General features: G+C 71.9%; 56 protein-coding genes and 1 pseudogene (1 of these 57 only partly in view). 33 read left to right on the forward strand and 24 right to left on the reverse strand.

Annotated elements, in window-relative coordinates:
• Positions 1 to 389: 389 nt before the first annotated feature.
• A complete protein-coding gene (locus IF89_RS0129205; protein WP_051807796.1) occupies positions 390 to 779 on the forward strand; it encodes a hypothetical protein in 390 nt (129 codons plus the stop codon).
• Between the two features lie 201 nt (positions 780 to 980).
• Positions 981 to 1,937, forward strand: coding sequence for an arylamine N-acetyltransferase family protein (locus IF89_RS0129210; RefSeq protein ID WP_030774469.1), 957 nt, complete (start codon positions 981 to 983; stop codon positions 1,935 to 1,937).
• An 11-nt stretch (positions 1,938 to 1,948) separates the two neighbouring features.
• Here IF89_RS0129210 and IF89_RS0129215 read toward each other — a convergent pair whose 3' ends face one another.
• Positions 1,949 to 2,407, reverse strand: coding sequence for a nitroreductase/quinone reductase family protein (locus IF89_RS0129215; protein ID WP_051807798.1), 459 nt, complete (start codon positions 2,405 to 2,407; stop codon positions 1,949 to 1,951).
• A gap of 107 nt (positions 2,408 to 2,514) precedes the next feature.
• On the opposite strand from IF89_RS0129215, the gene IF89_RS0129220 reads away from it, so the two are divergent.
• Positions 2,515 to 3,498 carry a LysR family transcriptional regulator gene (locus IF89_RS0129220; protein ID WP_051807800.1) on the forward strand — a complete coding sequence of 328 codons (984 nt, stop codon included), beginning with the start codon at positions 2,515 to 2,517 and terminating at the stop codon, positions 3,496 to 3,498.
• A gap of 444 nt (positions 3,499 to 3,942) precedes the next feature.
• Here the strand turns inward: IF89_RS0129220 and IF89_RS0129225 are convergent, their stop codons facing one another.
• Positions 3,943 to 4,128 (reverse strand): hypothetical protein, encoded by a 186-nt coding sequence (locus IF89_RS0129225; protein WP_030774475.1) that lies wholly within the window; start codon positions 4,126 to 4,128, stop codon positions 3,943 to 3,945.
• A 180-nt stretch (positions 4,129 to 4,308) separates the two neighbouring features.
• Between IF89_RS0129225 and IF89_RS0129230 the strand changes: the two genes are divergently transcribed.
• Positions 4,309 to 5,661, forward strand: a complete 1,353-nt coding sequence (locus IF89_RS0129230; RefSeq protein WP_030774478.1) for a carbohydrate-binding protein — start codon at positions 4,309 to 4,311, stop codon at positions 5,659 to 5,661.
• Positions 5,662 to 5,737: 76 nt separating this feature from the next.
• Here the strand turns inward: IF89_RS0129230 and IF89_RS0129235 are convergent, their stop codons facing one another.
• The 3 genes from IF89_RS0129235 to IF89_RS0129245 are packed head-to-tail and all read right to left on the reverse strand — an operon-like array spanning position 5,738 to position 9,674.
• Complete coding sequence (locus IF89_RS0129235) at positions 5,738 to 6,754, reverse strand: YdcF family protein (protein ID WP_030774480.1); 1,017 nt, start codon at positions 6,752 to 6,754, stop codon at positions 5,738 to 5,740.
• A 43-nt stretch (positions 6,755 to 6,797) separates the two neighbouring features.
• Positions 6,798 to 8,378: an N-acyl-D-amino-acid deacylase family protein gene (locus IF89_RS0129240; RefSeq protein ID WP_030774484.1), complete on the reverse strand. Its 1,581-nt coding sequence runs from the start codon at positions 8,376 to 8,378 to the stop codon at positions 6,798 to 6,800.
• Between the two features lie 3 nt (positions 8,379 to 8,381).
• Entirely contained in the window at positions 8,382 to 9,674 is a 1,293-nt protein-coding gene (locus IF89_RS0129245; RefSeq protein WP_030774486.1) for an amino acid deaminase, read from the reverse strand.
• Between the two features lie 177 nt (positions 9,675 to 9,851).
• Between IF89_RS0129245 and IF89_RS0129250 the strand changes: the two genes are divergently transcribed.
• Positions 9,852 to 10,604, forward strand: coding sequence for an IclR family transcriptional regulator (locus IF89_RS0129250; RefSeq protein ID WP_030774489.1), 753 nt, complete (start codon positions 9,852 to 9,854; stop codon positions 10,602 to 10,604).
• A complete protein-coding gene (locus IF89_RS0129255) occupies positions 10,601 to 11,011 on the forward strand; it encodes a RidA family protein (RefSeq protein WP_030774492.1) in 411 nt (136 codons plus the stop codon). Before IF89_RS0129250 ends, IF89_RS0129255 begins: the two co-directional genes overlap by 4 nt.
• A gap of 88 nt (positions 11,012 to 11,099) precedes the next feature.
• Here the strand turns inward: IF89_RS0129255 and IF89_RS0129260 are convergent, their stop codons facing one another.
• Positions 11,100 to 12,434 (reverse strand): M14 family metallopeptidase, encoded by a 1,335-nt coding sequence (locus IF89_RS0129260; protein WP_030774493.1) that lies wholly within the window; start codon positions 12,432 to 12,434, stop codon positions 11,100 to 11,102.
• 125 nt (positions 12,435 to 12,559) lie between these two features.
• Positions 12,560 to 14,251, reverse strand: coding sequence for a chitinase (locus IF89_RS0129265; protein WP_051807803.1), 1,692 nt, complete (start codon positions 14,249 to 14,251; stop codon positions 12,560 to 12,562).
• A 389-nt stretch (positions 14,252 to 14,640) separates the two neighbouring features.
• Between IF89_RS0129265 and IF89_RS0129270 the strand changes: the two genes are divergently transcribed.
• The 13 genes from IF89_RS0129270 to IF89_RS0129330 all read left to right on the forward strand — a co-directional run bounded on the left by IF89_RS0129270 (position 14,641) and on the right by IF89_RS0129330 (position 24,524).
• Positions 14,641 to 15,588, forward strand: coding sequence for a hypothetical protein (locus tag IF89_RS0129270; protein ID WP_030774496.1), 948 nt, complete (start codon positions 14,641 to 14,643; stop codon positions 15,586 to 15,588).
• 50 nt (positions 15,589 to 15,638) lie between these two features.
• A complete protein-coding gene (cpaB, locus tag IF89_RS0129275; RefSeq protein WP_030774499.1) occupies positions 15,639 to 16,340 on the forward strand; it encodes a Flp pilus assembly protein CpaB in 702 nt (233 codons plus the stop codon).
• 7 nt (positions 16,341 to 16,347) lie between these two features.
• Positions 16,348 to 17,622, forward strand: a complete 1,275-nt coding sequence (locus IF89_RS0129280; protein WP_051807805.1) for an AAA family ATPase — start codon at positions 16,348 to 16,350, stop codon at positions 17,620 to 17,622.
• Positions 17,623 to 17,625: 3 nt separating this feature from the next.
• Complete coding sequence (locus tag IF89_RS47925; protein WP_030774504.1) at positions 17,626 to 17,994, forward strand: TadE/TadG family type IV pilus assembly protein; 369 nt, start codon at positions 17,626 to 17,628, stop codon at positions 17,992 to 17,994.
• A 1-nt stretch (position 17,995) separates the two neighbouring features.
• On the forward strand, positions 17,996 to 18,364 hold the full coding sequence (locus IF89_RS0129290; RefSeq protein WP_030774506.1) for a TadE/TadG family type IV pilus assembly protein: 369 nt from the start codon (positions 17,996 to 17,998) through the stop codon (positions 18,362 to 18,364).
• Complete coding sequence (locus IF89_RS0129295) at positions 18,361 to 19,710, forward strand: CpaF family protein (RefSeq protein WP_030774513.1); 1,350 nt, start codon at positions 18,361 to 18,363, stop codon at positions 19,708 to 19,710. The genes IF89_RS0129290 and IF89_RS0129295 overlap by 4 nt, the downstream gene beginning before the upstream one ends.
• Positions 19,707 to 20,645, forward strand: a complete 939-nt coding sequence (locus IF89_RS0129300) for a type II secretion system F family protein (protein WP_030774516.1) — start codon at positions 19,707 to 19,709, stop codon at positions 20,643 to 20,645. Before IF89_RS0129295 ends, IF89_RS0129300 begins: the two co-directional genes overlap by 4 nt.
• A gap of 16 nt (positions 20,646 to 20,661) precedes the next feature.
• Entirely contained in the window at positions 20,662 to 21,555 is an 894-nt protein-coding gene (locus IF89_RS0129305) for a DUF5936 domain-containing protein (RefSeq protein ID WP_030774519.1), read from the forward strand.
• Between the two features lie 3 nt (positions 21,556 to 21,558).
• Positions 21,559 to 22,245 carry a response regulator gene (locus tag IF89_RS0129310; RefSeq protein WP_043194556.1) on the forward strand — a complete coding sequence of 229 codons (687 nt, stop codon included), beginning with the start codon at positions 21,559 to 21,561 and terminating at the stop codon, positions 22,243 to 22,245.
• Positions 22,246 to 22,355: 110 nt separating this feature from the next.
• Complete coding sequence (locus tag IF89_RS0129315; RefSeq protein ID WP_030774524.1) at positions 22,356 to 22,601, forward strand: hypothetical protein; 246 nt, start codon at positions 22,356 to 22,358, stop codon at positions 22,599 to 22,601.
• Positions 22,601 to 23,260, forward strand: coding sequence for a pilus assembly protein TadG-related protein (locus IF89_RS38410; RefSeq protein WP_043194557.1), 660 nt, complete (start codon positions 22,601 to 22,603; stop codon positions 23,258 to 23,260). Before IF89_RS0129315 ends, IF89_RS38410 begins: the two co-directional genes overlap by 1 nt.
• 31 nt (positions 23,261 to 23,291) lie before the next feature.
• Positions 23,292 to 23,882 (forward strand): hypothetical protein, encoded by a 591-nt coding sequence (locus tag IF89_RS0129325; protein ID WP_030774529.1) that lies wholly within the window; start codon positions 23,292 to 23,294, stop codon positions 23,880 to 23,882.
• A gap of 3 nt (positions 23,883 to 23,885) precedes the next feature.
• Complete coding sequence (locus IF89_RS0129330; RefSeq protein ID WP_030774532.1) at positions 23,886 to 24,524, forward strand: OmpA family protein; 639 nt, start codon at positions 23,886 to 23,888, stop codon at positions 24,522 to 24,524.
• Here IF89_RS0129330 and IF89_RS0129335 read toward each other — a convergent pair whose 3' ends face one another.
• The 3 genes and pseudogenes from IF89_RS0129335 to IF89_RS0129345 all read right to left on the reverse strand — a co-directional run bounded on the left by IF89_RS0129335 (position 24,525) and on the right by IF89_RS0129345 (position 25,954).
• A complete protein-coding gene (locus IF89_RS0129335) occupies positions 24,525 to 24,881 on the reverse strand; it encodes an SCO4225 family membrane protein (RefSeq protein WP_030774536.1) in 357 nt (118 codons plus the stop codon).
• Between the two features lie 130 nt (positions 24,882 to 25,011).
• A pseudogene (locus IF89_RS38415) lies at positions 25,012 to 25,324 on the reverse strand (carboxymuconolactone decarboxylase family protein); the annotation flags it as partial.
• A gap of 96 nt (positions 25,325 to 25,420) precedes the next feature.
• Positions 25,421 to 25,954 carry a TetR/AcrR family transcriptional regulator gene (locus IF89_RS0129345; RefSeq protein WP_030774538.1) on the reverse strand — a complete coding sequence of 178 codons (534 nt, stop codon included), beginning with the start codon at positions 25,952 to 25,954 and terminating at the stop codon, positions 25,421 to 25,423.
• Positions 25,955 to 26,101: 147 nt separating this feature from the next.
• On the opposite strand from IF89_RS0129345, the gene IF89_RS0129350 reads away from it, so the two are divergent.
• The 3 genes from IF89_RS0129350 to IF89_RS0129360 all read left to right on the forward strand — a co-directional run bounded on the left by IF89_RS0129350 (position 26,102) and on the right by IF89_RS0129360 (position 28,052).
• Positions 26,102 to 26,515: a nuclear transport factor 2 family protein gene (locus tag IF89_RS0129350; RefSeq protein ID WP_030774540.1), complete on the forward strand. Its 414-nt coding sequence runs from the start codon at positions 26,102 to 26,104 to the stop codon at positions 26,513 to 26,515.
• A gap of 149 nt (positions 26,516 to 26,664) precedes the next feature.
• On the forward strand, positions 26,665 to 27,540 hold the full coding sequence (locus IF89_RS0129355) for an alpha/beta fold hydrolase (protein WP_063831363.1): 876 nt from the start codon (positions 26,665 to 26,667) through the stop codon (positions 27,538 to 27,540).
• Positions 27,541 to 27,740: 200 nt separating this feature from the next.
• Positions 27,741 to 28,052, forward strand: a complete 312-nt coding sequence (locus IF89_RS0129360) for a hypothetical protein (RefSeq protein ID WP_030774544.1) — start codon at positions 27,741 to 27,743, stop codon at positions 28,050 to 28,052.
• 21 nt (positions 28,053 to 28,073) lie between these two features.
• Here the strand turns inward: IF89_RS0129360 and IF89_RS0129365 are convergent, their stop codons facing one another.
• Positions 28,074 to 28,655: a TetR/AcrR family transcriptional regulator gene (locus IF89_RS0129365; RefSeq protein ID WP_030774546.1), complete on the reverse strand. Its 582-nt coding sequence runs from the start codon at positions 28,653 to 28,655 to the stop codon at positions 28,074 to 28,076.
• A 125-nt stretch (positions 28,656 to 28,780) separates the two neighbouring features.
• Here IF89_RS0129365 and IF89_RS0129370 point away from each other — a divergent pair, with 125 nt between their 5' ends.
• Positions 28,781 to 30,370 carry an MDR family MFS transporter gene (locus tag IF89_RS0129370; RefSeq protein WP_030774549.1) on the forward strand — a complete coding sequence of 530 codons (1,590 nt, stop codon included), beginning with the start codon at positions 28,781 to 28,783 and terminating at the stop codon, positions 30,368 to 30,370.
• Between the two features lie 213 nt (positions 30,371 to 30,583).
• Positions 30,584 to 30,913, forward strand: coding sequence for a hypothetical protein (locus tag IF89_RS0129375; RefSeq protein WP_030774550.1), 330 nt, complete (start codon positions 30,584 to 30,586; stop codon positions 30,911 to 30,913).
• 9 nt (positions 30,914 to 30,922) lie between these two features.
• On the opposite strand, the gene IF89_RS0129380 is transcribed toward IF89_RS0129375, so the two are convergent.
• Positions 30,923 to 32,056, reverse strand: coding sequence for an EstA family serine hydrolase (locus IF89_RS0129380; protein WP_030774551.1), 1,134 nt, complete (start codon positions 32,054 to 32,056; stop codon positions 30,923 to 30,925).
• A 144-nt stretch (positions 32,057 to 32,200) separates the two neighbouring features.
• On the opposite strand from IF89_RS0129380, the gene IF89_RS0129385 reads away from it, so the two are divergent.
• Positions 32,201 to 32,827, forward strand: a complete 627-nt coding sequence (locus IF89_RS0129385; RefSeq protein WP_030774552.1) for a hypothetical protein — start codon at positions 32,201 to 32,203, stop codon at positions 32,825 to 32,827.
• Between the two features lie 166 nt (positions 32,828 to 32,993).
• Here the strand turns inward: IF89_RS0129385 and IF89_RS0129390 are convergent, their stop codons facing one another.
• The 3 genes from IF89_RS0129390 to IF89_RS0129400 all read right to left on the reverse strand — a co-directional run bounded on the left by IF89_RS0129390 (position 32,994) and on the right by IF89_RS0129400 (position 35,617).
• Complete coding sequence (locus IF89_RS0129390) at positions 32,994 to 34,280, reverse strand: extracellular solute-binding protein (protein ID WP_030774553.1); 1,287 nt, start codon at positions 34,278 to 34,280, stop codon at positions 32,994 to 32,996.
• Positions 34,281 to 34,583: 303 nt separating this feature from the next.
• Positions 34,584 to 35,201 carry an SMI1/KNR4 family protein gene (locus tag IF89_RS0129395; RefSeq protein WP_030774555.1) on the reverse strand — a complete coding sequence of 206 codons (618 nt, stop codon included), beginning with the start codon at positions 35,199 to 35,201 and terminating at the stop codon, positions 34,584 to 34,586.
• A gap of 59 nt (positions 35,202 to 35,260) precedes the next feature.
• Positions 35,261 to 35,617, reverse strand: coding sequence for a DUF192 domain-containing protein (locus IF89_RS0129400; protein WP_030774557.1), 357 nt, complete (start codon positions 35,615 to 35,617; stop codon positions 35,261 to 35,263).
• Positions 35,618 to 35,652: 35 nt separating this feature from the next.
• Here IF89_RS0129400 and IF89_RS0129405 point away from each other — a divergent pair, with 35 nt between their 5' ends.
• Complete coding sequence (locus tag IF89_RS0129405; protein WP_030774559.1) at positions 35,653 to 36,402, forward strand: prepilin peptidase; 750 nt, start codon at positions 35,653 to 35,655, stop codon at positions 36,400 to 36,402.
• Between the two features lie 141 nt (positions 36,403 to 36,543).
• On the opposite strand, the gene mgrA is transcribed toward IF89_RS0129405, so the two are convergent.
• Positions 36,544 to 37,581 carry an L-glyceraldehyde 3-phosphate reductase gene (gene mgrA / locus IF89_RS0129410; protein ID WP_030774560.1) on the reverse strand — a complete coding sequence of 346 codons (1,038 nt, stop codon included), beginning with the start codon at positions 37,579 to 37,581 and terminating at the stop codon, positions 36,544 to 36,546.
• A gap of 125 nt (positions 37,582 to 37,706) precedes the next feature.
• Between mgrA and IF89_RS0129415 the strand changes: the two genes are divergently transcribed.
• The 5 genes from IF89_RS0129415 (at position 37,707) to IF89_RS44795 (ending at position 43,474) form a co-directional block, all read left to right on the forward strand.
• Entirely contained in the window at positions 37,707 to 38,468 is a 762-nt protein-coding gene (locus IF89_RS0129415; protein ID WP_030774562.1) for an isoprenyl transferase, read from the forward strand.
• A 312-nt stretch (positions 38,469 to 38,780) separates the two neighbouring features.
• Complete coding sequence (locus IF89_RS0129420) at positions 38,781 to 40,097, forward strand: PhoH family protein (RefSeq protein ID WP_030774564.1); 1,317 nt, start codon at positions 38,781 to 38,783, stop codon at positions 40,095 to 40,097.
• Between the two features lie 445 nt (positions 40,098 to 40,542).
• Positions 40,543 to 41,235 carry a transglycosylase SLT domain-containing protein gene (locus tag IF89_RS0129425; protein ID WP_030774566.1) on the forward strand — a complete coding sequence of 231 codons (693 nt, stop codon included), beginning with the start codon at positions 40,543 to 40,545 and terminating at the stop codon, positions 41,233 to 41,235.
• A 133-nt stretch (positions 41,236 to 41,368) separates the two neighbouring features.
• Complete coding sequence (locus IF89_RS0129430) at positions 41,369 to 42,745, forward strand: AI-2E family transporter (protein WP_030774567.1); 1,377 nt, start codon at positions 41,369 to 41,371, stop codon at positions 42,743 to 42,745.
• 36 nt (positions 42,746 to 42,781) lie between these two features.
• Positions 42,782 to 43,474: a hypothetical protein gene (locus IF89_RS44795; protein ID WP_030774570.1), complete on the forward strand. Its 693-nt coding sequence runs from the start codon at positions 42,782 to 42,784 to the stop codon at positions 43,472 to 43,474.
• Between the two features lie 64 nt (positions 43,475 to 43,538).
• On the opposite strand, the gene IF89_RS0129440 is transcribed toward IF89_RS44795, so the two are convergent.
• Both IF89_RS0129440 and IF89_RS0129445 read right to left on the reverse strand, forming a co-directional pair.
• On the reverse strand, positions 43,539 to 44,075 hold the full coding sequence (locus IF89_RS0129440) for an alkyl hydroperoxide reductase (RefSeq protein WP_030774572.1): 537 nt from the start codon (positions 44,073 to 44,075) through the stop codon (positions 43,539 to 43,541).
• A 3-nt stretch (positions 44,076 to 44,078) separates the two neighbouring features.
• A complete protein-coding gene (locus IF89_RS0129445; protein ID WP_030774574.1) occupies positions 44,079 to 44,633 on the reverse strand; it encodes a peroxiredoxin in 555 nt (184 codons plus the stop codon).
• A 136-nt stretch (positions 44,634 to 44,769) separates the two neighbouring features.
• On the opposite strand from IF89_RS0129445, the gene IF89_RS0129450 reads away from it, so the two are divergent.
• Positions 44,770 to 45,717 (forward strand): hydrogen peroxide-inducible genes activator, encoded by a 948-nt coding sequence (locus IF89_RS0129450; RefSeq protein WP_078628591.1) that lies wholly within the window; start codon positions 44,770 to 44,772, stop codon positions 45,715 to 45,717.
• On the opposite strand, the gene IF89_RS0129455 is transcribed toward IF89_RS0129450, so the two are convergent.
• The 5 genes from IF89_RS0129455 to IF89_RS0129475 all read right to left on the reverse strand — a co-directional run bounded on the left by IF89_RS0129455 (position 45,714) and on the right by IF89_RS0129475 (position 50,568).
• A complete protein-coding gene (locus IF89_RS0129455; RefSeq protein WP_063831364.1) occupies positions 45,714 to 48,125 on the reverse strand; it encodes an FtsX-like permease family protein in 2,412 nt (803 codons plus the stop codon). The two genes, IF89_RS0129450 and IF89_RS0129455, sit on opposite strands and share 4 nt — an antisense overlap.
• A complete protein-coding gene (locus tag IF89_RS0129460) occupies positions 48,122 to 48,811 on the reverse strand; it encodes an ABC transporter ATP-binding protein (RefSeq protein WP_030774581.1) in 690 nt (229 codons plus the stop codon). Before IF89_RS0129460 ends, IF89_RS0129455 begins: the two co-directional genes overlap by 4 nt.
• Positions 48,808 to 49,332 (reverse strand): PadR family transcriptional regulator, encoded by a 525-nt coding sequence (locus IF89_RS0129465; RefSeq protein WP_030774583.1) that lies wholly within the window; start codon positions 49,330 to 49,332, stop codon positions 48,808 to 48,810. The genes IF89_RS0129460 and IF89_RS0129465 overlap by 4 nt, the downstream gene beginning before the upstream one ends.
• A gap of 97 nt (positions 49,333 to 49,429) precedes the next feature.
• On the reverse strand, positions 49,430 to 49,663 hold the full coding sequence (locus IF89_RS0129470; protein ID WP_030774585.1) for a hypothetical protein: 234 nt from the start codon (positions 49,661 to 49,663) through the stop codon (positions 49,430 to 49,432).
• The gene (locus IF89_RS0129475) at positions 49,660 to 50,568 is read right to left on the reverse strand and encodes an SPFH domain-containing protein (RefSeq protein WP_030774587.1); all 909 of its coding nucleotides are present in this window, start codon (positions 50,566 to 50,568) and stop codon (positions 49,660 to 49,662) included. The genes IF89_RS0129470 and IF89_RS0129475 overlap by 4 nt, the downstream gene beginning before the upstream one ends.
• Before the next feature lie 232 nt (positions 50,569 to 50,800).
• Between IF89_RS0129475 and IF89_RS0129480 the strand changes: the two genes are divergently transcribed.
• The gene (locus IF89_RS0129480; RefSeq protein ID WP_030774589.1) at positions 50,801 to 53,077 is read left to right on the forward strand and encodes a transglycosylase domain-containing protein; all 2,277 of its coding nucleotides are present in this window, start codon (positions 50,801 to 50,803) and stop codon (positions 53,075 to 53,077) included.
• Positions 53,078 to 53,146: 69 nt separating this feature from the next.
• Here IF89_RS0129480 and IF89_RS0129485 read toward each other — a convergent pair whose 3' ends face one another.
• Positions 53,147 to 55,122, reverse strand: partial view of a SpoIIE family protein phosphatase gene (locus IF89_RS0129485; protein ID WP_030774591.1) — the 3' portion only. Its footprint extends 277 nt past the window's final position; only the last 1,976 of its 2,253 coding nucleotides appear in the window; its start codon lies off the right edge, out of view — the gene reads right to left on this strand; the stop codon is at positions 53,147 to 53,149.

Genomic DNA, 55,122 nt, shown 5'->3' on the forward strand with positions numbered 1-55,122 from the left:
GTTTCCCGGCAGTCTTTCGGCTTTCCGGGACGGGGCGGTCGGTCAAGGGTGGAGCGAAGCTCCATCGCGAAGCGACGCGACCGAAGGGAGCGCCCTTGAGGGACCGGCCCGGCACGGAAGGACGATGGGACTGACGGGAAACCCCCAGACCGTTCCTGATACCGATTCATCGAAGCCCGCCCACCGAAGCCACCCCCACCCCGCCCGCCTGTGCAGCCCGTCCGGCACGTGACCCCCGGTGCGGGGCGTAAGGGACTGCGACCGGCGACCGGGGGTGAGCCGCCACGCCGAGTCGTTGCGGAGGATCGATTCGGCTGTGCCGGGCCTTCTAGGGTCGTGCCTCGCTCCCCGCCCCGCCCCCGCCCCGCCCCCCCCCGAAGGGTTCACCGATGAAGCTTCGCAACGCCGCTGCCGCCGCCGTCGCAGCCTGTGCGCTGGTCCTGTCCCTGCCCGGTTCGGCCCTGGCGGCCGAAGGGCAGTTCCACTACAGGTACACCGACGACTCCGGCCAGGAGTACCGCGTCGTCCTGGACGACCCCGACAGCGGTGAGTGCATCAACCTTTACGCCGTCGGCTCCGACGGCGTGGAACCGGGCTATGCCCCGCAGAACCAGACCGACTCCTGGGTGACCGTCTTCGCCGGCGCCGACTGTGCGGGTCCCGAGTGGCGGCTGCGGCCCCTGGGCCGGCCCGCCACCGACCGGTTGGCGGTGCGCTCCGTGCGGTTCGACGTCCGGGAGGCGCGGGAGGTCCGGGACGAGTCCCGCGGGGTCCAGTAGTGCCGGCGGCCGTCCGGCCGTGACCGGGTTCCGGCGGCGTGTTCGTCCCACGTGACGCCCGACGCCGCGGGCGGCTCCACGGGTGAGGAGGTGCGCTCCACCGCCCGGGCCCTGCGGTCCCGGTTCGGACCGCGGTTGTGCCCGGAGGAGCCCCGCATTCCGGCTTGACCTCAAGCCGGGTCGAGGTACGAGGCTGGGGGCATGAACATCCGGTCAGCCGAAACGTCCGTGCCCGCCCCCAGCCCGACCGATCACCGCTCCGACCGGTGGTCGGGCGAACTGCTCGACCTCGACGCCTATCTGGCCCGGATCGGGTACGACGGTCCCCGCGAGCCCACCCTCGCGGTCCTGCGAAACCTCCAGCGCGCCCACACCACCGGCATCCCCTTCGAGAACGTCCACGCCGTCCTGGGCCGGGACCTGCCGCTCGACCTGCCGTCCGTCGAGGCCCGGCTGGTACGGGACCGGCGCGGCGGGTACTGCTTCGAGCACGTCCTGCTTTTCGCCGCCGTCCTCGAACGCCTCGGGTTCCACGTCACCGGCATGATCGGGCGGGTCAGCCTCGGCGCGCCCAAGGTCCTGCCCGCCACCCACGGCCTGCTCGCCGTGGCCGCGCGCGACGACGACCGGGAGTGGCTGTGCGACGTCGGCTTCGGAGCCGGCCCGCTCGGCCCGATCGAACTCGCCGACGGGGCCCAGGTCGCGTACGACGGCTGGCGCCACCGGCTGGAGCGGCACCCCGGCGCCCACGGCATCGACCAGTGGTGGCTGTACCAGACGGCCCCCGGCACCGCCCCCGCCCCGTCCGGGCCGGACGGCGGACCCGCGCGCGGCTCGGCCCCCTGGATCGACCGGCACACCTTCACCCTCACCGCCCAGTACCCGATCGACTACGTGGTCGGCAGCCATTTCGTGGGCACGCACGCGCGCTCGCCGTTCGTCCGCCGGCTCTTCGTGCAGCGCATGACCCCGGCCGCCCACCACAGCCTGGACGACCTGACGCTCGTCACCACCCTCCCCGACGGGACGAGCACCTCCGAGGAGATCGCCGCGGACGCCCTGGACGGGACCCTGCGCGCGGTGTTCGGGCTCGCCCTCACGCAGGAGGAACTCCGGGAGATCGCCGCCCGCCGGGCGGCTCCGGAGCGGGAGGCCTGAGGTTTGAGGCCCTAGCGGCCCGGCAGGCGCTCCAGGATGACCAGGGGGAGCTCGCGGGGGAGGGCGGCCGCCTGTTCGTCCTCGAACGGCGGCCACAGGGCGGTCATCATCTCCCAGTACACCTCCCGCTCCGTCGCGGTGGCCGTGTGCGCCGTCGCCTCGAAGGCTTCGGCGCCGACCTGGAGGCGGACGTGCGGATGGGCGGTGAGGTTGCGGTACCAGCCCGGATGGTCCGCAGCGCCGTCCGCGGACGCCACGACGAGGAAGCGGCCCGCGTCCTCGCCGTAGATCAGCGGGGTGCGTACGGTGGTGCCGGTGGCGCGGTCGAGTGTCGTGAGCAGCAGGGTGCGGACGCCGTGCCAGAGGTGCCCGTCGGCGCCGGCGGTGCTGACGTAGGCGCGGACGTGGTCGAGCCGCGGGCCGGGTCGCGGGTCCGTGGGGTGGTCCCAGTCGACTTCGAGTGTGTGCATTTACCTGTCCTTAGGGTCGAGGCCCCCTGGCGGCTAACGAGCATTAACGATTCTGGATGCGTACGACCCATGGCGCACGTCCATCGGTCTGGACCAAGCTCCGTGTCATGGATCTGGAGCTGAGGCATCTCAAGATCGTCAGGGCTGTCGCCGACGCCGGGAGCCTGACTCGGGCCGCCACCGCGCTCGGGCTCGCGCAGCCGGCGCTCAGCGCGCAGTTGAAGCGGATCGAGCGGGCGCTGGGCGGCACGCTGTTCGTGCGCGGGCGGGAGGGCGTACGGGCCACCGCGCTCGGGGAACTGGTGCTGGAGCGGGCCCGCGTCCTGCTGCCCGCGGTGTGCGAGCTGCAGGAGGAGGCCCAGCGGTTCGCGCGGCAGGAGGCGCGGGGCTACCGGCTCGGCGGGACGCACGGGCCGCTGCTCGGCGGGCTCGTGGACCGGCTCGCGCAGGAGGAGCCGGGGGTGCCGGTGAGCACGTACACCTCGTGGTCGGAGAAGGAGGTCGCCGGGAGCGTCGCCGACGGGCGGCTGGACTTCGCGCTGGTCGGCGTCTGCGGGGAGAGTGCGCCGCCGGAGCCCGCGCGGCTGGCGTGGAGGGAGGTGGCGCGGGACCCGGTGCACGTGATGCTGGCCGCGGACCATCCACTGGCCGTGGCGCGGGCCGCGCACCATGAGGTCGAGCTGGCCGAGCTGGCCGCCGAGGCGTGGACGGACGTCCCCGGCGACGGATGCTTCGGCGACTGCTTCGCCGCGGCGTGCGTGCGGGCAGGGTTCGCGCCCGCCTGCGTCTACGAGACGGACACGGCCTCCTGCGTGCACCTGGTGCAGGTGGGGCGGGCCGTGGGGCTGTGCCGGGCCACGTTCCCGGCGACCCCGGGGGTGGTGACCCGGCCGCTGGCCGGGACCCCGCTGGTGTGGCGGCACCTGCTCGGGTGGCATCCCGCCGCGCGGGGGGCTGCGCGGGCGGGGGAGGTGCTGGGGCATGCGAGGGCTGCGCATGCGGATGCGTTGGGGAGGGCGGCGGGTGGGGGGTCGGCCCTGCGGGCCGGGGCGGGTTCGCTGCGGGCGGCCGCGCCGTGGCCTGCGGCGTAGGGGGTGGTGCGGTGCGGTGCGTTGCGGGTGCGGCGCCGTTGCGGGGGCGCTGCCCCCGGGCCCCCGCGCCTCAAACGCCGGCGGGGCTGGAAAAGAGCGCCTCAAACGCCGGCGGGGCTGGGAAAGAGCGCCTCAAACGCCGGCGGGGCTGCCGGCGAGGCTGGGGACGCCAGCGCCGGCGGGGCTGGGAAGGAGCGCCTCAAACGCCGGCGGGGCTGCCGGCGAGGCTGGGGACGCCAGCGCCGGCGGGGCTGGGAAGGAGCGCCTCAAGCGCCGGCGGGGCTGGGAAGGAGCGCCTCAAGCGCCGGCGGGGCTGGGCAAGAGCGCCTCAAGCGCCGGCGGGCTGGGGCAAGGTGCCTCGACAGCCGGTGGGGCCGGCGCGGGGGAGCGTGCCCCGGCCCGGGTGGGCCGGGGCGGTGGGGCAGCTCTCGGGCGGTGCCTGCGTTACGGCAGGTAGCGCTCGATGACCTGGAGGCCCTCCTTCTCCATCAGCTGGCGGGCCTTCTCGACCCGCTCCGGAGTCGGGTCGTGGCCGGTCGCCATCACGAGGTCCTCGGGGTCGTACGGTCGTTCCCCGCCCGTGAAGAGCCGGTCCGACCGGGTGGGCTGCTCGTCGGGTTCACTGACCATCGCGTACCTCCTACGGTGTACCTGCCCCCATCCTCCGGCCGCCGCCCCATGAACGCACTTCGACCGCCGTGCGGCGCCGGGCATAACGCCGGGGGAGGGGCCAACCGGCAGCTCCCGCGGTCAGGTTCGGATTTCTACGGTTTCCGCAGACCCCCCACCGGAAAACCGAGGAGATCCCCCATGCTCAAGCGACACGCCCGCGCGGCGTGTACCGCCCTGGCCGCCACCGGGCTGCTGCTGGCCGGGACCGGCGGCGCCGTCGCCGACCCGGCCCCCGACCCCGCGGCGCCCTCGGCGGCCGCCGCCCTCCGTACCGCCGACGCACCCCCCGAGCTGCTCGCCGCCATGCAGCGCGACCTCGGCCTGACCCCCACGCAGGCCAAGGCGCGGCTCGTGCACGAGGCCGAGGCCGGGGCCACCGCCGCCCGCCTGCGGGATCGGCTCGGCGGTGCCTTCGCCGGGGCCTGGGTGGACGGGGCCGACGCCGGCACCCTCACCGTCGCGACCACCCGGGCCTCCGACACCGCCGCGATACGGGCCGCCGGGGCGGAGCCGAAACTGGTCACCCGTACCCTGGCCGCCCTCGACGGCGCGAAGGCCGCACTGGACCGGGCCGCCGGTCCCGCGACCCCCGTCCGCTACGTCGACCCGCGCACCAACATGCTCGTCGTCGAGGAGACCGAGGCGGGCGCGGCCGCCCGGCTGCTCTCCGCGACCGCCACCGACGCGGCCCTGGTCACCGTGGTCCGCACGGCCGAGGCCCCGCGCCCGCTCCACGACCTGCGCGGCGGGGACGCCTACTACATGAACGGCAGCGGCCGCTGCTCCGTCGGCTTCCCCGTGACCAGGGGGACCGTGCACGGCTTCGCCACCGCCGGGCACTGCGGGCGGGCCGGGACCACCACCACCGGCTTCAACCGGGTCGCCCAGGGCTCCTTCCAGGCCTCGGTCTTCCCCGGCAGCGACATGGCCTGGGTCGCCGCGAACACCAACTGGACCTCCACCCCGTTCGTCAAGGGCAGCGGCGGCACGAACGTGCAGGTCAGCGGTTCGGTACTGCAGCCGGTGGGCGCCTCGGTGTGCCGGTCGGGCTCGACCACCGGATGGCACTGCGGCACGATCCAGCAGCACAACACCAGCGTCACCTACCCCGAGGGCACCATCTCCGGGGTGACCCGCACGACGGTCTGCGCGGAGCCGGGCGACTCCGGCGGCTCCTACATGTCCGGGAGCCAGGCCCAGGGCGTCACCTCGGGCGGCTCCGGCAACTGCTCCAGCGGCGGGACCACCTTCTTCCAGCCGCTGAACCCAATCCTGTCGGCGTACGGGCTGACCCTCAAGGTCAGCGGCAGCGACCCGGGCCCCGGCCCCGGCCCCGAGCCCGAGCCCGGCGGCACCTGGAAGGCGGGCACCGTCTACGCGGCCGGCGCGAGCGTCACGTACGGCGGTGGGACCTACCGCTGCATCCAGGGGCACCAGGCGCAGGCGGGCTGGGAGCCGCCGAACGTCCCCGCGCTGTGGCAGCGGGTCTGATCCGTGCGGTGAGTGCGACCGGTGCCGTGACTGCCAAGGGGGGAGTCACGGCACCTTCCGCGGGCGCCGCCGCGGGTCAGACGAGGACCGCGGCCAGGGTGCCGAGCGCGCCGAAGACGGTGAGCAGGCCGCAGATGGCGAGGTTGACCGCCCGGTGCTCCCAGAAGACCGCGACGAATTCGCGGATGGTGGCGCTCGGCCAGTAGTACTTGGCGGTGGGGGAGCCCACCACCTGCCCGTTGACGCCGGTCTTGCGTGCCAGCATCGCGGCCCGGAACGCGTGGAAGTTGTTGGTGACCACCACGCACCGGTACGCCGGATCGCTGGCCTCCATGATCTCCCGGCTGAAGCGCATGTTCTCCTCGGTCGTCGTGGACCGGTCCTCCAGCACGATGTGCTCCGCCGGCACGCCCTCCCCGATCAGCCAGTCCGCCATCGCGCGGGCCTCCGCGACCTTCTCGTCCGAGCCCTTGCCGCCCGAGACGAGGAGCACCGGCGGCCGGCCGCCGCCGGCCAGCTGGCGCTCGTAGATCTGCTGTCCCTTGCGCAGGCGCGAGGCCAGCAGCGGCGGCACCCGGTCCCCGCCGACGAGGCCCGAGCCGAGCATGACCACGTGGTCGATGTCGCCGCGGACCTTGGTCCGGCCGTAGAGGAACGCGTAGCCCAGGAAGCAGAAGAAGACGAACGAGACGTAGCCGGCGACGACGGTGAGGGTCCCGGCGATGCCGCCGAGGACGGGGGAGCCGACGACGGCGACGAGGACCAGCAGCGCGATCAGCGCGAAGATCGCAAGGCCGGCGAGCAGCGACAGCAGGTTGGGCGGGCGGAAGCCTTCCTTGCGGACCATGGTCAGGCCGTTGCGGACGAGGAGGACGCCCAGTGCCAGCACGCCGAACGCGGGCGAGGCGAAGGCGAGGAAGGCGACCGTGACCGCTGCCCAGAAGGGCAGCTTGCCGACCTGGAGGAAGAGTGCCGAGAAGGCCGTGAGGAAGGTCAGGCCCAGGAGCACGGCGTTGCTGAAGCGGCGCCGGTCCTGCCGGACGCTTATGCAGAACGCGAGGAACAGCAGGGCGGCGAGGGCGAAGGCGACCATGGCGTCATCGTAGGCGGCTGATCCGCTGCGCAACGCAGCCGGTTCACCAGGGGCCGGGGCCGCTCCGGCGTACCGACCGGCCGGCCAGCACCTGGGTCCGGCGCCCGTCGCGCACGACGAACCGCCCGTCGATCAGGACGTGCGGGATCCCGGTGGGCGGTGTGCGGGGCCGCTCGTACGTGGAGCCGGCCGCGACCGTGGCCGGGTCGAAGAGGACCAGGTCGGCGCGGTGGCCCACGCGGACCAGGCCCCGGTCGGGCAGCCGGAGCCGGGCGGCGGGGCGGCCGGACAGGTGCGCGACGCACTCCTCCAGGGAGAGCAGGCCGAGTTCGCGGACGTAGTGGCCCAGGTAGCGCGGGAAGGTGCCGTAGGCCCGCGGGTGCGGTTTCGCGCCTTGGAGGATGCCGTCGGAGCCGCCGGTGTGCGCCCGGTGGCGCATGATCGTGCGGACGTTCTCCTCGTGGCCGACGTGCTGGAGGACCGTCGGCGCGAGCCGGTCGCCGATCAGCAGCCGGCGGGCGGTGTCCCAGCCGTCCACGCGGGTGCCGACGTGGGCGGCGTAGGCGGGGTCGGCGACGCCCGAGACCTCGATGGTCGACCAGTCGACGGGGACGCCGTGGCAGCCGTCGGAGCCCTCGTGTTCCAGGGCGTGCCGGATCCGTCCGGCCTGGTCGTCGTCGCGCAGCCGGGCGAGGACGGCCTCCGGTCCGCCCTCGTTCGCCCAGCTGGGCAGCAGCGCGACGAGGGTGGTGCAGCCGGGGGTGTACGGGTAGCTGTCGAGGGTGATGTCGCAGCCCGCGTCCAGGGCCGCGTCGAGGAGGGCGAGCAGTTCGGGGGCGCGGCCCTCGTTCTCGCCGAAGTTCATGGTGGCGTGGGCGAGGTGGAGGGCGCAGCCGGCCTGCCGGGTCAGGTCCACCATCTCGGCGTAGGCGGCGAGAGCGTGGCGGCCGTAACTGCGGTGGTGCGGGCAGTAGTAGCCGCCGTAGTGGGCCACGATCCGGCACAGTTCGGTCAGTTCGGCCCCGGAGGCGTACATGCCGGGGGTGTAGGTGAGTCCGGAGGACAGGCCGACGGCGCCCTGGGCCAGGCCGTCGGCGACGAGGGCGCGCATCCGGTCCAGTTCGGCCGGGGTCGCCGGGCGGTCGTCCCAGCCGACGGCGTGGGCGCGGACGGTGCCCTGGGGCACGAGGTAGGCGGCGTTGACGGCGACGCCTTCGCCGCCGAAGCCGCGGTCCAGCCGGTCGAGGTACTCGCCGACGGTGCGCCAGTCGAAGTCGACGTCGTCGCCGGGGCCGTTCCAGCCGGCGATCGCGGCCCGTACCGCGTCGAGGGTCCGGTCGTCGACGGGGGCGTACGACAGGCCGTCCTGGCCGAGGACTTCGAGGGTGACGCCCTGGGCGGCCTTGGCGCTGTGGTCCGGGTCGCGGAGCAGGGCGAGGTCGCTGTGGGCGTGCATGTCGACGAAGCCGGGGGCCAGGGCGAGACCGTGCGCGTCGACGGTCTCACGGCCCCCCGGCAGTCTGCCGATGGCGGCGATCCGGCCCTCGTGGACACCGACGTCGGCGGTGTACGAGGGGCCGCCCGTGCCGTCGACGACACGGGCGCCCCGCAGGACCAGGTCCACGCCCTAGAAGAAGGTGCGGACGTAGTCGGTGACGGTGCCGTCGGCCTCCACGACCGGGATCAGCGGCCACTTCTCGAAGATGGTGCACGGGTGGGCCATGCCGAGGGAGATGTGGTCGCCGACCTCCAGCGGGGTGGCGTCGGCGTCCGTCTCGATCCAGGCGTGCTGGTCGGACAGCTTCGTCACCCGGATCCCGGTGGCGGCGCGCTCGACGCCGTCGCGGGCGCTGCGCACGGTGAGCACTTCGGGCAGCCCGAGGTCGTAGGCGATGTCGCGCTTGCCCGCGTTGACGAAGGCCTGGCCGGGCGTGGGGCGGGAGACCACTTGGGTCCACAGCCGGAAGGCGGGGAGCAGGCCGCCCTCCTCGGGGAGGCGGTTGAAGGGGGTCAGGCCCGAGTACCAGCCGTGGTCGTGGGAGACGTACGCGCCGGAGCGCAGCAGCGGCAGGACGGGCAGCGACAGCTGCGGGATCTCGGCGAAGACCTCGGCGACGGCGTCGAACCACTCGCTGCCGCCGGCGCTGACGATGACCTCGTCCAGGCCGGTTCCGGTGAAGAGGCCCTGCTTGTCGAGGTCGGCGGCGAGCGCGGTGAGGCGGCGCAGCCAGGCGCGGACGCTGTCGGCGTCGGCGCCGGGCATGGTGGCCTCGTAGCCGGCCACACCCGCCAGGCGCAGGACGGGGGAGGCGGCGACGGCCTCGGCGACGGCCTGGCACTCGGCGTCGGTGCGGAGCCCCGTGCGTCCCTCGGCGCCGGCGCCGAGTTCGAGGACGACGTCGAGGGTGGCGCCGTGGCCCTGCAGGGCGGCGTCCATCAGCTCCACCCCGCGGACGGAGTCGACGTAGCAGACGAACCGGAAGCCGGGGTCGGCGGTGAGCTCGTCGGCGATCCAGCGCAGGGCGGGTGCGTCGACCAGCTCATTGGCCAGGAAGATCGTCCGGATGCCGAAGGCGCGGCACACCCGGGCCTGGTGCGGCATGGCGACGGTGATGCCCCACGCGCCGTGGTCCAGCTGGCGGCGGAAGAGCTGCGGGGCCATGCAGGTCTTGCCGTGCGGTGCGAAGGCGAGGTCGTGGCGGGCGGCGTAGGTGCCGAGGGCGGCGAGGTTGTGCTCCAGCGCGTCCGCGTCGAGGGTGAGGACGGGGGTGGTGAACCCGCCGCTGTGCAGGTCCCGGCGCTGGGCCGCGAGCTGTCCGACGGTGAGGCCGTCCGTGTGGGCGTCCGGGGGGAGTCCCTTGAACCGGTGGTCGACCGGCTCGTCGGCGAGGTCCTTGACGGGGTCGCTGGCGCTGGCCATGCGGATGCCTCCCGGGTGGGGTTGCGTGATGTGCAACGGTCATTGCGTGGACCGCTGCATGCTGTCTAACATCCCGGGTGACGGTGGGTCAACGCTGCCGGTACGGCGCCGCCGCGCGGCCGCGCCCGTACCGCCGCGCCTCGAACGCCGTACGGGCCCGGATTCGGAGGGCGAGAGATGAGCCAGTCCGTGGAGCGGGCGCTCGGCATCCTGCCGCTGCTCGCGCAGGGGCCCGCCGGCCTCGGTGACGTCGCCGACGCGCTCGGCGTCCACAAGAGCACCGCGCTGCGCCTGCTGCGCACTTTGGACGAGCGGGGTTTCGTCCACCGCCGCCGGGACGGGCGCTACCGTCTGGGCGCGCAGCTCTTCGCGCTCGCCGCCGAGGCCATCGAGAACCTCGATGTCCGCGAGGTGGCCCGTCCGCACCTGGCCGAGCTGAACCGGGCCACCGGGCACACCGTGCACCTCGCCCTGTACCAGGACGACGAGGTCGTGTACGTCGACAAGGTCGACAGCCGCTATCCGGTGCGCATGTACTCGCGCATCGGCCGGCCCGTGCCCCTCACCGTCGCCGCCGTCGCCAAGGTGCTCCTCGCCGACCTTCCCGAGGCCGAACGCCGGGCCCTCGCCCACCGCGTCGACTACCCGCGCCACACCGCCCGCTCCACCCCGGACGCGGACGCCTTCCTGCGCGAACTGGACCTCGTGCGGGAGCAGGGCTGGGCCACCGACATCGGTGGCCACGAGGAGTCGATCAACTGCCTGGGCGCGCCCGTGCGCGGCCCGCAGGGGCGGGTCGTCGCCGCCCTGTCGCTCTCGGCGCCCGGCGTGGTCGTCCCCGCGGAGGGGCTGCTCGAACTGCTGCCGCAGGTCCTGCGCACCGCCGGTGCCATCAGCCAGGACTGTTCAGGACCACAGGAGGACCCGTGACCGAGAAGAGCGCCATCACCCCCGCCACCCACACCGTCCCGCCCGCGAGGTTCTCGCACGGGGTGCGCAAGGGGAACATCCTCCAGGTCGCCGGGCAGGTCGGGTTCCTGCCGCACGTGGAGGGGCGGCCGCCGACCCCGGCCGGGCCGACCCTGCGCGAGCAGACCCTCCAGACACTGGAGAACGTCCGCTCCGTGCTGGAGGCGGGCGGTGCGGGCTGGGACGACGTGGTGATGGTCCGCGTGTACCTCACCGACACCGCACACTTCGCCGAGATGAACGAGCTGTACGACGCCTACTTCGAGGAGCAGGGCCTGAAGGAGGCCCCGGCCGCCCGCACCACGGTGTACGTGGGCCTGCCCGCCGGGCTCCTCGTCGAGATCGACGCCCTCGCCGTCCTGGGCTGACCCCGGCCGCGCAGGCGCGCCCCGCCGCAGGGGAGGGGACGCCCCCCTGGCGGCGGGGCGCCCCCGGTTCAGGTGCCCGCGCGACCGGCTACGAGCAGTACTGCGCCTCCTTGCCGATGGAGCGGTACATGCAGTCCGCGTTCTCCAGCAGCTGGAGCACCGCGTCCTTGTTGCGGGCGGTCTCGCGGTCGATCACCTCGTCGGGCGGGTAGAAGCCGCCGCCGCCGGCGCTCTCGGGGTACATCTCGAAGGTGTAGGAGAAGATCTTCTGGCTGCCCCACAGCCAGTCGTCGATCGTGCCGTCGGTGATGTACAGGTCGCTCGCCTGCTCCGGCGTGTAGCCGTTGCTGGCGGCCATGCTGGTGCCGATCTTCTTGTAGACGGCGAGGTCGTCGGCGGTCAGGCCGGGGGCGGTGTCGTTGTAGGTGTAGCCGAAGGGCCACAGGACGAGCTCGCTGTAGGTGTGGAAGTCGATCGCGGCCTTGATCTGCTGCTTGCCGCCCACCACCCGGCTGCGGACGAAGTCCGAGACGGCCTTCACCTCGGGTGCCGACTCGGCGGCGGGTCCCCGGTAGGTCTCGGAGCTCCTGCTGCCGCTGGAGCCGCCGCAGCAGCCCCACTTGTAGTTCCAGTTGCGGTTCTCGTCGGTGCCGACGTAGGAGGACCCGGAGTTCGGCTGCCGGTTCTTGCGCCAGGAGCGGTAGGAGCCGGTGGCGATGTCGTACTCGCCGCCGTCGGGGTTGAGGTCCGGGACGATCCAGATCTCCCGGCCGTTGACGGCGTTGGTGACCCTGGAGTCGGCGCCGTACTTGGAGGTGAACTCCTTGAGCAGGTACAGCGCCATCTCGACGGTCAGGTGTTCGCGGGCGTGCTGGTGCGCGGTGAAGAGCACTTCCGGTTCGGACTCGTCCGTCGCGACGTTGTCGCTGATCTTGATGGCGAGGAGGTCGCGGCCCTGGTACGACTTGCCGATCACCCGCTTGGAGGCGATCGCCGGGTACTGCCCGACCAGCTGGTTGATCTCGGCCGTCGCCTCGGCGTAGTTGTGGTACCTGGAGTCGGCCGAGGGGAAGTCCATGGGGCCGGCCGCGATGCCGGGCAGTGAGCGGTCCGGGGGTCCGGGCAGGGGGGTCAGCTTGTAGCCGAGCGACTTCAGCTTCTTCGCCTGCAGGGTGTCGGCGCTGACCACCACGGTGTGGTCGTCCACCTCGTCGATGGACACGCCCGTTCCGAGCAGGGCGGTGCGGTCGGCGACGGTGGAGGGGCCGTGGATCCGGTACTGGACGATCGCCTCGTCCTGGGTGGCGGTGGACGGGCTGGGCGGTGGGGCTGCCGTCGCGCTCATGCCGTAGGCGGGTGCGCCCAGCGCGAGCGCCAGCAGGGCCGCCGTCAGGCCGGCCCTCCGGCGGGTGTGGAGCCGCATGCGTTCTCCTGGGTGGGGAGTGTGGGGGTAGCCGTGCGGACGCGCTCAGCGTCCTCTCGTGGCATGTCCCGGTCAAGAAGTCCGGGTGTCGGCCGAACCGATCCGGCCACCCCCACTCGTACCGCCTAGGGCAGTCCGTGGACCTTGGGACCCACCGAGTTCGACCAAGCACTACCCGCCTTGGCGTCCCAGTTGGTGGACCAGGTCATCGCGCCGCGCAGCCCCGGGTAGGTCTTCGACGGCTTGAAGGAACCGCAGTTCGTACCGCGGGTCAGGCAGTCCAGGGCGTTGTTGACGACGGTGGGGGAGACGTAGCCGCTGCCCGCGCCGCTGGGGGAGGCCGGGACGCCGATGCCCACCTGGGAGGGGTCGAGGCCGCCCTCCAACTGGATGCAGGCCAGCGCGGTGAGGAAGTCCACCGAGCCCTGCGAGTAGACCTTGCCGTCGCAGCCGTTCATCGAGCCGCTGTTGTAGTACTGCATGTTGACGACCGTCAGGATGTCCTTGATGTTGAGCGCCGTCTTGAAGTAGCCGCCCTGCGGGGACTGCATGTCGATGGTCTGCGGGGCCATGGTGATGACGAGCGAGGGGCCGGCCTTCGCGGACAGGGCGCGCAGCGCCTGCGTCATGTACGTCGGGTTGAGCCCGTTCTCCAGGTCGATGTCGATGCCGGTGAAGCCGTACTCCTGCATCAGGGCGTACGCCGAGTTCGCCAGGTTGGTCGCGGAGGCCGAGTCGTTGACCGTGATGGTCCCCTTCTCGCCGCCGATGGAGAGGATGACCGACTTCCCGGCCGCCTTCTTCGCGGCGATGTCCGCCTTGAACTGGGCGACCGTGTAGCCGCCGAGGCCGGCCGAGTCGAGGTTGAAGGCGATGGCGCCCGGCGTTGCGGTGGCGTCGGCGAAGGAGACGGCGATGATGTCGTACTGGGCGGAGACGTCGGAGATCCTCTGGACGGTGGCGCCGTTGTCGAAGTTCTGCCAGTAGCCCGTCAGGGCGTGCTTGGGGACGGCGGGGTTGCCCGGGTTGCCGCCGCCGGTCGTCGTGCCGGTCACGGGTGCGGACCTCGGGCCCTCGCCCGCCGCGTTGTACGCGCTCACCTGGAAGGAGTACGAGGTGGCGGGGGCCAACCCGGTGATGGCGGTGGAGGTCGCGGTGACGGTCCGGACGCGGACGCCGTCCTGGTACACGTGGTAGCCGGCCGCGCCGCCGACGGGGTTCCACGCAAGGGTGAGGCCGTTCGCGCTCTGGCCGGAAACGGCGGTCCCGGCCGGTGCGCCCGGGATGCCCGGACCGGGGTCGGTGCCCCCTCCGCCGTCCGGTCCGAAGACGCTGAAGTCGTCCACGGTGTAGGCCGGCTGGCCGTACCAGCCGTGGGTGTGGACGGTGACCCGGGTGGTGGAGGGGCCGGTGGTGAACGTGGTGGACAGCTTCTGCCATCCGCCGCCCGAGCCGGGGGTCCAGGTGGAGACGTCCTGGGTGCCCGTACCGGTCGCGCCGAGGTGGACGTAGCTGCCCTGCACCTGCGCGCTCAGGGTGTAGGTCGAGTTCGGCCTGACCGTGACGGTCTGGCTGCAGCGGGCGTTGTCGGAGCCGGCCGGGGTGGCATTCAGCGCGCCGGCGCCGGCGTACACGGGCGAGGAGACGGCGGCGCCGCTCCCGCCGGAGCAGGACCAGTCGGCGAGGCCCGACTCGAAGCCGCCGTTGCGGACGACGTTGATGTCGGCGGCCTGTGCGGCGCCGGTGGCGAGGGCCGTCAGCGCCCCGGCGGCGACGGCGACGGCGAGCGGCAGGGAGAGGGAGCGTATGCGGTTCACGAGGGCTCCGTGGGGGGAGGTGGAGTGGTGGGGTGAGGACCGGACCATGTGGGGCGGAACCGGCGCACGACGTGCGCTGCCAAGTTGGTCCAGACCAATCCTCGTGTCAAGAGTCTTCGCAAAGTGGCTTGAAATGGCTTATTGCGTAACCCCTGTTGTCCGGGTTTTCCGCCACCTGTGACCGCTGCCTTACGCACGGGAATCACCAAGCCCCTGACCTGCCAGGGGTGACGCGGTTATGGTGCTGGGGCAAGGGGGGACGGAAGGCCGTCGTGGACGGCCGCGCACAGGCAGAGGTGTGCGCCGCGCTGCGCGCACCGCGACGCGTCCCCGTCGAGCGCGCGAGAGTCCAGGCGCACGGGGAGACGTGGGGGAACGGGGGATATCGCGTGCCGACCGCCATCGCTGTCACCAGCGCCGACCTGGTGCTTCCGGCCCCTGACCGGCACACGCCCGGGGCCGCGCTGCTGCACCCGCCCGGGGAGCACGACCTGGAGGCCGCGCTCGCCGGGACCACCGCGCTGCTGGAGCGGCACGGCCACCTCGTGGCCCTCGTACCGCCGTGGCTGCCGCGCCCCACCGTCCAGCGGCTGCACACCGTCCGGGCCATCCTGGAAACCGACCGGATCGCGCTGCTCGACATCGATCTGCCGCCGCTGGGCACGGCCCTGCTGGCCCGTCAGCTGCGCCAGCTCAGCGTCTGCGACTTCAGCCCCGGCATCATCGCCTCCGCCGCCCGACTGCTGTCCCACTACATCCACGCCGGCGCCCTGCTCGGCTCGGTCGCCAAGCTCGACCGGGTCCGCGTACCCGTCGGGCTGGGGGCGCACGCCCGGTCCTGGTCGCCGAGCGCGCAGTTCGCCGTACTCGCCCACCCGACGCCGTACCTGGCCAGGCTCGGCTCCGCGGCCGGCGGACGCGGCGGCTCGCACGGCGGGGCCCGCGGCCGCTCGCACGGCGGCCCGCGCGGCGGTGCGGCGGGGGACCTGCCCGCAGGCCCCGACTTCGCCACCCACCTCACCTTCGCGCGCGGCCAGCTCGCCTCCGACTGGGTCGCCGCCGAACTCGCCCCCGCATGGCAGGTGCAGGGCGTCATGGAGAACCCGCTGCCGGCCGCCTCACCCGCCTGGTGGGGCACCCCCAAGCTCGTCGAGTTCGCCGCCGGCATCCCCGACCTGTCCGTGCTCTACCAACTGGTCGCCTCGGTCCGCCGCGAGCAGTGCCGCTGGTGCGGCCTGGAACTCATCGGCGACCGCTGCGGCTTCTGCGCCGCCCCGCTCGCCGCTCCGCCGCCCTCCGCGACGGTGCCGGCGGGCACCGGCCTCTCCAGACCCTGACCGACCACCGAACGTACGGACGAAGAAAGAACGGCGAGGTAGTACGGCCTATGAACTCACGCCAGCGCCGCGGCGTCATTCTGCTGCTCCTGTCGGTCCTGTGCGCCCTGGGAGCCTTCGCCGGAGTCCTCGTGGTGATCGGCGACGTCAACTCCAAGGTCGGCTCCGAGGTCGTCGCCTACCGCGCCAAGGCCGACATAGCGCCGTACAGCCCGCTGACGGCCGGCCAGTTCGAGGAGATCAAGGTCCCCGAGCGGTGGCTGTCCGCCACCGCCGTCACCGACCTCGGCGCACTCCGGGACAAGATCGCGCTCACCACCCTGAAGAAGGGCTCGCTCCTGCAGACGGACATGGTCGTCGACCGGCCGCAGCTCCAGCCCGGCGAGCAGGAGATCGCCATCATGATCGACGCGGCGACCGGCGTCGCCGGCAAGATCACCTCCGGCGCCAAGGTCAACATCATCGCCACCTTCAAGGGCGCCAAGGACACCGAACCCTCCCGCTCGGTCATCATCGTCGCCAACGCCCGCGTCCTGAACGTCGGCAAGCTCACGGCCCTGGAGAAGGACAGCGACCGCAAGGGCCCCTCCGAGGCCGTCCCGATCACCTTCGCCCTCAGCACCAGGGACACGCAGCGCGTCGCCTACGCCGAGTCCTTCGCGGAGCACGTGCGCCTCGCGCTGGTCGCCCCCGGCACCGACTCCGCGCCCGCCCCGGGTGACCGTACGTACACCCTCGACGGGGACAAGTGAGGCCCGGATGACGACCCGAATCCTCCCCGCGGTCGGCGACCCGGACGCCGCCCGCATCTTCTCCACCCTGCTGAGCCAGCTCCCGTCGGCGGAGCCCGCCGCCCCCGTCCCCGACTCGACCACCCTGCTGGACACCCTCGCCCGGCTCGCCGCCGACTCCCTCGACGAACTGCCCGAGGTGGTCCTCGTGCACGAGCGGATCGGCCCGGTGCCCGCGCTGGACCTCATCCGGGAAGTCGCCCTGCGCTTCCCGGCGGTGGGCGTCGTCCTGGTCTCCTCGGACGCCGGCCCGGCGCTCTTCTCCGCCGCCATGGACTCCGGCGCCCGCGGCCTCGTCGGCCTGCCCCTGTCCTACGAGGAACTCGCCGCCCGTGTCCAGGCCGCCGCCCAGTGGGCCGTCGGCGTCCGCCGCCACCTGGGCAAGGGCGCCGCCGACGCCCTCACCGGACCGGGTGGCCGGGTGGTCACCGTCACCGGGGCCAAGGGCGGCGTCGGCACGACCTTCGCGGCCGTGCAGTTCGCACTCGCCGCGGCCGCCTCGGGCCGGCGTACCGCCCTGGTCGACATGGACCTCCAGGCCGGCGACGTGGGCTCGTACCTCGACGTGCAGTTCCGGCGCTCCATCGCCGACCTCGCCGGGATCCAGGACATCTCCCCGCGCGTCCTGCAGGACGCCGTCTACGAGGATCGCACCGGCCTCGCGCTGCTGCTGGCCCCGGCCGACGGCGAACGCGGCGAGGAGGTCGACGACCGGGCCGCCCGCCACATCGTCGGCGCCCTGCGCAGCCGCTACGAACTGGTCGTCGTCGACTGCGGCACCCAGGTGACCGGCGCCAACGCCGCGGCGGTGGAGATGGCGGACGTCGCGGTCCTGGTCACCACCCCCGACGTGATCGCCGTACGGGCCGCCAAGCGCATGGTCCGGCTGTGGGAGCGGCTGCAGGTCCGCAAGGCGGAGGACACCTCGGTGGTCGTCAACCGCTGGAGCAAGCACACCGAGATCCAGCCCGCCCTCATCGAGAAGATCACCAAGACCCGGGCCGCGCGCACCCCCGTGCCGGCCGCCTTCAAGGAACTCCAGGCCGTGGTCGACGCGGGCCGCGTCCAGGACCTCGACAACCGCTCCACGGTCAAACAGGCCCTGTGGGCCGTCGCCGGCGAACTCGGCCTCCTGGCCGCCGCCGACCCGGGCACCCCGCCTGCTGCCGGCCCGCCGGGCGGCGCCCTGACCCTGCGCGCGGCGGGCACGGTCTCCCGCCTGCGCCGCGGCCGGGAGGGCTGACGGATGCCCGCGGGGAGAAGCACCCGGGGCGACCGGGGCCAGGTGGCGATCGAGTTCGTCGGCACGGTGCCGCTGATCCTGCTCCTGGTGGCGGCGGTGTGGGAGTGCGTCCTGATCGGCTACGCCTTCTCCCTGGCGGGCAACGCGGCGGACGAGGCGGCGCGGGCGGGGGCGGTGCACGGGGGTGCGGCGTGCGCAGCGGCGGCGCGTGAGCACATCGGGGAGGCGTGGAACCTCCAGGTGGACTGTGACGAGGCCGGGGACATCTACCAGGCCAAGGTCCGCCTCTCCATCCCGGTTCTCCACCCCGCGCTCAACTTCGGCGGGATCGACGGCACGGGCGGCGCGGCACTGGAGAAGGAGGCCGAGTGACATGAGGCGGCGCATCCGGTCCGACCGCGGCCAAGTGGCCCTCGAATACATCGGCTTCATTCCGATCCTGCTGTTCGTGGCACTGTGCGCGATTCAGCTGGGCTGGGTGGCGTACGTCCACGAGCAGGCCGACACGGCCGCCCGCACGGCGGCGCGCGTGGAGGCCCAGCACCGGGGCAGGGGAGAGGCCGCCGGGGTCGCGGCCGTCAGGCAGGGGATCGGTGCCGAGGTCAGGGTCAGCAGGACGGCCGACGCCGTCACGGCCGTGGCCACCATCGAGATCGCATCGATCATCCCCGGACTGGACCCCGCACCGGCCAGGGCCACAGCCGTCATGCCCAACGACGATCCCGAGGTGACCGGACCATGAGCCTGCGTTCCCGGGTCAGTACCCCCGACGACCGCCACAACCCCCGCGAGGACGGCCGGCTGGTCTCCTCCTACCGCGCCAAACTGCTGGAGGAGATCGACCTCGCCGAGATGTCCGCGCTTGCACCCGCAGAGCGCCGGGCCCGCCTCGAACGCGTCCTCGGGCACATCATCAGCCGCGAGGGGCCCGTCCTCTCCACCGCCGAGCGCGCGCAGCTCATCCGGCGCGTCGTCGACGAGGCACTCGGCCTCGGCGTGCTCGAACCGCTCCTCGAAGACGCCTCCATCTCCGAGATCATGGTCAACGGCCCCGACCAGATCTTCGTCGAGCGGGCCGGCCGCGTCGAGCAGCTCCCCCTCCGCTTCGCCTCGCACGAGCAGCTCATGCAGACCATCGAGCGCATCGTCTCGACCGTCAACCGCCGCGTCGACGAAGCCAACCCGATGGTCGACGCCCGCCTGCCGAGCGGCGAGCGCGTGAACGTCATCATCCCGCCGCTCTCCCTGACCGGAGCCACCCTCACCATCCGCCGCTTCCCGCGCGCCTTCACCCTGCACGAGATGATCGCCCTGGGTTCCCTCGACGAGCAGATGCTCCTGCTGCTGTCGGGCCTGGTCCAGGCGAAGATGAACCTGATCGTCTCCGGCGCCACCGGCACCGGCAAGACCACCCTCCTCAACGCCCTCTCCGGCCTCATCCCGGAGGGCGAGCGCATCATCACCATCGAGGACTCCGCCGAGCTCCAGCTCCAGCAGGCCCACGTCATCCGACTGGAGTCCCGCCCGGCGAACGTGGAGGGCAAGGGGCAGATCACCATCCGCGACCTCGTACGCAACTCCCTGCGCATGCGCCCCGACCGCATCATCGTCGGCGAGGTCCGAGGCGGCGAGACCCTCGACATGCTCCAGGCCATGTCCACCGGTCACGACGGCTCACTGGCCACCGTGCACGCCAACAGCTCCTCCGACGCCCTGACGCGCCTGCAGACCCTGGCCTCCATGTCGGAGGTCGAGATCCCCTTCGAAGCCCTCCAGGACCAGATCAACAGCGCCGTCAACGTCATCGTCCAGCTGACCCGCTTCGGCGACGGCTCGCGCCGCATCACGGAGATCTCCATCCTTGAGTCGCACGGCCGCGAACCGTTCCGGATCACCACCGTCTGCCGGTTCGTCGCCCAGCCCATCGGCCCCGACGGCCGGGTCCACGGCTTCTTCGAGTACTACCCGCTGCCCCGCCGCATCGCCGAACGCCTGTACATGAACAACCAGCCCATCCCGCAGGCCTTCGGCGTCGCGCTGCCGGACGACCCCCTCACCACACCGCACATCACACGGACCGCCCTGTGAACCCACTGATCCTCCTCACCCTCGGCATCACCCTGCTGGCCTGCGTCCTCGCCGTGGTCGGCCTCCAGGCGTACGCGGCCGGCCGTGCCCAGCACGCCGCCCTCGTCGAGCGCCTCTCGGCGAGCGGGGCACCCGAGCCGCTGGGCCGGCCCCGCCGTTTCCGGAAGATCGACCGCAGGCTGCGGAGGACGACGTTCGGCCGGCGGATCGAGCAGAAGCTGGCGACCACCGGCCTGGACCTCACGCCGGGCGAGTTCTTCGTCTACATGCTCGGTTCCGTCGCGGGCGTATGGCTGATCGCCTCGTCCCTCCTCGCGCCGTTCTTCGGGCCGGTGGCCGGACTGGTCGGCGTCTGGGCGGCTAACGCGTTCCTGAACTGGCAGCGTGCTCGCCGTACGGAGCGCTTCATCAACCAGCTCCCCGACCTGGCCCGCATCCTCGCCAATGCCACCCAGGCCGGGCTGGCCCTGCGTACCGCCATCGGGATCGCCGCGGAGGAGTTGGAGGCGCCGGCGGGCGAGGAACTGGCCCGGGTCGCCGACCGCCTCGCCGTCGGCCACTCGATCGAGGAGTCCCTCGGGGAGCTCACCGAACGGCTCCCCTCACGCGAACTCGTCGTCCTGGTCTCCACCCTCGTCCTGTCCGCCCGCGCGGGCGGCGCGATCGTGGACAGCCTGCGCAACCTGACGGTGACGCTGGAACAGCGCAAGGAGACCCGCCGCGAGATCCGCACCCAGCTGTCCCAGGTCACGGTGACGGCCTACCTGGTGCCCGCCATCGGACTCGGCTCGCTCCTCCTCGTCGACATGATGATGCCGGGCGCACTGGACCGGATGACGGGCGCGTTCCTCGGGCAGACGGCCGTCCTCGTCGCCCTCGGCCTCTTCGCGCTGGGCTTCGTCCTCATCCGCCGCCTGTCGAAGATCGACGTGTGAGGGGGCGGACGGGACGATGACCGCACTTCTCCTCGCCTGCGCCGTAGGACTCTCGGTGTTCGGCGCCTTCCACGGCATCCGCCTCTACCGGGCGGACGTGAAGCTCCCCACCGATCTCGCCCTGGCCCTGGAGGTGGGAGCGACCCGTACGACGGCGGTCGGCTCACTGGTCGACCGCGTCGGCATCCGCTGGGCGCCGCTGGTCCTGCGGGCGATGGGCACGACCCGGGTGGCCCGCAAACGCCGTCAGATCGACATGGCCGGCAACCCGGCCGGCCTCACGATCGACCGGTACGCGGCCCGGCGCGCGGTGTACGGGGCACTGGGCGCCGCGGGAGCCCTCGCCATGCTGGTCAACGGCCGGCTGGTGGCCGCCCTACTGATGGTGGCGTTCGGCCTGTTCTGGATCGAGGTGGGCCTGTGGTCGGCCATCCGGGTCCGCCGCGACCACATCGAACGGACCCTGCCGGACTTCCTGGACGTCCTCGCCGTGGTGGTCAGCGCCGGGCTGGGCTTCCGGCAGGCGCTGGACCGGGTGGCGGGCAAGTACGAGGGGCCGTGGGCGGACGAGATCCGCATCACGCTCCAGCAGATGGACATGGGCGTCAGCCGCCGCCAGGCCTTCGACGAGCTGCGGCGGCGCAACGACAGCGAACAGGTCGCGCAGTTCGTCACCGCCCTCCAGCAGGGCGAGGAACTCGGGTCGCCGATCGTCGACACGCTGATCGCCATCGCGGAGGACATGCGCCGGACGGACGCCCAGAACGCCCGCCGGCGGGCGGCGCGCGCCGTGCCGAAGGCCACCTTCGCCGTCACGATGTTCATGCTGCCCGGCACGCTGATCCTCCTCGTGTGCGGCTTCGTCTACGGCGCGAACGTCGACTTCGGCGCGCTGTTCGGAGGTGGCTGAGCCATGGCACGGCTCAGCGTGCTCATCGCCGACGGGAACCCGGTCATCAGGGCGGGACTCGCGGCCATCCTGGGGGCGGCGGGGGGCATCGAGGTGACCGCCCAGGCCGCGGACGGCCGCGAGGCACTGAGCCTGACCCGCAGGCATGCGCCGGACGTGGTCCTGCTGGACGTCCGGATGCCGGGGGTGGACGGGATCTCCGCCCTGCCGCACCTCGTGCAGCTGGCGCCCGTACTGATGCTGACGTACAGCAGGGAAGCCGACATCGTGCGCGAGGCACTGCTGCTGGGCGCCGGCGGCTATCTGGTGCACGGCGAGTTCACGGCCGACGAGCTGGTCAGGGCTGTCCACGACGCGCCCCTGGGCCGACCCCACTTCACCCCGACGGCGGCGAGCGCCCTGCTGACGGAACTCAGGGCCTCTTCGCATCCGCAACGAGATGTGGGACAGTCGTCTGAGCGGATGCACAACTCTGTTGTCTTCGGGCTGAGTTCCCGGGAGGTAGAGATCATGGATCTGATCGCGTCCGGGATGAGCAACCAGCAGATCGCCGCCGCCTGCTTCATCAGCGAGAAGACCGTCAAGAACCACATCAACCGCATCTTCGCGAAGCTCCGGAGCGCCACGCGCAGCGAGGCGATAGCCCGCTGGCTGGGAACCGCCCGTCCAGGAGTGACCGGTCATGGGTAGACGGAGTGCGCAGTGGGTCCGTAATTGGGCCCCGGGACCCTTGGTAACGACTGGTGACCGGCCGTACCGTCCGCAGATCGACACCGGTACCGGCCCGGGAGGGAACCCCCATGTCACAGAACACGCTGCTGAAGGCCGCCGTGGAGGCGCGGATCAGGGTGAACGGGTGGACGGACACGGCCGTGACGAGGCTCCGCAAGCGCCACGCCCAACGGGACCGCGGCCAGACGGCCTTCGAGTACCTCGGCATCATCCTGGTGGTGATCGTGATCGTCGGAGCCATCGTGGGCTCGGGCGTGGGCTCGGAGATCACCAAGCGGATCAAGCAAGCGGTGACGGACATCAAAGCCGGCTGATGACCGCGCGCGGCGCGTATGGGCGTGACCGGGGGCAGGCCTTTCCCCTTTACGTGGTCGTGGTGGCCGGACTGCTCTTCGCGGCGCTCGCCTTCTTCGCCGTGGGCCAGGCGTCGGTCAGGCGCAGCGATGCCCAAGGGGCCGCCGATGCGGCGGCTTTGGCCGCCGGGCGTGAAGCCCGGGACGAGGTGTTCTTCGGCCTCGACCTCCCGTCGGTGGACGCCGAGGTCTGGGAGAGGATCGTCGACGGGAAGTTCTTCAGGAACGGTGATGCCTGCGCAGCCGCAGAGGACTTCGCGGCAAAGAACGATGCGAAGGCCACCTGCACGGCGGCTCTCCCCCGTTTCACCGTGACGGTGGAGACGAATCAAGCCGTGGGGGATTCGGTCGTCCCCGGCACCAACGGCATACACGCGACGGCAAAGGCCACGGCCGTGATCGAGCCCCGCTGCCGCCTGGGCGCCGTCACTCCGGGCCCCACCCCGACCCCCGCGGCCACACCGACCGCGCCGCCCGGCGGTGGTTCACCCTCCCCCGTGCCCAACGTTCCTACAGTGAACTTCACGTGTGGTGGGGAGACGATCAAACTCGATCCGCTGAAGCCGGGTTCGCTCAAGGCATTGACCAGAAAGCTGTTCAGCGTGCGACTCGTCGGCTGACAGGGTCCGAGAGACAAGGAAGCGTTCATAGATGAGCATTCGGCGCATGGTGAGGGTCCGTGCGGGGATGGCCGTCGCGGGTGCGGCGGTCATGGTCGTCACGTTGGCCGGGTGCGGTGGTGACAGCGACGGCAAGTCGGCCGAGCCGCAGAAGTCCGCGACCGCGCAGTCCGGGGGAACGGCGTCCCAGAAGGCGGCACCGAGCACCAGTCAGGGCTCGGAGCCGGCCGCAGTCATCGCCACGCTGAACGGGCAGGCGGGCATGGCGTTGGAGATCAACTCGGTGCAGCGGGATCCGGGTGGCTTCCTCACCGTCTCCGGCCAGCTCAAGAACACCGGCAGTCAGTCGTACAAGGACACCGTTGCCTGGCGCGGCATCGAACTCAAGGGGACCGGGGAGTCCGTCGCTGGTGCGACGCTCGTGGACAAGGCGGGGAAGAAGCGCTACTACGTGCTTCGGGACACGGAGTCCAGGTGTCTGTGCACGACGGGCGTCTCCAGCGTCGACGCCGGCCAGGTAATCCCGTTCTTCGCCCAGTTCCCAGCACCGCCGAGCTCAACCAGTGAGGTGGAATTCAGCCTCCCGACCTTTGCCACGGCCACCGTCAAAATCTCTGGGTGACCCATGACCACACGCCACCGTGCCGTAGCCGCCACCGCAGTCACCGCACTCGTCATCGCCGGAGGGCACCTCGTCGGGGCCACCGCCGCCCACGCCGATGACGTGAAGCCGTCCGTGCCGCCCGGCACGGAACCGTCCGCATCGGCCCCCGTGGCGATCGACTCCAACGCTCCGGGGTTGAAGATCCCGCAGGGCGGCACCCTCGCGCCGGTCAAGGTGCTGGACATCGCCGAGGTCGTCGAGGACCTCGGCGGGGAGCAGCGGCGGCAGGAGACCAACGAGACCGTGATGATGGCGCTGCAGTCCGAGGTGCTGTTCCCCGAGGACAGTGCCGTCTTCAACGCGCAGGCGGCCGCCCGGATCCAGGCCATCGGGAACGAGATCAACCAGTCCAAGGCGACCCGCATCCGGGTCTTCGGTTTCACCGACGACCAGGGCAGCTACGAGCACGGCAAGGAGCTGTCCAAGCAGCGGGCCGATGCCGTGCACAACGAGCTGGCGAAGACCGTGACGAATCCGAGCGTCGTCTTCGACGTCCGCGGCTACAGCGAGGACTACCCGATCGCGGACAACAGCACCGAGGAAGGCCGCAAGAAGAACCGCCGCGTGGAGATCACCTTCCCGCGCGGCGCCACCGGCTAGTCAGCCCGCCTGCGGGGCGGAAGGGGTGGTTCGCGGCCGCCGCCGGAGGCGGCCGCGGGAGGCCTCCACGATCGTGCCCAGGACGAGCGACTGCGCCAGTACGCACAGGACGAGCTCGGTGAGGAAGAGCCACGTCCCCGGCTGGCCGCCGGCCCCCGGCGCCGGCGGCCCGTGGACCGTGGACACGAACAGGAACAGCGGGAACGCGAACAGTGCGGGCAGCACCCACACGAAGCCGGGGTCGGGGGCGAAGAGCGTGACGGCCGTCGCGATGGCCACCGCGATACCGACGAGCCCCAGGTAGATCACCGAAGCCGGGTTCGCGAAGGTCAGGCGGACGAGCGTGCGAGCGGTCATCGGTTCTCCCCGGTGGTGTGTGGACCGCCTCCATGGTCGACAGGGGTCCGGGGCCCTGTCGTGAGTACGCGTACCCGGGCCGGCGCGGTCCGCCGGGTGCGCGTACTCGGAGCGGTGGCAGGGCGCCGCCCTACGGTGCTGGGGCGGAGTGGGAGGGTCGGCCGAACCGGCCCGGCCGGTAGTCGCCCGCCGGCTGCTGGACGCTCACGTTCATCCGGTCGTAGGCGTTGATCAGCGCGATCAGGGACACCCGTGCGGCCAGCCGGTCCTCGTCGTAGTGTCGGCGGCGTTCGCCCACGCCTCGTCCGTGGCCCCGCCGGCCGCGTCGGCGATGCGCGTCCCCTGCTCGGTCAGTTCCAGGGCAGCCCGCTCGGCGGCGGTGAACACCTTCGCCTCGCGCCAGGCCGCGATCAGGTGCCGCGCTGCGCGGACTCCCCGGCGTACACGGTGCTCCTTGCCGTGAGGCGGTTGCACAGCACCGACCCGGCCCGCCGTGCGGATGTGACGGCTCTTCCGCGCATCGCTGGAGTGCACCTGCGTCACTGCTCTCGGAGGAGCAGCTCCGCGACCTCGCGCGCCCTGCGGGCCGGCTCCGGGCCGGGGCTCAGCGCGGCGACCGCGGTGGCGCCCTCGACCAGGACGAGGAGCTGGTCGGCGAGTGCCGGCGGCGCGCCGAGCGGGGCGAGTTCGCGGAGCAGGGCGTGCAGTTCGGCCTTGTGGGTGCGGACCACCTCCGGAGCGGCGGTGCCCAGCTCCCCGTACGCGTTGAGGAACGCGCAGCCCCGGAAGTCCGGCTCCGCGAACCAGCGACCCAGCCAGTCGAAGACGGCCAGGACGGGGGGTTCGTCCGACGCGGCCACCGCCGCGCGCAGGTCGGCCGTCCATCGCCGGTCACGGCGTTCCAGGTAGGCGGTCACGAGGGATTCCTTCGCCGGGTACAGCCGGTAGAGGCGCTTGAGCGGCACGCCGGACGCGGTGCGGATGCGGTCCATGCCCACCGCCTGGATGCCGTGGCGGTAGAACAGCTCCTCCGCCGCGTCCAGCAGTCGCGCGCGTGCCTCTTCGTCGTCCATGCAGGCAGGGTAGCGGGACGCCCTTGCGGTGAGAACGATCGTTCTCCTAGGGTGGGGGGCCGGCGAGGGGAGAACGATCGTTCTCCCGATCCCTGCGCCATGCCGCTGTCCCTCCCGCTGTGCCGTGGCCCGTCGAAAGGAAGCGCCATGACCACCCGTCCGCCCCTCCCGCCCTTCACCGACGAGACCGCCCGAGCCAAGGTCCGGGCCGCCGAGGAAGCCTGGAACAGCCGCGACCCCGAGCGCGTCGCCCTCGCGTACACCGAGGACTCCGTCTGGCGCAACCGCGACCGCTTCCTGACCGGCCGGGACGAGATCCGCGCGTTCCTCACCGACAAGTGGGAGCGCGAGCTCGATTACCGGCTGCGCAAGGAGCTGTGGGCCCACACCGGCAACCGCATCTCCGTCCGCTTCGAGTACGAGTGGCACGACGCCTCCGGCCAGTGGTGGCGCAGCCACGGCAACGAGCAGTGGGAGTTCGCCGACGACGGCCTGATGCGCCGCCGCGAGGCCAGCATCAACGACGTTCCGATCACCGCCGCAGAACGCCGTATTCGCTGACCTCTTTCTGACTGCCGCCTGCCCCTGTCGGCGAGCGCGGCCCGACAAGGCACTTGGCGAGCTCCCCCTCTTCGAGGATGATCAAGGCTTGACGGGGAGGCCCGGCACGGCGCCGGTCGGCAGGACCCCGGGCGGCAGGGGGACCACGCATGGCGCGGACGCGGGTGAACGGCGTCGACCTCTTCTACGAGATCCACGGCGACGGCGACGGGGATCCGCTGGTGCTCGTCCACGGCTCCTGGACCGACCACCACAGCTGGCACGCCGTCCTGCCGCACCTCACCCGCACCCACCGCGTACTCGTCTACGACCGCCGCGGCCACAGCCGGAGCGAGCGTCCGCCGGGCCAGGGCACCCGTACCCAGGACGAGGACGACCTGGCGGCGCTCATCGAGATGCTCGGCGCCCCGGTCCACGTGGCCGCGAGTTCCTTCGGCGGGTCGGTCGCCCTCGGCCTCGCCGCGCGGCGCCCCGAACTGCTGCGCAGCCTGGCCGTCCACGAGCCGCCCCTGACCGCCGTCGTGGCCGGTGACCCTGAGCTCGACCGGCTGATACGGGAGGCGCAGACCCCCATCGACGCCCTCATGGCGCAGGTCCGCGCCGGCGACTCCGAGGCGGGGGCGCGCCGGTTCGTCGAAGAGGTCGTCTTCGGGCCGGGAGCGTGGGAGGCGATGCCCGACCCGGTCAGGCGGACGTTCGTCACCAACGCCCCGACGGCGGCGGACGAGCAGGGGGACCCGGACTGGAACACCGTCGACCTCGCCCGCCTCGGCGGCTACACCGGCCCGGCGATGCTGAGCAGGGGCACCGACAGCCCGCCGTGGTTCGGCGCGATCGTGGAGCGCCTGGCGCAGGTGATACCGGCCGCGCAGGCGCGCACCCTGGACGGCGAGGGCCACGTCCCCCACCTGACGGCCCCGCACCGCTACGCCGAGCACCTCCTCGCCTTCCTCGCCTCCACCGCCTCCCGGGCGGCCGGCCGGCCGGGCACGGAGCAGGCGTTCGGGTCGGGTGACCAGGAGTAGGGCGGGAACGCCCGGTGGATGGCATGAGCTGTGGTCGAAGGGAGCGGGGTCCCAGTGACCGACCGGACCGCATCCGTCGAGCGGGGCGGGGAGTTCGTACGGGACGACGCAGGGGGCCTCGACCCGACCGGGGTGTCCTTCCGTCCGGGAACCCGCAGGGGAACCTGAGCACCCCGCCCTTCCGGGCGCTCGGCGAGACGGTGCTCGACGCCCTGGACGCCAGGGGCCGTGCCTCGTACTACGCCGTCGTCGGAAGCCGAACTCCCGTCCTGCGGCGTCGCGTCGTGCGGGGCGAGCGCCACGACGAAGCGTTCGGTTCGGACCTGCGCCGGGAGCCGACGGACCGGCTCCCGGAGACGGAAGAGGCCGTCGAGGGCGCAGGCCTGGTCGCGCTGGACGAGATCGCCGCGGCCGAGCTCATCGGCGATGCGGTATGCAGGGCGTCCCACCGGGCTGTCGGGCCGCGCGGGCGGCCCGGGGCGCCGTCGCCCTCAGGATGGCGCCGGCGGTGACTCGCGCGACCCCATGGGGGTTCACGCCTCCTCGTCGTGCGCCTGCGTGATGAGGTCCGTGGCGACCTCCAGGGCGGCCAGGCGGGTCTCCTCCGGGTCGCCCTCGACGTGCTGGAGGAACATCATCCCGGCATGCAGGGTGAAGAGGGCGCTGACGCAGCGCACCTGGTCCGTCAGTGGGCCGTCCTCCGTGCGCAGGAGCTCCACCAGGCGGAACAGCCGCTTCTTCACCGTCTCGCCGATGCTCAGCTCGCGCGTCGTCGCCTGGTTCTCCTGCATGAAGCGGTACAGCGCCGCCCCCGCCGCCATCGCCTCGCTGTAGCGGCGCAGCACCTCGCGCTTGGTCTCCAGGGTGCGCGGCTGCTGCTCCGCCCACTTGATCAGCTCGTCGATGGGACGCGTGACGTCCTCGAAGAGGCTGATGATGATGTCTTCCTTGGTCTTGAAGTGGTAGTACAGCGCCGCCTTCGTGACCTCCAGGCGCTCCGCGATCTCGCGCAGCGACGTCTTCTCGTAGCCCTGCTCGACGAAGAGCTCCAGTGCGACGTCCTGGATGCGCTGGCGCGTGTCGCCACGACGGCGCTGCGGACTGCTGCTGGACATGACTCTCCTCGATGACTTACTTGACGCCCGGCAAGTTACGGGTCTACGGTCCCCAGTGTAGTGAACTAGCCGGTCGGCAAGTAAGTGCCGATCCGGCAGGCGGTGCCCAGGGGAGTGGACAGGAAATGGTGGAGACAAGCAAGCCCGCGCAGCCCTCGCCGGGGGTGAAGCCGCGCAGCGTGCGGGTCGTCCTCATGGCGCTCATGATCGCAATGCTGCTCGCGATGCTCGACAACATGATCATCGGCACGGCGATGCCCACCATCGTCGGTGAGCTCGGCGGCCTGGAGCACCTGTCCTGGGTGGTGACCGCCTACACCCTCGCGACCGCCGCCTCCACCCCCATCTGGGGCAAGATCGGCGACCTGTACGGCCGGAAGGGCTCCTTCCTCACCTCCATCGTCATCTTCCTGATCGGCTCCGCGCTCAGCGGCATGGCCCAGGACATGGGCCAGCTCATCGGCTTCCGCGCCGTCCAGGGCCTCGGCGCCGGCGGTCTGATGGTCGGCGTCATGGCGATCATCGGCGACCTGATCCCGCCCCGCGAACGCGGCAAGTACCAGGGCATGATGGCCGGCGTGATGGCCCTCGCCATGATCGGCGGCCCGCTCGTCGGCGGTACCATCACCGACCACATGGGCTGGCGCTGGTCCTTCTACATCAACCTGCCCCTCGGTGCGGTGGCCCTGGCCATGGTGACCGCCGTCCTGCACCTGCCCCGGCACGCCGAGCGGCAGCGCCCCAAGATCGATTACCTCGGTGCCGCCCTGCTCACCGTCGCCATCACCTCCACCGTCCTCGTCACCACCTGGGGCGGCAACGAGTACGCGTGGGGTTCCGCCCAGATCCTCGGCCTCATCGCCGTCGGCGTGCTGTCGACCGCCGCCTTCCTCCACGCCGAGACCAGGGCGGCCGAGCCCGTCATGCCGCTGCACATCTTCCGCAGCCGCAACTTCACCCTCATGTCCGTGATCGGATTCCTGGTCGGCTTCGCCATGTTCGGCGGCGTGCTCTACCTCCCGCTCTTCCAGCAGTCGGTCCAGGGCGCCTCCGCCACCAACTCGGGCCTGCTGCTCCTGCCCATGCTGCTCTCGATGATGGCCGTTTCGCTCATCGCCGGGCGCGTCACCACCAACAGCGGCAAGTACAAGATGTTCCCCATCATCGGGGGCGCGCTCATGGTCGTCGGCATGTTCCTGCTCGCGACCATGGACACGGGGACCTCCCGCCTCGTCTCCGGCCTCTACATGGCGGTCCTCGGAGCCGGGCTCGGCTTCCTCATGCAGATCACCATGCTCGTCGCGCAGAACAGCGTCGACATGAAGGACATGGGCGTCGCGTCCTCGTCGGCGACCCTCTTCCGCACCCTCGGCGGCTCCTTCGGCGTGGCGCTGATGGGCTCGCTCTTCACTTCCCGGGTCACCGACACCATGTCCGAGCGCCTGGGCCCGGAGGCCGCCGGAGCCGCGGGTTCCGCCCAGTTGGACGCCGCGAGCCTGGCCAAGCTGCCGGAGGCCGTCCGCGAGGCCTACCAGCATGCGGTGGCCGCCGGCACGCACTCCGCGTTCCTGCTCGGCGCGGCCGTCGCCGTACTGGGCTTCCTGGCCGCCTGGTTCGTCAAGGAGGTCCCGCTGCGGGGCGCCGGCCCGGCTGCCGCCGCGACCGTCGCCGACGGGAAGTCCGCCCCCTCGGCACAGGAGCCCGTCGCACACTGACCCCCGCACCGGCGATCGGCGGCCCCGGCGGACGCATCGTCCACCGGGGCCGGGCCGTGCTCCGCCGAACCTTGTCCCGCGGAACCTCTCCTGACACGCCGTCCGCCGCGCGAACGGGTGAGGGTCGCCCACGCGGCCCCGGCCGCGTTGTTACCTGGTCGCGCACGGACGCCCGTACGACCGTATGCCGGTACGCCCGACCAGGAGGCTCCAGTGGCCATCGCCCCCGCCGAACTGTCCGACCCCGTGGTCGGCGCCCTCGTCGCCGCCGTCAACGCGCACGACAAGGACGCCTTCCTGAAGCTGCTGACCGCCGACGCGACCATGTCCGACGACGGATCCGAGCGCGACCTCCACCACTGGATCGACCGGGAGATCTTCGACTCCGGCGGCCACATGGACGTCCAGTCCGAGTCCGACGACGGCCACGCCCTCGTCGTCGACTACCGCAACGACACCTGGGGCGGGATGCGGACCCTCTGGCGCTTCACCCTCGCCCCCGGCGGGGACCGCATCAGCCGCTTCGAGACCGGCCAGGCCTGACGGCCCGACTCACAGTCCGCGCACCGCATCCAACACCGCCGCCGTCAGGCGCTCGTTCTCCGGGGCGATCCCGCCCGGGAAGCCGAAGCGGCGGCGCGTGTACCCGTACGCGATCCCCGTCGCCGGGTCGGCGAAGCCCTGACCGCCCGCCGCGCCGCAGTGCCCGAAGGCCAGCGGCCCGACCGCCGGCTGCCGTTCGAAGCCCAGCCCGAAGTGGTCCGTCTCCCCGGTCAGGAGCTCCTGGCCGGGTGTGTGCAGCCGCGCGAACTCGGCGGCCGTCTCCGCCTTCAGCAGCGCCTCCCGGCCCCCCACCGGGCCGATCGCCGCCGCGTACAGGCCCGCGACGCCGCGCGCCGAGCCGATGCCGCCCGCCGAGGCCGGGCCGAGTTCCCGGGTCCGGGGATGGTTGGCGTGGGCGACCAGGTCCATGGGCGGCTCCCGGTGCCAGTTGAAGGCCACCGCCAGCAGGTCCGGCACCGGTCCGGCCGCCGCCTGCACCTCGGCCTGCTCGGGCGTCGGCAGCATCTCCAGGACCGGCTTCCAGCGGCCCTCCTGCGAGGCCGGAAGCCCCATGTACAGGTCCAGCCCGTACGGGGCCCGCACCCGCTCCTCGTACACCTCCTGCAGCGACCTGCCCGTCACGCGCCGCACCACCTCGCCCGTCAGGGCACCGATCACGAAGGCGTGGTAGCCGTACCCCGACCCCGGCTCCCAGTACGGCTTCTGCCCGGCCAGCCGGGCGGCGATCAGCGCGTCGTCCGCGATCTCGTCGTAGTCGAAGCCCCCGTCCACACCGATCAGCCCCGCCTGGTGGCTGATCAGCCCGCGCAGCGTCAGCCGCTCCTTGCCCTCCCCGGTGAACTCCGGCCAGTACGCCGACACCGGCCGGTCCAGCTCCAGCGTGCCGTCCTGCACCAGCAGCGCCACGACCAGGTGCGCGGCACCCTTCGTGATCGAGAAGACTCCGCTCAGCGTGTCGCCGTCGGTGTCCTCGCCGGCCCACAGATCGACGACGCGCCGACCGCGGTGGTGCACGGCGAGCTGTGCCTCGGGCGCGTGCGGCTCGCCCGCGGCGATCGCCTCGAACTCCTCCCGTACCCGCTCCCACCCGGCCGCCACCGTGCCGTTCACGTCCACGCCCATCGCTTCCCCCCTCGGATCGCACCGTCGTTCCGCAGCTCCCGAACCCGAGTGGATCACCGGATATTCCGGCCGCCGGAGGCTCCCGTACGGGTGAAAGGCCGGACCCCGTCGTTCCGGCCGGCGCCGGGGGCCGTTGGTCCGGACATGAAGCGCACCCGCACCGCCGCTCTCGCCCTCGCCGCGGCCGCCGCCGCCCTCGCACCCGTTCTCGTCCAGCAGGCCACCGCGGCGGAGGGGCCGTACCTCCAGGACCCGGCGGGCGGCGAGAAGAGCATGAAGTCGATGTGGACCGAAGACGAGATGCACAAGGTGGAGGGGCAGCTCCGTTTCCACCCCGGGGTCCAGTACAAGACGGTCACCCGTCCCGGCCACCCCGCTGCACCCGACCACGAACGCAGGTCCGGCGACCCCGACACGCTGGCGTGGGAGCCGTCGTACGAGTTCGCCTGGTCGGTGTCGGACTCGACGGTGCTGAAGAAGGCGGTGACGGTCAAGGAGGGGACGCACCCGATCGTCGTGCACGCCGTACTGCGGCGCGCGAACGGGTCGTCCAAGGTCGCGGAGGTCCGCAAGGAGCTGCAGGACAGGCCCGCGACGGGCCGCGAGAAGGTCGCGGGCGGCAGGCGGATCGCCTGCGACACCGGTGAGTACACGGTGGAGTGGTCGGTGACGCGGTCGGGCTACGGAACGCTCACGGGCTCCCTGCGCTGGGACTCCAGCTGCGAGCAGTACCGGACGGCCTTCGCCCGGGACCACGGCAAGCAGCGCTGAGACTCCCGTCGGGGACCGGCCGCCCCGCGCACCTCGTGAGTGCTCGGCGGGCGACTGGGCCGCGGCCTTGGATCAAGTGCCGTAGGGGCCATGGTGCCGCACGGGGTGGTCCGCGGCACGCGTCGAACGCCCCGTGTCGTCGGGGACTTCGGGGCTCTGGGTGCGCTCAGTGCTTCTTCGCGGCCTGCGCGGCCTGCGCCGCGATGTCCTCCAGGACGGCCTTGGGGTCGCCCGTCGGTTCCACGGCGCGCCCGATGTTGCGCTTGATGGTGTCGCTGACCGTCACCCACGACGGGTCGTTGACCGGGTAGAGCTGCGCGCCGCGCAGCGCGTTCAGGAACTGCTGGTCGTTCTTGTCGAGCCCGCCGCCGGCCGGGGTGCGCGAGGCGGACACGGTGGACGGGAGCAGGTGGTAGCGGTCGGCGAAGTCCGAGAGGTTCTTGTCCTGGTAGACGAAGTCCAGGAACTTCCCGATCCGGGCGCGGTTGCCGTTCTGCTTGAAGGCCATCATCCAGTCGGCCACGCCGACGGCCGGCGGGGTCTCCCCCCTGCCGAGGTCGTCCGAGACGGGCATGGTGGTGGTGACCACACCGATGCCCTTGGCCCGCGCCTCATGGGCGAGCGAGGGGTAGCCGTTGAGCATGCCGACCTCGCCCCGCGTGAACGCGGCGAAGGCGTCCGCCCGGTTCAGCTGGGACGGCGCCGTCGGGCCGGTGTACCCGGTCGCGACCATGTTCTCCTTGACCCACTGCCAGGTCTTGACGTTCTGGTCCGAGGCGAGGCTGTAGTTGCCGCTGCTGTCGGCGTAGCCGCCGCCGTTGCTCAGCTCCCAGATCATCGCCTCGGCGTGCGCCTCCTCGGGCCCCAGCGGCAGGGCGTAGGGGTACTTCACGCCCTTGTCCTTCAGCGCCTTGGCGGCGGCCTTGAGGTCGGACCAGGTCTTCGGGGCCTCCTTGATCCCGGCCTTCGCGAACAGCGCCTCGTTGTAGAAGAGCAGTCGGCTGCTCGCCACGAAGGGCAGGCCGTAGAGGGTGCTGCCCACCGAGCCGGCATCGGCCAGCGGCTGGAGGAAATTCGCCTCGGCCGTCACCGAGAGGAGTTCGTCCGCCGGATAGAGCTCGCCCCGGGCGGCGAAGTCCGAGTAGGAGCCCATGAGTGCCATGTCCGGCGCCTCGCCGGCCTTGACCATACGGGAGACCTCGCGGTCGATGTCGGCCCACGGCAGGAGCTGGACCTCGACCTTGATTCCCGGATTCTCCGCGGTGAAATCAGCCGTCACCTTGTCCCAGAAGGGCTTGGAACTGGTGGCCGGACCGTCACCGTATTCGGCGGCGACCAGCCGCAGCGTACCGCCGTCACCTGCGCCGTCTCCGGATCCGCCGCATCCGGACAGTGGTATCAGCAGACCGAGCACGGCCGCGGTGGCGGTCGTGCCGTAAATTCTCCGTCGCACGGGTGTATTCCCCTGGATTTCTTTTGTCGCTTGTTATTACTTATGAGTCGCTCCGGGCCGGGTGATCCCTCGATGGCCCGTTGGCCGGAATTCTCTCCCAGAGCAGGGGCGGTTGTTTCCACGGGGGGCGTACTTGTGTCCGATGCTCCAACAGCCGCTTTTCGTATTGGTGTTTTCCGATATGCGGTAGGGAAAGCGGACGCGCGTAGACATGCGAAAAAGCCCGCCTCCGGTCGGGAAGCGGGCTCGGTTTCGAGTGGGCGCGGGGGTGGTGGCACCCGCGGGGGCGTGGCGGCCGGCCGGTCAGCCGGCGAACTCGCCGGCGTACGGGTCGGGGTCGCCCGTCTCCGGATTGCGGCCCTCCTGCCACCGCCGCTGCGCCTTGCGCCAGTGCACGAAGCTCAGGTGGCCCCCGTCCCAGAAGGTGATGCTGACCGGGCTCACGTCGAACTCGTCGGAGCAGAGCCGGTGGAGGAACTCGGCCATGCCGTACGGGTACACGGCGAAGGCGTCGGCGGTGTGGCGGCCGCACACCAGGACCGGCCAGCGGTCCGGGTCGGGGTCGCAGGTCAGCCAGCACAGGATGTCGGAACCGCCGGTGACGCCCCAGGCGATGATCGACTCCGGGTCCACCTCGAAGGCCGAGCGGCCGCCCTCCGCCGCCCACAGCTGCCGGGCGTTGTCCGTCTCCTCGGCCATCTCCGCCGGATCCCACTGGAGGCCCGGTGTGGGCAGCGGCAGCAGGATGCTGGCCTCGCCGTTGATGGAGCCGGCCCCGAACCGGCCCATGAACGCGACGAAGTCCGCCGGGAACCGGGTCCCCCAAGCCGCCTCGGCCGCGGGCCAGTCGATGTCCTCGTCGGCGCCGTGCGTCGCCGGCATGATCTGCTCCAGCGCCTTGACCCGCGCGTTCTCCGTCATGCCGCTCCCCTGTTGCCCCAGCTCAGCCGCCCCAACCTACTGCGGCGCGGAGCCACCTCCTACGGGGTGTCCACGACCAGCGTGGTGCCGGCCGTCAGGCCCCAACCCGCCATGGCGCCCGCCGCCGCCTCCAGGACGTGCCGGGCGCGCGGCCGCGGCAGCCCGATCCGGCCGGGGGCCATGGTGACCACGGTGAGCACGCGCAGGTGCCGGTCCAGGTACGCCACGTCGATCGCGAACCGCATCCGGAAGGTGTGCACGCTCGCCGCCGGGGTCAGCAGCATCGCCCCGTCGATCCCGTCCCGGCCGAGCAGCCCGCGCGTCCTCGCCCGGTAGGAGGCGGCGACCTCCAGCGGGATCCGGGTGGGGTCCGTACCGACCCGCAGTGCCGCGGGACCGTCATGCCAGTGCGCCATGGCGGCCACCCTAGGGGAACGCCTACGGTCGCCGGATGGGTGTGGTCGTGATCGTTCTCGCCGCCGGGTACGGAGTGGCCGCCGGGCTGCTGCTGCCGCGCGCGGCGCACCGGCTGTCCGTGCAACCGGGGGAGCCCTGGAGGCAGCGCTGTCCGCAGGGGCATCCGCTGCGCGGCTGGCTGGGCCCGGCCCGCTGCCGGCCGCTTCGCGGGCGGCCCGCCACGAGCGGCGCCGCCCACGCCTACGGGCCGTCCGCCGTGCTCCCCGCCGCCCTCACCGGCGGCGTCTGCGCCCTGATCGCGGCGGCGGTCGGGGTTCGGCCCGAAGTGGTCGCGTACGCGGGAGCGGCCCCGCTCCTGGTGCTGCTCGCCCTCGTCGACCGGGCCGTGCACCGGCTGCCCGACGTACTGACCCTGCCGCTCGCGGCGGGCACGGCGGTCCTGCTCGGCCTGGCCGCCCTGCTGCCGGGCTCGGCAGGGTCCTGGCGGCTCGCCCTGCTCGGCGGGGCCGCGCTCGGGGCGGCGTACCTGGTGCTCCATCTGGTCAACCCGGCCGGCATGGGCTTCGGCGACGTCAAGCTCGCGCTCTCGCTGGGCGTCGCTCTTGGGTGGTACGGGTGGGGGGTATGGGCCGCAGGCGCCTTCCTCGGTCTGCTCTACGGCTCGCTGTACGGGCTGACGCTGCTCCTGCGCGGCTCCGCGAGCCGTGAGCAGGGATTCGCCTTCGGCCCCTTCATGGCGGCGGGAGCCCTCACCGGAGTGCTGCTGGGTGGTTTCGGAGCGTAATCATGGCGCGCCGATGCACGCAGCATGCTTTACGAAGGGTTATGGTGGAACCCCCCCTCGGGCCGGTCCGTATCCCCCCCACGGACCGGCCCGTTTTTCGTTCCCCCGTTCCCTGTATGGGGGTTGGGGCGAAAAAGCAGGTCAGCCGCGCTGGGCCCAGATGTTCGTGCCGGGTGTGGACACCGCGAAGGAGTCGATCTCCTTCAGCTCCTCCTCGGAGAGCGGCGCGCCGGCCAGGGCCGCCACGTTCTGCTCCAGCTGCCGGACGCTCGACGCGCCGATCAGCGCCGACGTCATCCGCTCGTCGCGCAGCACCCACGTGAGCGCGAGCTGGGCCAGCGACTGGCCGCGACGGGACGCGATCTCGTTCAGCCCGGCCAGCCGGCGCAGTACGTCGTCCGACAGCAGGTCCGGGTCGAGCGACTTGCCCTGCGCGGCCCGCGAGCCGGCCGGGATCCCCTGGAGGTACTTGTCGGTCAGCAGGCCCTGGGCGAGCGGCGCGAAGGAGATGCAGCCCATGCCGGCGTCCTCCAGGGCGTCCAGCAGGCCGTCCTCCTCCGTCCAGCGGTTGATCATGGAGTAGGACGGCTGGTGGATCAGCGGGCGCACGCCCATCTCGCGCAGGATCCGGACGGCCTCGGCCGTCTGCTCGGCCGTGTAGGAGGAGACGCCGACGTACAGCGCCTTGCCCTGCTGGACCGCGGACGCGAGCGCGCCCATGGTCTCTTCCAGCGGCGTCTGCGGGTCGAAGCGGTGCGAGTAGAAGATGTCGACGTAGTCGACGCCCATCCGCTTCAGCGAGGCGTCGAGCGAGCTGAGCAGGTACTTGCGGCTGCCCCACTCGCCGTACGGCCCGGGGTGCATCAGGTAGCCGGCCTTCGTCGACAGGATCAGCTCGTCGCGGTAGGGCGCGAAGTCCTGCGCGAAGATCTTGCCGAAGTTCAGCTCGGCCGAGCCGGGCGGCGGGCCGTAGTTGTTCGCGAGGTCGAAGTGGGTGACGCCGAGGTCGAAGGCGCGGCGCAGGATCGCCCGCTGGGACTCCAGCGACCGGTCGTCGCCGAAGTTGTGCCAGAGGCCGAGGGAGACGGCGGGCAGCTTGAGGCCGCTGTGGCCGGTGCGCCGGTACTCCATGGAGTCGTAGCGCGAGGACTCTGCCCGATAGGGATTGGTATCAGTCACGTTGTCCTCCCTATCACGGAGTTGTGACAGACCGAGTTGGGTACCCCATCCCGCCGCGCAGTAATGTGGCGCACTCGGGGGACCGCAATTCGCACGGGGCCATCGCACGGAGGGGCTGGAAGATCGTGAAGCTGCGCGACCTGGTGTACAGGCTTTATGCACGCCGGGTGGAGGGCCGCCTCGACCACGACGCGGCACCCAAGCACATCGGCGTCATCCTGGACGGCAACCGCCGCTGGGCGAAGGCGTCCGGAGGCACGACGGAGCAGGGCCACCAGGCCGGAGCGGACAAGATCTCCGAGATGCTCGGCTGGTGCACCGAGACGGACGTCGAGGTCGTCACCCTGTGGATGCTCTCCACGGACAATCTGGACCGGCCCGAGGTCGAGCTCCGCCCGCTGCTGAACATCATCGAGAACACCGTGCGGGGCCTCGCCGCGGACGGCCGCTGGCGCGTCCACCACGTGGGCAACCTGGACATCCTGCCGGCCGGCACGCAGCAGGTCCTGAAGGAGGCCGAGCAGGCCACCCACGACGTCGACGGGATACTCGTCAACGTCGCCGTCGGCTACGGCGGCCGCCAGGAGATCGCCGACGCGGTCCGCTCGCTGCTGCTGGAGCACGCGCAGAAGGGCACCTCCTTCGAGGAGCTCGCCGAGATCCTCGACATCGACCACATCGCCGAGCACCTCTACACCCGCGGCCAGCCCGACCCGGACCTCGTCATCCGCACCAGCGGCGAGCAGCGGCTGTCCGGATTCATGTTGTGGCAGAGCGCGCACTCCGAGTACTACTTCTGCGAGGTCTTCTGGCCGGCCTTCCGCAAGGTCGACTTCCTGCGGGCCCTGCGCGACTACGCGGCCCGCCACCGGCGCTACGGCACCTGATACCCCGTAGGCCCCGCCGCTCCCGGCGGCCCCTCCGCCCGAAGCCTTCACCAGGGATTCACCGAGCGTCCGTCATATGCCATGGCATGTCCTGGCCTGTTCGGGGAATATCCCTTTCAGGTCGATGCCCGATCCACGGGTGTCGAGTCTCAGCGGACGGCATGGGGCCGTCCGCCCGGGAGGCCCTTTGCACCAGGACGCACGTGCGGTTCGCACGGACGCAGTGGAGGGCCGGAAATCGGCCCTGGCATGGGTGCCGATGACCGGTCCGGTCTTCATGGCCCGACCTCTTCCGAGGGGGTACGTCCTTCCGTGGTGACCAGCACTAAGCGCCGCCTGTCCGACAGGCGGACCTACGTCCTCGACACCAGCGTCCTGCTGGCAGACCCCAATGCGATCTCCCGCTTCGACGAGCACGAGGTCGTGCTCCCGATCGTGGTGATCACCGAGCTGGAGGCGAAGAGGCACCATCCCGAACTCGGCTACTTCGCGCGTCAGGCCCTGCGCCTGCTCGACGACTTCCGGGTCCGCAACGGTCGCCTGGACGCCCCCATCCCGCTGGGAGATCTGGGCGGCACGCTCCGCGTCGAACTCAACCACTCCGACCCGGGCGTCCTGCCCGCCGGCTTCCGTCTGGGGGACAACGACTCGCGGATCCTCGCGGTCGCCCGCAACCTGCAGGCCGAGGGCTACGACGTCACGGTCGTCTCGAAGGATCTGCCCCTGCGCATCAAGGCCTCCTCCGTGGGCCTCATCGCGGAGGAGTACCGCGCGGAACTCGCCATCACCGATGGCGGCTGGACCGGCATGAGCGAGATCGGCCTCTCCGGCGAGCAGGTCGACCTCCTCTACTCGGAGGAGCGCCTCCACATCCCCGAGGCCGCCGAACTGCCCGTGCACACCGGGCTGGTCCTGCAGTCCGAGCGAGGCAAGGCCCTGGGCAGGGTCACCGCCGACGGCAACGTCAAGCTCGTACGGGGCGACCGCGACGCCTTCGGCCTGCACGGCCGCAGCGCCGAACAGCGCATCGCGCTGGACCTGCTCCTCGACCCGGAGATCGGGATCATCTCGATGGGCGGCCGGGCCGGCACCGGCAAGTCGGCGCTGGCGCTCTGCGCGGGCCTGGAGGCGGTGCTGGAGCGCAGGCAGCACCAGAAGGTGATGGTCTTCCGGCCGCTGTACGCGGTGGGCGGCCAGGACCTCGGCTACCTGCCCGGCGACGCCTCCGAGAAGATGAGCCCCTGGGCGCAGGCGGTCTTCGACACCCTCTCGGCGGTCGCCGGGCGCGAGGTCATCGAGGAGGTGCTCAACCGGGGGATGCTGGAGGTCCTGCCGCTCACGCACATCCGCGGCCGCTCGCTCCACGACGCCTTCGTGATCGTGGACGAGGCGCAGTCGCTGGAGCGCAACGTCCTGCTGACCGTTCTGTCGCGGATCGGGGCCAATTCACGGGTGGTTCTCACCCATGACGTCGCCCAGCGGGACAACCTGCGCGTCGGCCGGTACGACGGAGTGGTCGCCGTCGTCGAGAAGCTGAAGGGGCATCCGCTCTTCGCACACGTCACGTTGACGCGATCCGAGCGCTCCCCGATCGCCGCCCTGGTCACCGAGATGCTGGAGAACCTCTGACCCCGGTGAGGCCGCGATCCGGTCCGACCGGTCGGTCGAATCGGTCATACGCCCCATAGCGGGAAGGCGAGTTGGCGCCGCCCGGCAAAGGCCCCAGAGCCTAGCCGGGCGGCGTCGTGCTGCACAGCCCTTTGCGGAAAGAGAGGGCGACATGCCAGGTGTGACCTTTCCCACGCAGCGGAGAATTGCCTTGCGGTGTCGAGGTCCGGCAGAGTCTGGTTTCCGTCAGGCCCCGCATACGGCACACCTGTATCTCCCGTGAGGTACGCGCAGCACCACAACTCCACAGCCGATGGCCGTATGCCGCCCGGAGTTTCACACGGCAGCCCCCGCAGGGGAGTTGCCGCGGGCCAGCGCCTCCAGTGACCGTCGCACCACGGAGGCCAGAGTCGAGGGCACTTTTGCGCCCGCGCGGTCACTGCGGACGCTGCTGGAAGGACACCGTGTGAGCCGGATCTCGGTCCGGGGGTTCGCAGTGGCTTCGGCCACCGCGGTCACCACCGTCGGCGCAGTCGTGGGCGTTGCCACCGGCGACCCCACGAACGATCTCGAGACGACCGCGTCCGGGGCGACCCTCCTCGCGGACATCCCGGTCGGCGACCAGGCGCAGGTCCAGAGCGCTTCCCTGACGCAGCAGGCCGACACCATCGCCCACGCCGCCGACGCCGACGCCAAGCGCTCGGCCGAGGAAGCCGCCCGCCTGCAGGCCGCCGAGGACGCCAAGTCCAAGAAGGCCGAGGCGCAGAAGGCCGCCGAGGAGAAGGCGAAGAAGGAACGCGAGGCGAAGGAGATCGCCAGTCGCTCCGCCGCCCGCGACGCCGGCGACTTCGCCGTCCAGAGCTCCTACACGGTCGCCCAGGTCAAGGCCATCGCCCAGCAGATGGTCCCGGCCGGCCAGTTCCAGTGCTTCTCGAACATCATCAACCAGGAGTCCACCTGGAACTACCTGGCCGTCAACAAGTCCTCCGGGGCGTACGGTCTGGTCCAGGCGCTCCCGGGTTCGAAGATGGCCTCGGCCGGCGCGGACTGGCGCACCAACCCCGCCACCCAGATCAAGTGGGGCCTGAACTACATGGAGGACCGCTACGGCGGCCCCTGCGCCGCGTGGAGCTTCCACCAGGCCAACGGCTGGTACTGACCGGCCGCCGCCGCACCGCGGCACCACAGCTCGTCCCGGGCAGCCCCGCACCGTCGTACGGTGCGGGGCTGCTCGCGTGTACGGTCATCGGGGTGTGCCCGGTAGATCGGGGGGACGGGGGAAGGAAGCGGACATGGCGAAGAGAGAAGGCTGGCTCGGCCGGCTGGGCAACAGACTGAACGCGATGGAGGCGCGGCTCAACGAGCGGCGCGCCGAGGTCGAGGCCGAGACCGGCGGCGACGTGCCCGCGCGGCCGGGCCGGACGGACCAGGCGGCCGCGGGGCCCTCCGACGCCCCGCCCTCGCAGACGCAGCCCGCGGCGGATCGGGCCGCCCCCGTCCGCTACGAGCGCCCCGAGCGGCCCGAACCGGCGAGCGTCATCCCCTGGGGCATGCGCGTCGCCGCCGAGGCCAGCTGGCGGCTGCTGCTGCTCGCCGGGATGCTCTGGGTGCTGATGAAGGTGATCAGCGAGGTCCGCCTCGTCGTCCTCGCCTTCGCGGCCGCCATGCTCGTCACCGCCATGCTCCAGCCCTTCGTCGTCCGGCTGCGCCGACTGGGCATGCCGCGCGGCCCGGCCACCGCCGTCACCGCGGTCCTCGGCTTCGTCGTCATCGGGCTCGTCGGCTGGTTCGTGGTCTGGCAGGTCATGGAGAACCTCGACGACCTCTCCGACCGGGTCCGCGACGGCATCGACGAACTCAAACTCTGGGCACTGGACAGTCCGTTCCACGTGACCGAGAAGCAGATCAACGACATCGCGAAGAACCTCAGCGAGACCATCGGTACCAACACCGAGCAGATCACCTCCGCCGGACTCCAGGGCGTGACGGTCCTCGTCGAGATCCTCACGGGCATGCTGCTCGCGATGTTCTCGACGCTGTTCCTGCTCTACGACGGCAAGCGGATCTGGAACTGGGCGCTGGGCCTGGTTCCGGCCGCCGCCCGCGCCGGCGTCGCCGGGGCCGGTCCGCGCGCCTGGCGCACGCTGACCGCGTACGTCCGCGGCACGGTCATCGTCGCCCTCATCGACGCCATCTTCATCGGCCTCGGGCTGTACGTCCTGGACGTGCCGATGGCAGTGCCGCTGGCCGTCTTCATCTTCCTGTTCGCCTTCATCCCGCTGGTCGGCGCCGTCATCTCGGGTGCCCTCGCCGTGGTCGTGGCGCTCGTGACCCAGGGCGTGTTCACCGCCCTGATGGCGCTGCTGGTGGTGCTGGCGGTGCAGCAGATCGAGGGACACGTCCTCCAGCCCTTCATCCTCGGCCGGGCGGTACGGGTGCACCCGCTCGCTGTGGTGCTCGCGGTGGCCGCCGGCGGCATGGTCGCGGGCATCGGCGGGGCGGTGGTGGCCGTCCCGCTGGTGGCCGTCACGAACACGGTGGTGGGCTACCTGAGGGCGTACTCGCGCGACCAGAACCACCTCGGGGCCGCCGTGGCCGGCCCCCCACCGCACGGAGCGACGGCGCTGGGCCTGGGCCCCGACGCCGACGAGGACCGCCCCGGCCCCTGACCAGGGCCGGACCGGCAGGACGACGAGGGGGACGACATGATCACAGATCCGGAGTACGACGGGGCGTGGCAGACCGGCCGCGCGGCGGGGCAGGAGGACCGTCCCGAGGAACTCGCCTCGTACGGACGGCGGGAGGACGCCCCGGGGGCGCGCCGGCCGTGGCTGTGGGCGCTGGGCGGGGCGGTGGCCGCCTCCGCGGTGTGGGCGGGCGGGCTGTTCGCCTTCGGGGACCGGCTCGCCGCACCGGAGATCTCGTACCGGGCGACGGAGAACCTGTGCGAGGACTTCGAGGCACGGGCGCTGAGCGGGATCGCGGGGAACCTGCACCGGCACCGGCCGATGAACCAGCAGAACGACCACCCGGCGGTGCGCGGGGCCATCTGCGTGCTGCAGAACGGTGAGTCCGTGTCGACCCTCACCGTGCGGGCACAGGTGGACCTGCACCGGAAGACCGACCCGCAGGCGGAGTTCGACGTACCGTCGCTCGGGCTCGCCGCCGAGATCGGATGGGGCCGCACGGAGGCGGTCCAGGGGCTCGGCGAGCGCGCCGTGCTCCAGGTGTCCCCCGGAGGCGCGGTGGTCCGGCTCAAGGTGCTGGACGGTGGTGCGGTGTTCACGGTCGGGGTGCACGGCACCGGCACCGGCCACAGCGCCCCGGCCGATGCCGAGGCGATCCAGGCGGCGCTCATCGAGGACACGCGTGCGCTGTCGGCGGCGCTCAAGCAGTAAGGGGACGTGCAGGGGCCCCGCGACCGGGATCGGTCGCGGGGCCCCTGCCGTCGTACGGATGCCGTTACTCGGCGGCGAGGGCCGCCTCGGCGTCGAGGGTGACCGCCACGGCCTGGATCACCGAGGCGATCTTGAAGGCCTCCTGGATCGTCTCGCGGTCGACGCCCGCCTTGCGCAGGACCTGCTCGTGCGAGTCCAGGCACTGGCCGCAGCCGTTGATCGCGGAGACCGCGAGCGACCACAGTTCGAAGTCGATCTTCTCCACGCCCGGGTTGCCGATGACGTTCATCCGCAGGCCGGCGCGCAGCGTGCCGTACTCCGGGTCGGAGAGCAGGTGCCGCGTGCGGTAGAAGACGTTGTTCATCGCCATGACCGCGGCGGCGGACTTGGCGGCGGTGTACGCCTCCGGCGAGAGGTTCGCCTTCGCCTCCGGCTCCAGCTCACGCAGGACGCGCGGGGAGCGGGCGGCGATCGCGCACGCCAGGACGGTGCCCCACAGCTGCTGCTGCGGCAGGTCGCTGTTGCCTATGACCGAACCGAGGTTCAGCTTCAGGTCCTTGGCGAAGTCCGGGACGGACGCCTTGAGCGAGTCGAGGGACATCCGTCACTCACCGGCCAGCAGCGCGCCGGCGTCGATCGTGGCGTCGCCCTTGTTCCAGTTGCAGGGGCACAGCTCGTCGGTCTGCAGGGCGTCGAGGACCCGCAGGACCTCCTTGGGGTTACGGCCCACGGAACCGGCGGTCACCATGGAGAACTGGATCTCGTTGTTCGGGTCGACGATGAAGACGGCACGCATCGGCAGGCCGTCCTCGCCGAGGATGCCCAGCTCGGCGGAGAGCTCGCGCTTGATGTCCGACATCATCGGGAAGGGCAGGTCGCGCAGGTCGGCGTGGTCCTTGCGCCAGGCGTGGTGCACGTACTCGGAGTCGAGGGAGAAGCCGAGGACCTGCGCGTCACGGTCGGCGAACTCGTCGTTCAGCTTGCCGAAGGCGGCGATCTCCGTGGGGCACACGAAGGTGAAGTCCAGCGGCCACGCGAAGACGACCTTCCACTTGCCCTCGTAGGTCTTGTGGTCGATCTGCGCGAACTCGGATCCGGCCTCGAGCGAGACGCAGGCGGTCAGGTCGAAGGCGGGGAACTTGTCACCAACAGTGAGCACGCGCTCTCCTTGTTCAAGAGGAAACACCCCTTTTGGGGGCATTCCAACGGGGTTGGACGTGTCTCACATGCTGGCACAACCTGCATTGATTGTGGAAATAGCTAGTCTTGCTTCGGGTGATCGGAGGTACCTATCAGTGGCTGTCGGTAATAGAGGAGCGAAACAACCGACCCTTGCTCAGCTGCGCGCCTTCGCCGCCGTCGCCGAGCACCTGCACTTCCGCGACGCGGCCGCGGCCATCGGCATGAGCCAGCCGGCGCTCTCCGGCGCCGTCTCCGCGCTGGAGGAGGCACTCGGCGTGCAACTGCTGGAGCGCACCACCCGCAAGGTGCTGCTCTCCCCGGCGGGCGAGCGGATCGCCGCCCGGGCGCAGGTGGTGCTCGACGCCGTCGGCGGACTGCTGGAGGAGGCCGAGGCGGTACGGGCGCCCTTCACCGGGATGCTGCGGCTCGGGGTGATCCCCACCGTGGCGCCCTACCTGCTGCCGACCGTGCTCGGGCTGTTCCACCGCCGCTATCCGCGGATGGACCTCCAGGTGCACGAGGAGCAGACGGGCTCGCTGCTGGAGGGCCTGGCCGGCGGCCGCCTGGACCTGCTCCTGCTCGCCGTACCGCTCGGCGTCCCCGGAGTCACCGAACTGCCCCTCTTCGACGAGGACTTCGTCCTGCTCGCCCCGCGCGACCACGCGCTGGCCGGCCGCCGGGACATCCCCCTCGACGAACTGCGCGACCTGCAACTGCTGTTGCTGGACGAAGGGCACTGCCTGCGGGACCAGGCCCTCGACATCTGCCGGGAGGCCGGGCGGACCACCGGGGCGGACGTCACGACGACCGCCGCCGGACTGTCCACGCTCGTCCAGCTCGTCGCCGGCGGCCTCGGGGTGACCCTGCTGCCGCGCACCGCACTGCGGCTGGAGACCGCCCGCAACGAGTACCTGTCCACCGGCTGCTTCGCCGAGCCGGCCCCCTCGCGGCGGATCGCCCTGGCCATGCGGACCGGCACCGCCCGCCAGGCGGAGTTCGAGGCCATCGCCGCCGCACTGCGCGAAGCCGTACGCCCGCTCCCCGTCTGGCCCACCGACTAGGGGGTGTTGCGAAAGTCCCGCACGGCGCCCACGGCGCCCGGCACGCACTCTCGCCGCACCGGCCGAAGCCCCGAGTACGCCCAGTACGAGGGCCTCAGCGGCGGCAGGCTCAGCAGGGTCACCGCGACGACGACGCCCGCGCCGACACCGGTCATCCCGAGCACCGACGGCCAGTCGATCCGGACCGGCTGCGCGGCCATCCCCATGAGGACCGCGCCCAGTGCCGTGCCCACGACGGCCGCCAGCACCAGGCCCAGCGCGATCGGTACGGCCGTCTGCCACAGCACCGACAGGCTCAGCGTGGAGCGCCGGGTGCCGAAGGCGACCAGCGAGGACAGCAGCCGCCGGCGTTCGCGCAGTTGCTCCAGCTGCGACACGAACAGGCTGGCGCCGATCAGGACCAGCACGGCGGCGGCACCGAAGAACAGGCCCGTGCGGATCGAGGAGAAACCGGCGGCCTGCTCGGTCTGCCGCAGGGTCATCGCCGTGACGAGCGGGTCCGCCGCGAAGACGGCGTTGCGCGCGCGGTCCAGGGCGTCCGGACCGGATGCGTCGACCTGGACGAAGATCCGGGCGTCCGGGTGGTCGCCCAGCTCCTTCGGCGCGGCCGACGGGGTCACCAGCAGGCCGGTCCGCACGGACCCGGCCGGGTCCTCCCGGGCGGGGACCGTACGAGCGCCCGCCGGGACCTGCCACTTCACCGGCGCGGGCCGGTCGGCCGGCTCGGAGTCGTAGCGCCGGACGTTGCCGACGAACAGCTCGTCACCGGGCTGCGCCGTGGCTCCGTAGGGGCCGGCCGAGGCGGGCCCGGTCAGGACGAAGGCATCGCCCTCCGCGCACGAATCGAGCGCCGCGACCTCCCGGAGCGCGTCGCAGGTGCCCACGGTCACCTCGACCGTCTCCTCCTGCGCGGGCACTTGGTGGGCGGCCTGCGCGGAGGTCAGCGGGACCGCGTGGGTGACACCCGGCACGGCGGCGATCCGCTGCGCGAGATCGTCGACGGAGGCGTCCGACGGGCGGCCCACCAGGACGGCGACGGCGGCCCGGGAGGGGTCCTGGCCGGTGGACCCGGTGTAGTCGCCCTCGACCCCCGCGAAGAGCATCTGCAGGGCGATCGCGCCCGCGACGGCCACGGCGATGCCGTTGACCAGCCGGGCGGCGGTGCCGCTGCTGACCTGGAGGCGGCGCACGGCCAGCTGCCAGGAGACCGGTCCGCCGGACATCCGTCCGACGACGCGCTCCAGCAGCCAGGGGAGCAGCACGGTGATCCCGACCAGAAGCAGCACCACCCCGGCGCCGACCTGCCACTGGTTGAACCTGCCGTGGTCGTTGCCGCGGCCCTGCAGGGGCACGAGCAGACCGAGCCCGACCAGCGGCAGCAGCAGCCGCCACCAGATGCGCCGGCGCGCCGGCCTCGCCGTGCGGACGACGCCCAGCGGCTCGATGACCACGCCGCGCAGTGCGAACAGGGTCACCGCCACGGCCGCCGCAGGCACCGCGAGGGCGACCAGCACGGCCAGCCACGGCGCCGGGTCGAGGTCGGCGGGGAAGACGCTGCGCTGCTGCACTCCGACGCTGCCGACCAGGGAGCGGCCCACTGCGAAGAAGCCGGTGCCCAGTACGAGTCCGACCAGGGAGCCGGCCAGTGCCTCGCCGGCCGCGATCCGGCGTACCGTCCTGCCGTCGGCGCCGACCAGCCGCAGCGCCGCGAGCCGCCGGTCGCGCCGCTCCCCGCCGAAGCGGACGGCGGTGGCGATGAACACGGCGACGGGCATCAGCAGGGCCACGAACGTCAGGACGACCATCAGCATGAGCACGGGGTCGAGGCCGTCGCGGTCGGCCTCGTGGCCGAAGCCGGTGATGCGCTCGACCCGGTAGTCCTCGGGACCGTTCTTGCGCAGGGTGTCGCTGCCCAGGTAGAAGAGCAGTTCGCCGGGGCCGACCAGCCCCGCGTCGCCGACGACCTCGCTGACGCGGGCGTCGAGCCGCTTGCGCAGCAGCGCGCCCTCGGAGGACTTCAGCAGCTCGTCCAGGGCGGGGGAGAGCGCCATCTCGCCCGGCCCCGGGAGCTTCTTCAGGCCCGGCGGCAGCGGGGCGCGGGGCCCCTCGGCCCGCACCACGTGCCCCTCGATGTCCTTGTGCTGGTACGTCTGCCCGGTGCGGGCGATCAGCAGGGTGTCGGGGCCGGGGGCTTCGGCGCTGTCGGAGTGCATCGTGGAGCGGGCGTCACCGCGCTCGTACCGTGCGGCGAGGGCACCGGGGATCGCGGTGCTGATCAGCAGCAGCGCGACGCCCAGACCGACGCCGACGCCGGTGAGCAGAGTGCGGATCCACCCTTCGCGGCCGCCGCCGAAGGCGAAGCGTGCGCCCATGCCGAGGTCGCGGGTCCAGACCCGGAGCCGGCTCATACGATCCGCTCCATGTCGCGCGACCTGCCGTCGCGTACGACGATCTCCCGGTCGGAGTAGGCGGCCACGCGCGTCTCGTGCGTGACGAGCACGACGGCCGCGTTGGCCGACCGGGCCGCCTCCGTGAGCAGTTGCATGACGAGTTCGCCGTTGAGGGAGTCGAGCGCTCCGGTGGGCTCGTCGGCGAAGATCACCCGGGGGCCGGTGACGAGGGCCCGGGCGACGGCCACCCGCTGTCCCTGGCCGCCGGATATCTCGCCGGGCCGCTTGGCGCCGAGGTCTTCCACCTGGAGCTGCTCCATCCAGTGCAGGGCGGTGCGTTCGGCCTCCTTGCGCCTGACGCCGGTCAGGCGCAGCGGGAGGGCGACGTTCTCCACGCAGGTCAGCTCCGGTACGAGCTGCCCGAACTGGAAGACGAAGCCGAACTCCGTGCGGCGCAGGGTGCTGCGCTCGGCGTCGCCGAGCGTGGTGAGCTCCCGGCCGGCGTAGGTGATGGAGCCGGAGTCGGGCGGGACGATCCCGGCGAGGCAGTGCAGCAGGGTGGACTTGCCGGAGCCTGAGGGGCCCATGACGGCGACGACCTCGCCCGCGTGGATGGAGAACTCGGCGCCGTCCAGCGCGTTGGTGCTGCCGTACGCCTTGCGCAGGTCGGTGGCGGCGAGCAGGGAGCCGGCCGGGGGCTTCATCGGCGGACCTCCCGCGCGAGCTGGTCGAGACGGGCGGCGGTGAGCTCCAGCCACCGCAGGTCCGCCTCGAGGTGGAAGAGCGCGTGGTCGCAGATGAGCTGGTCGGCGATGTCGCCCTTGCGCTTGCGCTGGGTGAGGATGCGCATGAGGCGCAGGTGCTCGGCCCGCTGGCTGTCCAGCAGTTCGTCGGCGCGGCGGCCGGTGAGCAGGGCGAGGACGACCTTTGTGTAGAGGGTCGAGTGGAGGTACGGTTCGGGCTTCTCGGGCTGGGAGAGCCAGTTCTCGACGTCGGTGATGCCGGCGTCGGTGATGGCGTACCGCTTGCGGTCGGGACCGCCGCCGGCCTCTATGCCCTCGACCTCGACGAGGCCGTTCTTCAGGAGGCGGGACATGGTCGAGTAGACCTGCCCGTAGGCGAGGGGGCGGTCGTGGCCGAACTTCTCGTCGAAGGCCCGCTTCAGGTCGTAGCCGTGGCGCGGGCCGGCCTCAAGGAGGCCCAGGAGGGTGTGACCGATGGACATGCCAACGACTATACATCGTGTGTATACGCGCGGTGTATAGAGGTTCCGGGCCGCGGGAGAAGCGAAAGCCGCTCCCGTGCGGACACAGGAGCGGCGGTCAGTTCGTGGGCTTGGGCGGTCGGCCCCGGCGGGGGATCGGGCCGGGAGCGGAGGGGAGCCGGCCGGCCTCGGCGAGGGCCCGGCGGAGCAGGAACTCGATCTGCGCGTTGGCGCTGCGCAGTTCTTCGCCCGCCCAGCGGGCCAGCGCGTCGTAGACCTGCGGGTCGAGCCGCAGGAGCACCTGCTTGCGCGCCTGCCGGCCCGCCGGCTTCTCCTCGCCCGAGGGGGTCACTGGTAGAGGGTCCCCGTGTTGAGCACCGGCTGGGCGGCGCGGTCGCCGCACAGGACGACCATCAGGTTCGAGACCATGGCCGCCTTGCGCTCCGAGTCGAGGTCCACGATCTCCTCCTCCGCCAGGCGGGTCAGGGCGAGCTCCACCATGCCCACCGCACCCTCCACGATCTGCTTGCGGGCCGCCACGACGGCTCCCGCCTGCTGGCGCTGGAGCATCGCGGAGGCGATCTCAGGAGCGTACGCGAGATGCGTGAAGCGGGACTCGATGATCTGCACGCCGGCGGCCTCCACGCGCACGTGCAGCTCGGCCGCGAGCTTCTCGGTGATCTCCTCGGCGTTGCCGCGCAGTGACAGACCGCCCTCGTCGTGCGCGTCGTACGGGTACTCGATCGCGATGTGCCGGACCGCGGCCTCGGTCTGGGTCTCGACGAACTCGGTGAAGTCCTCGACCTCGAAGACCGCGCGCGCCGTGTCCTCGACCCGCCAGACCACGACCGCCGCCAGCTCGATCGGGTTGCCGTAGGCGTCGTTGACCTTCAGGACGGCCGTCTCGTGGTTGCGCACCCGGGTGGAGATCTTCTCGCGCGAGGTCAGCGGGTTGACCCAGCGCAGCCCGTCGGTGCGGATCGTGCCGCGGTAGCGGCCGAAGAGCTGGACGACCCGGGCCTCGCCCGGCGCCACGGTGTTCAGGCCGCTCATCGCGATCAGGGAGGCGAGGGCCGTGAGCACGCCGGCCGCGATCAGCGCCACCTTGGCCGCGACCGCGGTCGCCACCGCTCCGGCCACGACCAGCCCCACGCCCGCGAGCAGGCCGGCCAGCCCGAGCAGCAGCGCCGGCCCGCCGCCGACACTGCGGGCGGTGAACTCCCTTACTCCGTCCGGAGTGGCTATGTGGTTCGTCATGGTTCGCCCCGTTTCTCTGCGCGCGGCCGGTCGGGCCGCCTAGCAAAGTGATATCACTTTTTTGCGCAAGGGCAACCCATCCGCTTGTCTGAGCGTCGGTTCCTGTGACGTGGGTGCTGATTCTCACGTCCGAAATGACCTGAATTGGGCCGGATTGGCCAACCTTTGTCACAGCCTGCGGTGTTAGCTTTCTGAGTTGACGTCGGGGGGGTAATCGAGCGGAGCGGGAGCGATGGGCCGAGCAGAAGTGCGTAAGGCGCAGCAGCGCGGTGCGCGGCGGGCGCCGAGCGGACGCGCGAAGGGCGCCAAGGGGAGCGGGGGTGCCGGCAAGCGCACCGGCATACGCCGCTTCTTCACCTGGAAGAAGATCCTGGGGACCTTCTTCGGGGTGATCCTGCTCCTCATGGCCGCGGCGGTCGTCCTGTACTTCTCGGTGAACGAACCCACCGACCCGAACAAGCAGGCGACCCTCCAGAGCAACACCTACCGCTGGTCCGACGGCTCGATCATGGCCAACACCGGCAAGATGAACCGCGAGATCGTCACCCTCGACAAGATCCCGCAGGACGTCCGCACCGCGTTCATCGCCATCGAGAACAAGTCCTTCTACAAGGACCGCGGCATCGACCTGATGGGCGTGGCCCGGGGCCTGTTCAACACCGTCCGGGGCAAGGGCACCGCCGGCGGTTCGACGATCACCCAGCAGTACGTCAAGAACTACTACCTGACGCAGGACCAGTCGGCGACCCGCAAGCTCCGGGAGCTCGTCATCTCCCTCAAGGTCGACCAGCGCATGGAGAAGGACGACATCCTCGCCGGCTACCTGAACACCAACTTCTACGGCCGCAACGCCTACGGCATCCAGGCCGCGGCCCAGGCCTTCTACGGCGTCGACGCCGGCCAGCTCACCCTGGAGCAGGGCGCCTACCTGGCGTCCGTCATCCAGGCCCCCAGCCAGTACGACCTGGCGACGGCCGGCCCGAACGGAAAGCGGCTGGTCAACATCCGCTTCAACGCCGTCCTCGACAACATGGTCGAGATGGGCAAGCTGGACCCGGAGAAGCGCAAGACCATGACGCTTCCCGAGCCCATCAAGCCCAAGCCCCGCCCCGGCATGGAGGGGCAGAAGGGCTACCTGATCCAGGCCGCCAACGACGAGATGAACAAGCAGAACATCACCGACGCCATGATCACGGCGGGCGGCTGGAACATCACGCTCAACGTCGACAAGAACAAGCAGGCGGCCCTGGAGAAGGCGGTCCACGACGAGCTGGAGTCCAAGCTCGACCGCAAGGACACCAAGAACCGCCCCCAGGACCAGAGCGTCCAGGCCGGCGCCACCTCCGTGGACCCCAAGACCGGCGCCATCGTCGCCATGTACGGCGGCGTGGGCCTGGAGGAGAAGTCCGCGAGCAACGCCCTGCGCACCGACTACCAGCCGGGCTCGACCTTCAAGCCGATCGTGCTCGCCTCCGCCCTGGAGAACGGCTCCAACACCCAGGACGGCAAGCCGATCACCCCGAACGCGCTCTACGACGGCACCAGCAAGCGCCCGGTCGTCGGCAGCAAGATCCCGTTCAACCCGCAGAACCAGGACAACACCAACTACGGCACACCGATGATGACGGTCCAGGAGGCGACCAACTTCTCGGTGAACTCCGTCTACGCGCAGATGATCGTGGACGTCAAGCCGCAGAACGCGAAGAAGACGGCCCTGGAGCTGGGCATGCAGGACCGCGAGGGCTGGCCCGAGGACAAGCCGGCCATGGCCCTGGGCACCATGAGCGCGAACACCGTCGAGATGGCCGCCGTCTACGCCACCTTGGACAACCACGGCAAGAAGGTCACGCCGACCATCATCAAGAAGGCCGAGCACAAGGACCGCGAGTTCACCCCCCAGCAGGCGGTGGGCAGCCAGGCCGTCAGCCGCAAGACCGCCGACACCGTCACCAAGGTCCTCCAGGGCGTCGTCGAGGACGAGGGCGGCTCCGGCAACAAGGTCCGCAGCAGCGCCTACGAGGCGGGCGGCAAGACCGGCACCACCGAGTCCAACGTCGCGGCCTGGTTCACCGGCTACACGCCGGAACTGGTCACGGTCGTCGCGATGTTCGGCGAGGACCCCACCAGCCACAGCCAGGTCACCCTGACCGGTACCGCCGGCCTGGGCCGCGCGGGCGGCTCCAGCTTCCCCGCGTCGATCTGGAGGGCCTACACCCTCGCCGCCCTCAAGGGCGTGGACACGGGCAAGTTCCAGCTGACCGAGGCCGAGATGGGCGCCGTGCAGACGCCGTCCCGCAGTGCCTCGCCGACCCCGTCGACGAGCCCTTCCTCCAGCCCCCCGGCCGTCACCACCAGCCCCACGCAGTCCCCGACCACCTCGCCGACGCCCACCGCGAGCAAGACGGGCCCGACGCCCAGCGGGACCACGTCCCCGACGGCCACACCCACCAAGACCAACGGCCCCAAGCCGCCGGACCCGCCGATCCTGGGCGAGCACCCCGACAACTGAGCACGACAGCGCCGCCCCGCAGCCGAGAAGGCTGCGGGGCGGCGCTGTCGTGTGATCGGCGGTTCGGGTTCAGCGCCGCTCGGCCGGCGCCGGCAGCGGCAGTTCGAACCAGACGACCTTGCCGCTGCTGAGCCGGGTCGCGCCCCAGCGCCGCGCCAACCGGTTGACCAGGAACAGACCCCGGCCGCCCTCGTCGGTGTCGCGTGCCCGCCGCTGGCGCGGCAGCTGCGGGGAGTCGTCCCCGACCTCGCAGCGCAGCACGTCCGTCCGCAGCAGACGCAGCGTCACCGGCCGCTCCGCATACCGCACGGCATTGGTCACCACCTCGCTGACCAGCAGCTCCAGCGAGTCGCTCAGCTCCTCCAGACCCCACCGGGTCAGCGCCCGGCGGGCGAACCGCCGGGCCCGGCCCGGCGCGGTCTCCTCCGGGTCCAGGAACCAGTACGCGACGTCACTGGGCGCGATGCCGTCGAACCGGGCCGCCAGCAGCGCGATGTCGTCGTCCCGGTCGCCCGGCCCCAACATGTCCAGCACGTCGTCGCACAGGGCCTCCAGCGGCGGCGGATGGTCCAGGCCGGTCAACTGCGCCGTCGTCGCCAGCCGCTCGCGGAGCTGCTCGATACCGGTCCACACGTCCCGCAGGCGCGACTCCACCAGACCGTCGGTGTAGAGCAGCAGCGTGGCCCCGGCGGGCGCGTCCAGCTCCACGGCCTCGAAGTCCACGCCGCCGACGCCGATCGGCGCGCCGGGCGGCACGCGCAGCACCTCGGCCCGCCCGCCCAGGTGCAGCAGCACCGGTGGCGGGTGGCCGGCATTGGCGATGGTGATCCGGTGCGCGACCGGGTCGTAGACGGCGTACATGCACGTCGCCATGCGGTCCGAGCCCAGGCGCTGCGCCTGCTCGTCCAGGTGGTGCAGCACCTCGGCGGGCGGCAGGTCCAGCTGAGCCAGGGTCTGCGCGGTGGTGCGGAGCTGACCCATGATCGCGGCAGACGTCATGGAATGGCCCATGACGTCACCGACGACGAGCGCGACCCGGCTGCCCGGCAGCGGTATGGCGTCGTACCAGTCGCCGCCGACCCGGGCCGTCTCGGCCGCGGGCAGGTAGCGCGAGGCCAGCCGCACACCGGTCGGCTGCGGCAGGCTGTCGGGCAGCATCGTGCGCTGGAGCTCGTCGGCGATGTACGCCTCACGGCCGTACAGGACGGCCTTGTCGATGCCCAGCGCGGTGTGCGTGGCGAGTTGGGCGGCGACCAGCAGGTCGTTCTGCTCGAAGGCGGGCCGCTCCGGGCTGCGCAGGAAGACCGCGGCACCGATCACCCGGCGCCGGCCGCGCAGCGGCGCGAGGACCGCACGGTTGCCGCGCGGCAGCGGATGCTCCACCCCGAGCAGCTCGGGCAGTGCCGCCCGGGCGCCGGCGGAGGACGCGAACACGGGCCGTACGCCGCGCAGCACCTCCGCGAGCGCACCGCCCGGCCGGATCTCGCACAGCTCGGCCGCGGGCAGGTCGCCCTGCGGGCCGACCAGCGGCAGCTGGCTGAAGTCGAGCTCGCCGGTGGCCCCCGCGGCCCCGGCGAGGTCCGTTCCCGCGCCGATGGTGCTGCTGATGTCCGTGAGATCGTCGATCGGCCGGAGCCGGTCGGTGCGGCGCAGCCTTAAGACGACCGGCCCGACGGGCCGCTCGTCACCGACCGGGAGCGGGTCGCGCAGGTAGACGAGGATGGCGTCGGAGAAGGTCGGGACGGTGGCCCGGCACAGGCCGAGCACGATCTCGTCGAGGTCGATGCCGCGGGCGATCCGCCGGGTGGCCGCGCCGACGAAACGCAGCCGGTCCCCCTCGCGGCGCGCTGCGCTCGCCTCCGGGGAGCCTCCGCCCGGTACGGCGGGGCCTCCGGTCCCGCGCACGTCCGCCGCGCCGCTCCCGGCGCCGGCGGGAGCCGGCCCGGTCACCGCACCGCGGGCCGAGGCGCCGTGGGCCCCGACGACGTCCGACGGGTCACGGGGACGGGCGTTGTCATGGCTGCGGCCCGGGCCGGGACCGGTGC

Origin of the sequence: Streptomyces sp. NRRL F-2664 (assembly GCF_000719345.1) — a bacterium.
In the GTDB taxonomy this organism is placed as follows: Bacteria; Actinomycetota; Actinomycetes; order Streptomycetales; family Streptomycetaceae; genus Streptomyces.

Coding starts and splice junctions, on each gene's coding strand:
- IF89_RS0129205 (WP_051807796.1), top strand. CDS start 390: ATGAAGCTTCGCAACGCCGCTGCCGCCGCCGTCGCAGCCTGTGCGCTG.
- IF89_RS0129210 (WP_030774469.1), top strand. CDS start 981: ATGAACATCCGGTCAGCCGAAACGTCCGTGCCCGCCCCCAGCCCGACC.
- IF89_RS0129215 (WP_051807798.1), bottom strand. CDS start 2,407: ATGCACACACTCGAAGTCGACTGGGACCACCCCACGGACCCGCGACCC.
- IF89_RS0129220 (WP_051807800.1), top strand. CDS start 2,515: ATGGATCTGGAGCTGAGGCATCTCAAGATCGTCAGGGCTGTCGCCGAC.
- IF89_RS0129225 (WP_030774475.1), bottom strand. CDS start 4,128: ATGGTCAGTGAACCCGACGAGCAGCCCACCCGGTCGGACCGGCTCTTC.
- IF89_RS0129230 (WP_030774478.1), top strand. CDS start 4,309: ATGCTCAAGCGACACGCCCGCGCGGCGTGTACCGCCCTGGCCGCCACC.
- IF89_RS0129235 (WP_030774480.1), bottom strand. CDS start 6,754: ATGGTCGCCTTCGCCCTCGCCGCCCTGCTGTTCCTCGCGTTCTGCATA.
- IF89_RS0129245 (WP_030774486.1), bottom strand. CDS start 9,674: ATGGCCAGCGCCAGCGACCCCGTCAAGGACCTCGCCGACGAGCCGGTC.
- IF89_RS0129250 (WP_030774489.1), top strand. CDS start 9,852: ATGAGCCAGTCCGTGGAGCGGGCGCTCGGCATCCTGCCGCTGCTCGCG.
- IF89_RS0129260 (WP_030774493.1), bottom strand. CDS start 12,434: ATGCGGCTCCACACCCGCCGGAGGGCCGGCCTGACGGCGGCCCTGCTG.
- cpaB (WP_030774499.1), top strand. CDS start 15,639: ATGAACTCACGCCAGCGCCGCGGCGTCATTCTGCTGCTCCTGTCGGTC.
- IF89_RS0129280 (WP_051807805.1), top strand. CDS start 16,348: ATGACGACCCGAATCCTCCCCGCGGTCGGCGACCCGGACGCCGCCCGC.
- IF89_RS47925 (WP_030774504.1), top strand. CDS start 17,626: ATGCCCGCGGGGAGAAGCACCCGGGGCGACCGGGGCCAGGTGGCGATC.
- IF89_RS0129290 (WP_030774506.1), top strand. CDS start 17,996: ATGAGGCGGCGCATCCGGTCCGACCGCGGCCAAGTGGCCCTCGAATAC.
- IF89_RS0129295 (WP_030774513.1), top strand. CDS start 18,361: ATGAGCCTGCGTTCCCGGGTCAGTACCCCCGACGACCGCCACAACCCC.
- IF89_RS0129305 (WP_030774519.1), top strand. CDS start 20,662: ATGACCGCACTTCTCCTCGCCTGCGCCGTAGGACTCTCGGTGTTCGGC.
- IF89_RS0129310 (WP_043194556.1), top strand. CDS start 21,559: ATGGCACGGCTCAGCGTGCTCATCGCCGACGGGAACCCGGTCATCAGG.
- IF89_RS0129315 (WP_030774524.1), top strand. CDS start 22,356: ATGTCACAGAACACGCTGCTGAAGGCCGCCGTGGAGGCGCGGATCAGG.
- IF89_RS38410 (WP_043194557.1), top strand. CDS start 22,601: ATGACCGCGCGCGGCGCGTATGGGCGTGACCGGGGGCAGGCCTTTCCC.
- IF89_RS0129325 (WP_030774529.1), top strand. CDS start 23,292: ATGAGCATTCGGCGCATGGTGAGGGTCCGTGCGGGGATGGCCGTCGCG.
- IF89_RS0129330 (WP_030774532.1), top strand. CDS start 23,886: ATGACCACACGCCACCGTGCCGTAGCCGCCACCGCAGTCACCGCACTC.
- IF89_RS0129335 (WP_030774536.1), bottom strand. CDS start 24,881: ATGACCGCTCGCACGCTCGTCCGCCTGACCTTCGCGAACCCGGCTTCG.
- IF89_RS0129345 (WP_030774538.1), bottom strand. CDS start 25,954: ATGGACGACGAAGAGGCACGCGCGCGACTGCTGGACGCGGCGGAGGAG.
- IF89_RS0129350 (WP_030774540.1), top strand. CDS start 26,102: ATGACCACCCGTCCGCCCCTCCCGCCCTTCACCGACGAGACCGCCCGA.
- IF89_RS0129355 (WP_063831363.1), top strand. CDS start 26,665: ATGGCGCGGACGCGGGTGAACGGCGTCGACCTCTTCTACGAGATCCAC.
- IF89_RS0129365 (WP_030774546.1), bottom strand. CDS start 28,655: ATGTCCAGCAGCAGTCCGCAGCGCCGTCGTGGCGACACGCGCCAGCGC.
- IF89_RS0129370 (WP_030774549.1), top strand. CDS start 28,781: ATGGTGGAGACAAGCAAGCCCGCGCAGCCCTCGCCGGGGGTGAAGCCG.
- IF89_RS0129380 (WP_030774551.1), bottom strand. CDS start 32,056: ATGGGCGTGGACGTGAACGGCACGGTGGCGGCCGGGTGGGAGCGGGTA.
- IF89_RS0129385 (WP_030774552.1), top strand. CDS start 32,201: ATGAAGCGCACCCGCACCGCCGCTCTCGCCCTCGCCGCGGCCGCCGCC.
- IF89_RS0129395 (WP_030774555.1), bottom strand. CDS start 35,201: ATGACGGAGAACGCGCGGGTCAAGGCGCTGGAGCAGATCATGCCGGCG.
- IF89_RS0129400 (WP_030774557.1), bottom strand. CDS start 35,617: ATGGCGCACTGGCATGACGGTCCCGCGGCACTGCGGGTCGGTACGGAC.
- IF89_RS0129405 (WP_030774559.1), top strand. CDS start 35,653: ATGGGTGTGGTCGTGATCGTTCTCGCCGCCGGGTACGGAGTGGCCGCC.
- IF89_RS0129430 (WP_030774567.1), top strand. CDS start 41,369: ATGGCGAAGAGAGAAGGCTGGCTCGGCCGGCTGGGCAACAGACTGAAC.
- IF89_RS44795 (WP_030774570.1), top strand. CDS start 42,782: ATGATCACAGATCCGGAGTACGACGGGGCGTGGCAGACCGGCCGCGCG.
- IF89_RS0129440 (WP_030774572.1), bottom strand. CDS start 44,075: ATGTCCCTCGACTCGCTCAAGGCGTCCGTCCCGGACTTCGCCAAGGAC.
- IF89_RS0129455 (WP_063831364.1), bottom strand. CDS start 48,125: ATGAGCCGGCTCCGGGTCTGGACCCGCGACCTCGGCATGGGCGCACGC.
- IF89_RS0129460 (WP_030774581.1), bottom strand. CDS start 48,811: ATGAAGCCCCCGGCCGGCTCCCTGCTCGCCGCCACCGACCTGCGCAAG.
- IF89_RS0129465 (WP_030774583.1), bottom strand. CDS start 49,332: ATGTCCATCGGTCACACCCTCCTGGGCCTCCTTGAGGCCGGCCCGCGC.
- IF89_RS0129475 (WP_030774587.1), bottom strand. CDS start 50,568: ATGACGAACCACATAGCCACTCCGGACGGAGTAAGGGAGTTCACCGCC.
- IF89_RS0129480 (WP_030774589.1), top strand. CDS start 50,801: ATGGGCCGAGCAGAAGTGCGTAAGGCGCAGCAGCGCGGTGCGCGGCGG.